Consider the following 57,453-nt stretch of genomic DNA (forward strand, 5'->3'; position numbering starts at 1 on the left):
CCGGTTCTTCTGGATGACGAGCCTCTCCCCGACGGGCAGCTCAGCGGTGAAGACGTCTTGCCGCACTGCCATGCCTCCTTCGCTTGCCGGCAGGTCTTGAGAAGATTCTGACAGCCCAGTACTACGAAGGGGTTACCCGCGGGTTCGCTACGGTTTCCGCACGATGTCGGACGTGTTTCGCCGGCGGCGGGCACGACGCGGCAGGGGCGGCGCGGCCGGCCGACCGCGTGCCCGCCGCTGCCACGCGCGGCCTACGCGCCTGCGGCCGCGGGCGAGAAGGACGTCCTCCCCAAGGGCGCCACGTGCGCGGCTGCAGCCGCGCACGGGCGTGGGCACGCCCCCGGCGCCGCGAGCTCGCGCTCCCAGGCGAGGTTGAGCACGGCGTTCACGGGGAAGCCGGCTGCGAACAGCGCGAACCCGAGGCCCCAGAGGCCGCGGATCTCCCACACGAGCCCCTCCACCATGAACGGGCTCACGCGGCCGGCGCTCATCTGCGAGATGTTGCGGAGCGGCATGTTGTAGACGTAGTCCAGGTCCGTGCTTGGGTTGGGGCTGCGCCTGTTCTCGCGCTCGAGGGCGGTGAGGACGGCCCAGACGGCCCAGAACACCGGGCTGCGCCCGTGGTTCAGGTCCCTCATGCAGAGGTTGTGGTCGAGCGGGATGCGCGCGCTCGGCAGGCGGCCGCCGAGCAGGGCGGCGAAGCTCGCGTCGGGGACATGCTTCACGAGACCGTACTGGTAGCTTGCGAGGCCGAGCCCCACGTAGGGGTCGGGGGCGCCGGTGCCGGGCACGCGGACGGACGCCCGCAGCCGAACGTCCTCGCAGGAAGTCCCGACCCGCAGCTCGAAGCTGCCGCCCTCGACCTCCCAGGCGTCGGTCTTCACGTTGAAGTGCTGGAAGGCGCGGCCGTCTATGGGAATGCTCGCCTCGGCGGTCTCGCCCGGCTGCAGGAAGACCTTCCGGAAGCCCGCGAGCTCCTCCTCGGGACCGAAGACCTGGCGGTCGGGCCTCGAGACGTAGAGCTGGACCACCTCGGCGCCGGCCCGGGCGCCGGCGTTGTGCACGCGCAGGCGCACGGAGTCGAGCGCGGGCGAGACGCAGAGGTCGGAGAGCTCGAAGGTCGTGTAGCTGAGGCCGAACCCGAAGGGGTAGGCGACCCTCACGCGGGCGGTCTCGTAGTAGCGGTACCCCACGTAGAGCCCCTCGCGGTACTCCGCCGTCCGGCGCGTGCTGGGGTAGTTGCCGAAGGTCGGCGTGTCCTCGATGCGGCGCGGCCACGACTCGGCCAGCTTGCCGGACGGGTTGCACCTGCCGGTGAGCACGTCGAGGGCAGCGGCGGCCGACGCCTGCCCGCCAAGCCCCTGGTAGACGAGGGCGCGGCAGCACGAGGCCCAGCCGGTCTCAACGACGCCGCCCGAGGAGAGCAGGGCGACCACGTTGGGGTTGGCCGCGGCCACCGCCTCGAGGCAGGCGATCTGACCCGCGGAGAGGAGAAGGTCGGTCCGGTCGCGGCCCTCCCCCTCGCGGCCCTCCTCGAGGCCCAGGCACACGACCACGACGTCCGCTCTGCGGGCGAGCTCCACGGCCTCGGCGACGAGCGCCTCGTCGGCGCCCCCTCCGCGCCTGAAGCCCGTGGCGTAGCCCACGAGGTCGAGGTCGGGCGAGGAGCCCATGAGGCTAACGAGGTCGTCCACCCGCACGGCGTTCACGTGCGACGAGCCCAGCCCCTGGTAGCGCGGCTTGCGCGCGTACTCGCCCACGAGGGCGACGCGGGTGTGCGGGGCGAGCGGCAGGATGGGCGCTGCCGCCTCGGGGCGCGCTGCCTGGCGCGGCTCGTTCTTCAGGAGGACGGCGCCCTCGGCGGCGATCCTCCGCGCGAGCTGGTGGTGTGCCTCCGCGTCGAAGGCGGCGGGCGCCGCGGCGACGGCGGGGGTCACGGAGTAGACGAGTTCGAGCGCCTCGCGCACGCGACGGTCGAGCGTCTCCCTGGAGAGCCTCCCCTCCCTGACGGCGCGCTCGAGGGCGCGCGCCGAGGCGAGGCCGGGGTCGGGCATCTCGAAGTCGCAGCCCGCGCGGACCGCCTCGACGTGGTCCTCGGTCGCGCCCCAGTCGGAGACGACGGCGCCCTCGAAGCCCCACTCGCCCCTCAGCACGGAGTCGAGAAGGACCGGGCTCTGGCCGGCGTAGACGCCGTCCACGAGGTTGTAGGAGGTCATGAGGCAGCGCGGGGCGGACTCGCGCACGCAGATCTCGAAGCCCCTGAGGTAGATCTCGCGCAGGGTCCTGGCGTCCACGATGGAGTCCGAGGCGAGCCGCCTCGTCTCCTGGGAGTTGGCCGCGAAGTGCTTGGGGCAGGCGGAGACGCCGCAGGACTGGACGCCGCGCACGTAGGCGGCTGCGAGCTTGCCCGAGAGGAGCGGGTCCTCCGAGAGGTACTCGAAGGAGCGCCCGCACAGGGGGCTGCGCTTGATGCAGAGGCCGGGACCGAGCAGCACGCCCACGCCCTGCGAGGCGGCCTCCTCGCCGAGGGCGCGGCCCTCCTCCTCGGCAAGGGCCTCGTCCCAGGTGTCCGCCAGGGTGACGGCCGTGGGGAAGCAGGTCGCTGGGGCGCTCTCGTTCAGGCCGAGGTGGTCGCCCACGGCCTGGTGCCGCAGGCCGTGGGGCCCGTCCGAGAACTCGACCGTGGGGACGCGCCGGCCGTCCGCCAGCTCGTACCCCCTGGTGCCGAACGAGGTGGCCCCCTGCAGCAGCGCGCACTTCTCCCTGAGGGTCATCGAGGCGAGGGCGGCCTCGACCGCCCGCTCGACCTCGGGCGACCTGTCGTAGGCCGGGCGTGCGTCCGCCCCCTGGCCGAGGGGCGCGCTCTTCTCGTAGCTGGGCATGTCTTCTCCTCACCGCGACGGGGCGACGGCCCGTCAGGTGCGCGGGCCACACCTGCTACTTTAGCGGCACCCGGGACCTACCGCGCGCCGGCCTTCCCCTTGGCGGAGAGGCGCGCGCGAACGGCGCCCGCCACGGCGGGGATCACGGAGACGAGGACGATGCCCACGACGACGAGGCTGAAGTGCTCCTGCACGGCGGGGATCCCGCCGAAGAAGTAGCCCACCAGCGTGAACAACGAGCTCCAGGTGATGCCGCCGAGGATGTTGAAGACCACGAAGTGGTGCCACTTCATGCCGCCCATGCCCGCGATGAAGGGAACGAAGGTGCGGATGAAGGGGAAGAAGCGGCCGAGGAAGATCGCGGGGCGCCCCCACTTGTCGAGGAACGCCTGGCTCTTCTCCATGCGCTCCGGCGTCATCGCCTTGACCTTGCCCGAGCGCACGATGCGCTGCCCGAGCTTCTCCCCGATGAAGAAGTTGCACTGGTCGCCCAGGATCGCGGCGCACCAGGCGGTCGCGAGAAGGGCGAAGAGGCTGAAGCCGCCGCTGTGGGCGAAGAAGCCCGCGGCGAACAGCAGCGAGTCACCCGGCAGGAAGGGGAAGAAGACGACGCCCGTCTCGATGAAGATGATGGCGAACACGAGCCCGTACGCGGCGAGGGGGCCTGCGGCGATCGCGCCGGCGATGGCGGTGCGCGGGTCGTGGAGCAGCTCGGCGATGAAGTTGACGAAGCCCATGCTATCCAATCCCTCCTGGCCCCCGCGCGGCGGGGACGGCGGTCGCGGGCGCCCACGCCTCGCGGCGGGGCCTGGAGCTTGCAAAAGGGCCCCGTGCGTACGCGCGGGGCCCTGTGCTCTCAGTGCGCTGGATGGGAACGGGTGCCCGACAGAGGCTCCTTATGGCTGCTGTCTCCCGACCCTGACCAGGTTCGCAGTATGCCGTCACCCGAACCCATCCAGCGCGCTTACGGAAGAGAGTATACGCGGGCGCGCGACGGGGCCGCGACGGGCCAGGCGGCAGGCGCGCCCCGCCACACAATCGACAGAGAAACGCCGGGCGCGGCGGTTCGCGATAGGATAGGGAGGACCGATAAGGACGGGGCGCAGCACCCCGCCCGCGCAGACCGGGCTCCGCGCCCCCAGACCCTTGGAGCAGCATGCCGAAGAAGAGCAAGCAGACAGGTCGCACGGCAGGGCAGGAGCAGGCGCCGCAGGCGCGCGTCGACCCCTCCCTCGGCGAGGTGCTGTACTCGTCGTCCTTCTCCTACACGCCCTCGCTCGAGGACGACGCCGCCCGCCTGCTCGGCCCCGAGCACGCCGAGGCCGCCCTCAACGTGTGCGGCGGCCTGATCTGCGCCCTCATCGTGGTGATGCTCACCTTCGACCGCGGCCTCCTGCCCCTCGCCATCGCCGGCGTCGTGCTGTTCGTGGCCGTGATGGCCGTCTCCAACAGGCTCGTGCGCATCAAGCGCCGCTGGCTGGACTCCCACGGCCACAACGCGGCGGCCTTGGACGAGGAGGCCAGCCGCCGCTGCGTGAGCGTCACCTCGACCCACGTGATCGTCGAGGCGGCGGGCGCGGAGCCGGTTGCCTACCCCCTCTCCGAGCTCAGGCGCGCGCGGCACACCGAGGACCTCTGCCTCGCCGACTTCGGCAGGGGCAGGCTCGCGCTCTTCCCGCGCAAGGCCTTCGGCCTCGCCGCCTACACGTCTATCTGCAAGCTTCTGTCCGAAGGCCCCGCCCAGGGCTAGGACCTGCGCCCGGGCGAGCCGGGAAGGAGGCCGCCATGGCCGTGCTCGCAGCGTTCGTCGTACCTCACCCACCGCTCATCGTCCCCGAGGTGGGAAGGGGTGAGGAGCGGGCCATCGCGGACACCGTGGCAGCCTACCGCGAGGTCGCCTCCCGGATCTCGGCGCTCGCGCCGGAGACCCTCGTGGTGTCCACGCCCCACAGCGTCATGTACCGGGACTACAACCACGTCTCGCCGGGGGCGGGCGCCAGCGGCAGCTTCGCGCGCTTCGGCGCCCCCGAGGCGCGCTGCTCCTGCGCGTACGACGCGCCCCTGCGCGACGAGCTGGTCCGCATCTGCGAGGAGGAGGGCCTCCCCGCCGGGACGGACCACGAGCGCGACCCCGGGCTCGACCACGCCACGATGATCCCCCTGCGCTTCGTCTGGGACGCCTGGCCCGAGGGCCAGGCGCACCCCAGGGTCGTCCGCATCGGGCTCTCCGGCCTCTCCGCCGAGGCCCACTACCGGCTGGGCCGCGCGGTCCAGCGCGCGGCGGCGCGCACGGGCCGGCGCGTGGCCTTCGTCGCCTCGGGCGACCTCTCCCACAAGCTCAAGGAGGACGGCCCCTACGGCTTCGCCCCGGAGGGACCCGCCTTCGACGAGCGCGTCGGGCGGGACCTCTCCTCCGGCGACCTGCTCGACCTGCTCTCCATCGACCGCTCGCTCGCCGACCGCGCCGCCGAGTGCGGCCTCAGGAGCTTCCAGATCATGGCCGGCGCCCTCGACGGGACCGAGGTCTCGAGCGAGCTCCTCTCCCTCGAGGGGCCCTTCGGCGTGGGCTACGCGGTGGCGGTCCTGACGCCCGTGGGGCCGGAGGGGGCGAGCGAGGGCCGAAGGCTCCTGCCCCGCCTCGAGGAGCTCGGGCGGGCCCGGATGGCCGAGGTGCGCGCCGGCGAGGACGCGCTCGTCTCGCTCGCCCGCGCCTCCCTCGAGGCCTACGTGACCGGCGGCCGTCCGGCGCCGCTCCCCGAGGGCCTGCCCGCCGAGCTCCTGGAGGCGCGCGCCGGCTGCTTCGTCTCAATCAAGGAGGACGGCGAGCTGCGCGGCTGCATCGGGACCATCGCCCCCACGCGGGCGTCGCTCGCCGCCGAGATCGCCTCGAACGCCGTCGCCGCCGGCACCCGCGACCCGCGCTTCCCTCCCGTCCGCGCGAGCGAGCTCGCATCGCTCGTCTACGACGTGGACGTCCTCAGACCGAGCGAGCCCGTGGAGTCCGCCTCCGAGCTCGACCCGAGCCGCTACGGCGTGATCGTCTCGTGCGACGACGGGAGGCGCGGGCTGCTCCTGCCCGACCTCGACGGCATCGACACCGCGGAGGAGCAGGTCTCCATCGCCGCGCGCAAGGGCGGGATCGACCTCGCCCGGGACAGCTGGCGCCTCGAGCGCTTCGAGGTGGTGAGGCACACGTGACGGCGCGGGAGGCGGAAGGCGGGGCGCGCTGCGACGCGTGCCCGAGGGGCTGTGCGCTCAACGAGGGGCAGGTGGGCTTCTGCCGCGCCCGCGCCTGCCGGGACGGGCGCGTCGTATGCGAGAGCTACGGCCGCGTGACCTCGCTCGCCGTCGACCCCATCGAGAAGAAGCCGATCGCGGACTGGGGGCGCGGCAGCACGGTCCTGAGCGTCGGCAGCTACGGCTGCAACCTCCGGTGCCCCTTCTGCCAGAACTGGCAGATCTCGCAGGCCGGCGCCGGCGGGGTCGGCTGGCGCGAGGTCTCTCCCGAGCAGCTCGTGTCCCTCGCGCGCGAGCTGGCGGAGAAGGACCCGCGCCTGGCAGGCGTCGCCTACACCTACAACGAGCCGCTGGTGGGCTGGGAGTACGTGCGCGACTGCGCGCGCCTCGCCCACGAGGCCGGGCTCGCGAACGTCCTGGTGAGCAACGGCTGCGTCACGGGGCGGCCGCTCGACGCGCTCGCCGGCCTCATCGACGTGGCCAACATCGACCTCAAGGGTCCCGACCAGCGCTTCTACGACTCCTGCGCGGGCTCCGTGGACGCCGTGAGGCAGACGATCGCACGGCTCGCAGCCGACCCCTCCTGCCACCTCGAGATCTGCACCCTGGTCGTCCCGGGCGAGAACGACCGGGACGAGGACGTCGAGAAGATCGCGGGGTGGCTCGCGTCGCTGCCCTGCGCGGGCGACCCCATCACGCTGCACCTCACGCGCTTCTTCCCACGCTGGCACCTCACGGACCGCCCGCCGACGCCGCCCGAGCGCGTCTACCACCTCGCCGACGTCGCCCGCCGCCACCTCGAGCGCGTCCGCGTCGGCAACTGCTAGCCGCGGTCCTTCTCGCCCGCCTCGGACCTCCGGTAGAGTCGATGCCGGCAGGCGCCAAAAGGAAGGAGAGGCCCCGCCGGAGCGGGGCCTCCCTCAGGGGCGCCGCGCGGGCCGCCTGTCGGCATGGCGCGGCGGCGTCGGTCGCTCTGGCTCCTACCTGCGGTTCTTGCGGTAGAAGTCGATGAGCGCCTTGGTGCTGGCGTCCTGGCCGGAGAGCGCCTCGTCGTCGTGGAAGGCGGGCGTGATCTGCTTGGCGAGCTGCTTGCCCAGCTCGACGCCCCACTGGTCGTAGGAGTCCAGGCCCCAGACGGTGCCCTCGACGAAGGTGATGTGCTCGTAGAGGGCGATCAGGTTGCCGAGGGTGTGGGCGTTGAGCTCGGTACCGAAGATCGAGGTGGTCGGGCGGTTGCCGGAGAACACGCGGGCCGGGACCATCCACTCCGCGGTGCCCTCGGCGCGCACCTCGTCGGCCGTCTTGCCGAAGGCCAGCGCCTTGGTCTGGGCCAGGTAGTTGCCCAGGAAGAGCTCGTGGACGTCCTGCTCGCCGTCCTTGAAGGGGTTCGGGGTGTTCACGAAGGCGATGAAGTCCGCGGGAATCATCTGGGTGCCCTGGTGGATCAGCTGGTAGAAGGCGTGCTGGCCGTTGGTGCCCGCCTCGCCCCAGAAGATTTCGCCCGTCTCGGTCGTGACGGGGGTGCCGTCCCAGCGCGTGGACTTGCCGTTGGACTCCATGGTCAGCTGCTGCAGGTAGGCGGGGAAGCGGTGCAGGTACTGGTCATAGGGCAGCACGGCGTGGCTCTTGGCCTTGTAGAAGTTGACGTACCAGACGTTCACGAGGCCCATGAGGGCGACGACGTTCTTCTCGAGCGGCGTCGTGGCGAAGTACTCGTCCACCTCGTGGAAGCCCGCCAGGAAGTCCTCGAAGACGTCCTTGCCGTAGGCGACGATGAGCGAGAGGCCGACGGCGGCGTCGACGGAGTAGCGGCCGCCGACCCAGGACCAGAAGCCGAAGGCGTTGGCCGGGTCGATGCCGAACTCCTCGACCTTCTCGAGGTTGGTGGAGACGGCCACGAAGTGGTGGCGGATCGCGTCGGCGGCCGCGGCCTCGCCGCCGTCGATGGCGCCCTGCGCCTTAAGGGTGTCGAGCAGCCAGGCCTTGACCTCGCGCGCGTTGGTGAGGGTCTCCAGGGTGGTGAAGGTCTTGGAGACGACGATCACGAGCGTGGTCTCCGGGTCGAGCCCCTTGAGCTTCTCCGCCGCGTCGTTGGGGTCGATGTTGGAGACGTAGCGGACGTCCACCGCGCGCGGCAGGGACTTGAGCGCCTCGTATACCATGACCGGGCCGAGGTCGGAGCCGCCGATGCCGATGGAGACCACGGTCTCGATGGCCTTGCCCGTGACGCCCCTCCACTCGCCGGAGCGCACGCGGTCGGCGAAGGCGTACATGCGGTCGAGCACCTCGTGGACGTCCTTGACCGTATCCTGGCCGTCGACGATGAGCTTGCCCTCGTCGGAGGCGGGCCGGCGCAGGGCGGTGTGGAGGACGGCGCGGTCCTCGGTCGTGTTGATGTGGACGCCGTGGACCATGTCGGAGAAGCGCGACTCGACGCCCGCGGCCTTGCCGAGGGCCACGAGGTCGGCGATCGTCTCGTCCGTGACGAGGTTCTTGGAGAGGTCGAAGTGCAGGGACCCGAGGTCGAAGGAGAGCTTCCTGACGCGGTCGGGGTCGTCCGCGAAGGCCTGCTTGAGCGAGAAGGACCTCATGGCCTCGAAGTGCTTCTCGAGGGCCTTCCACTCGGGCGTCTGGGTCACGTCGATGGGTGCAGGTACGTTAGGCATAGTCCGGCTCCTTCTCCGACCCCGCGCTCGGTCTGCGGGGATTTGCTCCCCTAAGTGTAGCGCCGCCGGGGTGGCTAGTAGGGCTCGCCGAGCGGGGGCAGCAGCTTGAGGCGCGCCCACATGACCTGCTTCTCGTGGTCGTCCGCCAGGGCCGCCTCGAAGCCGCCGAGGTTCATGAACCGCATGCCGTCGACCACGGCGACGAAGCCCGGGGCGAGCATCGCCTGGTTGAAGTCCTCGATGAGCACCAGCTCGTCCGCGTAGGCCTCGCGCAGCACGTGCGCGGCGGCCTCGTCCGTGGCGACGACCGTGAGGGGCGAGATGGTGAGGATCGCGCGGCGCAGGAGGCCTGCGTCCAGCGGCGTCACGCCGTCCGCGCCGCAGCAGGACACGGCCGCCCAGGCCTCCGGCGCGTAGCCGAGCCGGTCGAGCGAGGCCCGAAGCGCCTTGCCGTCCCGTCCCGCGAGCAGCCCCGAGCCGTCGCCGGCGCGCTCCTCGGGGTCGAGCTCGCCCTTCAGCAGGACGATGTCCGCGAAGGCACTGCCACGCATGACCACGCCCGCACCCTCGAGCCACGCGACCTCCGCGCGCGCCTTGCCCACCAGGGCCCTTCTCAGCTGCTCTTCCTCCGACACCATGCGCCTCCCTGGCACCCCGGCGGCCTCCGCGCGCCCCGCGCCCGCCCGTGCGGGGGCGCGGATTTAGGGTATAAGCATAGGCACCCGGCCCCGACTACGGCCACGGTGCACAAGAGGAGGATATACCATGGCAACCAGGGAGATTACCGCCGCGACCTTCGGCTCGATCCTCGGCTCGGCCACCCGCCCGCTGCTCGTGGACTTCTGGGCCACCTGGTGCGGGCCGTGCCGTGCCCTCGCGCCGACGGTCGACCAGATCGGCGCGGAGATGGCGGGCAGGCTCGACGTCTACAAGTGCAACGTGGACGACGAGGGCGTGCTCGCCACCAAGTTCCGGATCGTCTCCATCCCCACGCTCATCCTCTTCAAGAACGGGCAGCCGGTGAAGACGATGGTGGGCAACATGCCCAAGGAGGAGCTCGAGCGCGAGATCGAGGAGGCCCTGTAGGCCATGGCGGACGATAAGGACGACCGCTCGCGGGCCCATGGCGGACGGCCGTGGGGAGACCTCCACCCCACCCTTTCCGCGAGCTGGCACTACGTGCTCGCCGCGTGCGCCCTCGTCGCCTTCTGGGTCGTCCTCGAGCACCTCGACAGCGCCGGGCTCGCGCGCTTCGACTCCGCCGTCTACACCGAGCTTGTCTTCAGGGTGCGCCGACCCGCGCTAACCGCAGTCATGGAGCAGCTCTCCAACCTCGCGACCCCCGCGGTCCTGCTGACCGTCCTCCTCGCCATCGCCGCCTTCGCCCCCGGCAGGCGCCCGGGCCTCGCAGCTGCGATCAACCTCGCGGGCGCCCTCGCGCTGAACGTCATCCTGAAGCAGGTCGTCCAGCGCCCCAGGCCGGACGGCTTCCGACTCGTCCCGGCGTCCGGTTACAGCTTCCCCTCGGGCCACTCGATGGTCTCCATGGCCTTCTTCGGCCTGTGCATCTGGATGGTCTGGCACCACGAGCGCGACCGGCGCCTCAGGTGGGCCTGGTGCGTCCTCTTCGCCCTGATCATCGCCGGCGTGGGCGCGAGCCGCGTGTACCTGGGGGTCCACTACGCGTCCGACGTGCTCGCAGGCTTCTGCGTCTCGCTCGCGTGGCTCTCCGTCTACACCAGGCTCGTCTGTCCGCTCCTGCTGCGGGAGCCGGCCTCGGAGGGGGATCCCGACCAGGTCCGGAGGCGGCGCGGCGACCGCCACGGCGACCGAGAGGCCGAGGGCCGGCGCGACGGCGGGCGCTAGCGCCAGGCGCGCCCCTCGCTCCGCTCGGGGTCCGTGAGCCGGATGACCTCGGCGCTCAGGATGGTGCCCCTGCCGGTGCCGTCCCCCTCGTCCACCATGACGCGCACCATGGTGGGGCCCAGCTGGGTCCGCGGGTAGGTCGGGCTGCCGGGGTTCACGACCAGCACGTCGCCCGCGCGGCGCACGAACGGCCGGTGGGTGTGCCCGCAGACGGCGACGTCGCAGGTCTTGAGGTCGAGGCGCTCCTCGTAGTGGCAGATCTGCCACCTCAGGCCCGACGAGAAGACGCGCGTGACGCGCTTGACCTCGGGGCCGTAGCCAAAGTGGTAGTCGTTGTTGCCGACGCACATGGCGACGCGGGCGATGCCGCGGAGCCTCTCGTAGTCGTCCACGGAGCAGCAGTCGCCGGCGTGGAGGATGAGGTCTGCGCCCTCGAGCTCGCGGAGGAGCTCGCTGGACAGGTGGCCGTGCGTGTCGGAGATGATGTCGTATCGCATGCTGGGGGAAGGACTCACCGCTCCCTTGCGGGGTACTCGGGTCACCGGCCAGCGCGCTCCGGCCGGTGCGAACAGGCCACCGGCGCGGGGGCGCCTCGGGTGGCGTGGGCCGGGCTAGAGGCCGAGCGCGCGCTTCAGCGCGACGACGCGCCTCCTCGAGACCGAGATCTTCTTGCCCTCGATGCCGTTGATGCCCAGCTGCAGAATGCCGCCGGAGACCACCTCGACGTCCTCCACGAAGGCGAGGTTAACGATGTAGCCCCTGTGCACGCGGAAGAACCCGTGGGGCGCCAGCTTGGTCTCGAGCTTGGCGAGCGAGATCGTGGAGAGGAAACGGTCGTTGTCCGTGTAGATGCAGGAGTAGTCGTCCTTAGCCTCGATGTAGCGGATCTGGTCGACGGGGACGAGGACCTTGCGACCGCCCTTCTCCACCGGGATGCGCTCCACCGTGGAGTGGGGCGTGGCCTGCGGCTTCACATGCGACTGGACCTTGTCGAGCGCCTGGTTGAGGCGGTCCGTCTCGACCGGCTTCATCAGGTAGTCGACCGCGTCCACGCCGAAGGCCTCGACCGCGTACTCGCTGTAGGCCGTGACGAAGACGATGGCAGGGGGGTTCTTCAGCTTGTGGAGGGCCTCCGCGAGCTGCATGCCCGAGGTCTTGGGCATGGAGACGTCGAGGAACATGACGTCGACACGGTTCTCCATGAGGCGCTCGACGGCCTCCCTCGCGCTGGTGGCCTCGACGATGGTGTCCACCCTGCCCGTCTCCTCGAGCAGATAGCGCAGCTCGGAGCGAGCCGGCTCCTCGTCGTCCACGACCATTGCACGCAGCATTAAACCACCCACCAATCCGCCTTCGCAAAGGCATACGAACTCGACTAGCATACACTAACCGAGTTTTGGCGAAAGGGTGAATTGGGCGTGCGCGCCCACGGGTCCCGCCGGCGGGCATCAGGCGAGAAGGACCCCCTCGTCGAACCCCTCCTTGGGGGCCGCGCCGGCGAGGCGCAGCGTCACGCAGGTGCCCTCCCCCACCTTGGAGAGAATCTCGAGCCCCGACCCCGCGCCGAAGAAGCGCTTGAGCCTCTCGGAGACGTTCCAGAGCGCGATTCCCGCGCCCTGCCCGCCACCCAAGCCCTGCCCGCCGACCGCGGGGCGGGGCTCTGCCGCCAGCGAGTCGGCGACCTCCTGCTCCATGCCCAGCCCGTCATCCGCGACGGCGATGAGGACGTCGTCGCCGTCGAGCGCGACGTGGATGTCGATGTGCAGCGGTCCGTCGTCGCGCATGGCGTGGCGCACCGAGTTCTCGACGATCGGCTGGATGAGGAAGCCGGGCACCATCACGTCGCCGAGACCGGGCCCGACGTGCTCGGACTCGACGATGCGCGCCTCGCCGAAGCGCGCCTTCTCTATCCCGAGGTAGCGCCTGGTCTGCTCGAGCTCCTGCGAGAGCGGGATGAGCGACTCCGAGCTCTCGAGCGTGCGGCGGTAGAACACGGCGAACTGCCGCAGGAGGTCGCGCGCACGCGCCGGGTCCGTCCGGGTGAGCGAGGCTATGGTGTTCAGGGTGTTGAAGAGGAAGTGCGGGTTGATCTGCGCCTGGAGGGCCTTGACCTCCGCCTTCGCCGTGAGCTCGGCCTGCTGGTCGAGCTCGTAGGCCGTGAGCTGCGTGGAGAGGAGGTCGGCGAGGCCTCGCGCGATCCTCAGCTGCGTGCGGTCGATCTGGCGCGCCGTATGGTAGTAGAGCTTGAGGGTCCCCACGGGCTTCTCGCTCACGACGAGGGGGACGATGATGCCGGCGGGGTAGCCGTCGACCGTGTAGGAGCGCCCGCGCGCGGGGCCCTTCGCGTCCTCGCGCGCCGCGCGCTCGGTGAGGTCGCGCGAGCTGAAGGTCTCCATGCGGCCGCTCCTGAGCACCTCCTCGGTCGGGGCCGTGTTGGGCGAGCCCACGTGGGTACGGCTCACGGCGTCGCCGACGAAGGCAAGCACGGACTCCGTGTCCGTCATGGAGATGGCGCAGGCCTGGGTCTCGGGCAGGAGCAGCTGGCAGACGGCGGTGCAGTTCTCCGGCGTGAGGCCGTCGCGCATGTGCGCGAGGGTGCTCGACGCGAGGCGCAGCGTGCGCTCCGTCGCCTGCGAGCGCAGGTTGTCCGGCACCATGACGACGGAGCCGGACAGCACGATGTCTATGGCCAGGAAGGCGCCCGACACCATCGCGGCCACGAGGTTGCCAGTCGAGATGCCCCACGAGAGCAGCAGGAGCATCGAGACGGCGACCGCGACGGACACGACGAGCGCCAGGGTTCCGCTATGTTCCGTCAGTCGCGCCCTCATCTGCGCCGACGCCTCCTCTTGGGTTGGGTCGGGGTTCCGGTCTCGAGAATCGCGTCGGCAAGCGGCTCGTCTCGCCAGAGCTGCGACATCATGCCGGGCCAGTAGGTCTGGAACGAGAGGTAGCTCTCGCTCGTGCGGGCGGCCCAGCTCTTTGCCTCGCCGCGGGACTTGAGCCAGATGTCGAAGTAGCGCTGCCGCTCGGGCCCGGCGATCGAGCGCAGGAGCGACGTGACGAAGATCTTGGTGCGGACGCCGGGCGAGATCCAGGGCCCCGGGTAGGGCATGAGGGACTCCGGCGTGACCTTGTGCAGGCCGATCCGGTGGTTGGCGACGTCGATCTTCTCGCACTCGTAGGTCCAGCGGTAGACGTCCTGCATGAACCTGCCGGCCTCCGAGGTGGACGGGGGCGGCAGGTGCTTGACGGCCCACTGGTTGTCGAACCACATGTCCATGCCGTTCATGCGCAGGTTGAAGAGGTAGTCGAGGTCCTCGCCGCGCGTGATGTAGGGGTCGAAGGCGACGCGGCAGAAGGCGTCCGCATGGATCGCGAGGCAGCCGCCGCAGACGTAGTTGGACCGCGAGATCCTCGTCGACTGCTGGGCACGACGCATCCACTGGTTGAACTCCCGCTTCTTGGTCCACCAGTGGTCGCACCAGCGCTCGTTCTCCTCGTCAGCGAGGCAAGAGTCGTTGGCGTCGTAGAAGTAGCCGCTCTTGGCCGAGACGGGCAGGTCCTGACGGGTCAGCAGGCCCAGGCCGAAGACGCCGTCGACGAGGAAGTTTTCGTCGAGGGCGAGCTCGTCGTCGTCCATGAAGACCACGACGTCGTGGCCGAGGGTGGCCGCAACGACGAGGCCCATGTTGCGGATCGCGCCGTAGCCGCGCAGAGAGACGGTCTCCCCCTCGAGGTTGGGGGCGACGACGTGGAGGGCATTGATCACGTAGCCGGCCTCGCGGGGGCCGACGATGAGGGGGTTCAGGTTTGGGTGCGCCCTGCAGATGGCGTTGACGCGGGCACGGGCCGCCTCGGCGCAGGAGCTCGGGGCGACGAGCAGGACGATCACCCTGAGCACGCCCCGCACCTGCTCGAGCGACTCCAGGCAGGTCTCGAGCTCGGGGACGGGCTTGGTGATCGGCGTCGCGTGGTCGTAGGAGCCGACCAGCGTCGACCCGTCGTCCGAGTCGTTCTCTTTCCAATACGTCGGGATGACGATTGCGGGATTCAACTTGAGCTAGGCCCCTTCTGAACTCGAAAGCCCGATTCTGCCCCTGACGCTCGCTGCGCTCTTCAGGACGCGACGGCTGCGTGGACCCGTCCGCGCGGCGGTGGCGGCGGGCGCGCCCGCCTCCAGAACACATAAATATATAGCAGAGGATACACCCAACGCGATAGGAAGGGTGGGGGCGCCCCGATGCGCAGCATAGCCTACAGACGCCACGTCACGCACCTGGTGGCGCACACCATGGCAGTCGCGCTCCCGAAACGAAGGAGGGGCCGGGAGGATCTCTCCTCCCGGCCCCTCGACGAACCTCGGGACGTCTACGCCCAAGCCCCTAGGCTATGGCCTAGGCGTCGGCGTACATGTCCTTGAGCTTGAGCAGGTGCGCGTAGCGCTGCATCGCGGCCTCCTCGTTCTTGGCGAAGAGCTCCTCCGCGCGGCCCGGGAACTCGCGGGTCAGGCGCGCGTAGCGGGCCTCGTTCATCAGGAAGTCCTGATAGCCGCCCTTCGGCTCCTTGGAGTCGAGCGAGAACTTCTTGCCCTCCGGAGCGGCGGGGTTGAAGCGGAAGAGGTTCCAGTAGCCGCAGTCGACGGCGCGCTTCATCTCCTCCTGGCAGTGCATCATGCCGCCCTTCTTGATGGAGTGCATCTCGCAGGGGCTGTAGCCGATGACCAGGGACGGGCCGTCGTAGGCCTCGGCCTCGGCGATGGCCTTCAGGGTCTGCATCGGGTTGGCGCCCATGGCGACCTGCGCGACGTAGACGTAGCCGTAGGACATCTCGATCTCGGCGAGGGACTTCTTCTTGGTCTCCTTGCCGGCCGCAGCGAACTGCGCGACCTGGCCGAGGTTGGAAGCCTTGGACGCCTGGCCGCCCGTGTTGGAGTAGACCTCGGTGTCGAAGACGAAGACGTTGACGTTACGGCCGGAGGCCAGGACGTGGTCGAGGCCGCCGAAGCCGATGTCGTAGGCCCAGCCGTCGCCGCCGAAGATCCAGAAGGACTTCTTGGAGAGGTAGGACTTGTCGGCCAGGATCTTCTTGGCCACGTCGTTGTCGACGCCCTCGAGCTCCTTGGCGAACGCGGCGGACGCGTTCTGGGAGACGCCGGAGACGGTGCGGTTCTCGAGCCACGCAGTCGCGGCGTCCTGCAGCGAGGTGGGCAGGCCCTCGACCTTGAGGAGCTGCTCGGTGAGGGCGACGAGGCGCTCCTGCTCCGCCTCGTAGCCGACCTCGAAGCCGAGGCCGTGCTCGGCGTTGTCCTCGAACAGCGAGTTGTTCCACGCCGGGCCGTGGCCGCACGCGTTGGTCGTGAACGGCGAGGTGGCCGCGGGGTTGCCCCAGATGGAGGAGCAGCCGGTGGCGTTGGAGATGAACATGCGGTCACCGAAGAGCTGGGTGACGAGGCGAGCATAGCTGGTCTCGGCGCAGCCGGCGCAGGAGCCGGAGAACTCGAGCAGGGGCTTGTGGAACTGGGAGCCCTTGACGTTCTTGTCGTTGGCGAGCTCGGACTTCTCGGAGACCTTGTTCACGCCGTAGTCCCAGGCCTCGGCCTGATCGAGCTCCTCCTCGAGCGGGACCATGGTGAGGGCGCCGCCGTCCTTCGGGGTGCTCTTGGGGCAGACCGCCAGGCAGTTGTAGCAGCCCATGCAGTCAAGCGGGGAGACGGCGATGGTGAAGGTGTAGCCGGTGTCCTTCGGGACCTTGAGCTCAGTCGTCTTCATGGACGCAGGCGCCTTGGCGGCCTCCTCGGCGTTCATGACGACCGGACGGATCGTGGCGTGCGGGCAGACGTAGGCGCAGGTGTTGCACTGGATGCACTTGCTGGCGTCCCAGCGCGGGACCATGACGGCGGTGCCGCGCTTCTCGTACGCGGAGGCGCCCAGCTCCCACTGGCCGTCGGCGTTGTCCTTGAACGCGGAGACGGGCAGGGAGTCGCCGTCCATGAGGTTGATCGGGGTGAGGAGCTCCTTGACCTGCTTGACGATGGCGTCGCGGCCCTCGAGGACGACCTCCTTCCTCTCGTCGGTGGCATTGGCCCACTCGGCCGGGACGTCGAACTTGTGGAAGGCGGTGGCGCCGGCGTCGATGGCCTTCCAGTTGGCCTCGACGATGGCCTGGCCCTTCTTGGCGTAGGACTTCTCCGCGGCGTCCTTCATGTACTGCAGGGCGTCCTCGGCGGGCAGGACCTTGGCCAGCGCGAAGAAGGCGGACTGGAGCACCGTGTTGGTGCGCTTGCCCATGCCGACCTTGGCGGCCAGGTCGATGGCGTCGATCAGGTAGACGGAGATGTTGTTCTCGGCGATGTAGCGCTTGCCGGCGGCAGGCATCTTCTCCGCGAACTCCTCGTCGCTCCACTGGCAGTTGACCAGGAAGGTGCCGCCGGGCTTGACGTCGCGGACCATCTTGAAGCCCTTGACGATGTAGCTGGGGTTGTGGCATGCGACGAAGTCGGCCTTGGTCACGTAGTACGGCGAGCGGATGGGCTTGTCACCGAAGCGCAGGTGGCTGATGGTCACGCCGCCCGTCTTCTTGGAGTCGTACTGGAAGTAGGCCTGGACGTACTTGTCGGTGTGGTCGCCGATGATCTTGATCGAGTTCTTGTTGGCACCGACCGTACCGTCGCCGCCAAGGCCCCAGAACTTGCACTCGATGGTGCCCTCCGCGGCCGTGTTGGGGGCGTCGGGGTCCATCGGGAGGGACAGGTTGGTGAGGTCGTCCACGATGCCGATCGTGAACTCGCGCTTGGGCTGGTCCTTCTTGAGCTCCTCGTAGACGGAGAAGGCTGCCGCGGGCGGCTCGTCCTTGGAGCCGAGGCCGTAGCGGCCACCGACGACGACCAGGTCGGAGCGACCGGCCTCGTAGAGCGCGGAGACGACGTCCTCGTAGAGGGGCTCGCCGATGGAGCCGGGCTCCTTGGTGCGGTCGAGGACCGCGATCTTCTTGACCGTCTCGGGGAGCGCGGCCACGAAGTCCTCGACGGACCAGGGGCGATAGAGGCGCACCTTCACCAGGCCGACCTTCTCGCCGTGAGCGTTGAGGTAGTCGATGACCTCCTCGAGCGTGTCGCAGAAGGAGCCCATGCAGACGACCACGCGGTCGGCGTCGGGGGCGCCGTAGTAGTCGAACAGGTGGTAGCTGGTGCCGAGCTTGGCGTTGATCTTGTCCATGTAGCCCTGGACGACCTTCGGCAGCTCGTCGTAGACCTTGTTGCAGGCCTCGCGGTGCTGGAAGAAGATGTCGCCGTTCTCGTGGCTACCGCGGGCGGCGGGGTGCTCGGGGTTGAGCGCGTGGTCGCGGAAGGCCTGGACCGCGTCCATGTCGCACATGTCCGCGAGGTCGGCGTAGTCCCACACGGCGACCTTCTGGATCTCGTGCGAGGTGCGGAAGCCGTCGAAGAAGTTGAGGAACGGCACCTTGCCCTCGATGGCGGAGAGGTGGGCGACGGGGGCGAGGTCCATGACCTCCTGGACGTTGCCCTCGGCGAGCATGGCGAAGCCGGTCTGGCGGCAGGCCATGACGTCGGAGTGGTCACCGAAGATGTTGAGCGCCTGGGTGGCGACGGTACGCGCGGACACGTGGAAGACGCCCGGCAGCTGCTCGGCGGCGATCTTGTACATGTTCGGGATCATCAGGAGAAGGCCCTGGGACGCCGTGTAGGTGGTGGTGAGGGCGCCAGCGCCGAGCGAGCCGTGAACGGTGCCGGACGCGCCGCCCTCGGACTCCATCTCGACCACCTTGACGGGCGTGCCGAAGATGTTCTTCTTGCCCTGAGCTGCCCACTGGTCGACGTGGTCGGCCATCGGGCTGGACGGCGTGATCGGGTAGATGCCCGCCACCTCCGTAAAGGCGTACGAGACGTAGGCTGCCGCCTCGTTACCGTCCATCGACTTGAATTTTCTCGCCATATCCTCTCCTTCGAAGCGATACGGTCCACCGAGGATCCGGTGGCTATCACGAGTTCATACCCCAGTAATCGGCCGGGGCCGCCTGTGCGCCATGCTCCCCACACAGTGCTTTCCACATGATACAGCAACCACACCCCCGCAATGCAGCGGGCACCGCGCCGGGGTATCCCGGCCAGGCCTCGAGGCGAGGTCGGACGGGATGGGGCGCCGACGGGGCAGGCCGGGGCCGTCATGCCGCGCCGGCAAGGCGCCGGGAGGCTAGAGGCGCGCGGTCCTGTCGAGCAGGCGCTCGTAGCCCTGGGCGAACTTCAGCGCCCGCGCGCCGGAGGCGTCTCGGGCAGGCACGACGCCGTGCTCGTCCGAGACGAGGAAGACCTCCTCGTAGGCGGCGGGGTCGGCGGCCACCTCCTCGGCGAGGGCGTCGTCCCTCCTGACGGGGATCCCCAGCGTGCGGGCAAGGTCGCCCATCAGCGAGCCCGTGGCGGAGGCGGGGCGCTGCGGAGCCGCGCCCCACACGAGCGCATCCCCGGAGACGGCCCAGAGGGTCTCGGGGGCGACGCCGGTGCGCAGGGCCTCCACCTTGGAGGCGCGGGCGCGCTCGACGAGGGCCTCCGTCGTCGTCGACGCCAGCCCCTCGTAGGGCCCCACGCTCATCGCCGCCCGGCCCTTCTCGTCCACCACGAGCATGAGCACGCCGTCCGGATGCTCGGCCGCCCCGTCCGCGAGCGTCCACTCGATGTGCTGCTTGACCCAGGCGAGCAGCTGCGCCGAGAGGCGCGACCCCAGGACTGCGCGCTCCCCGAGGGCCCGCATGTGCCTGTTGGCCATCGGGAGCCGCGCGCCGGCGAGCCTCCACCTGCACACGAGCGCCGGCCTCCCCAGCTGGAAGCCCTCCTGCATGGCCTCGTCGACCTCTGACATACGCCCCTCCCCCGCACCGGCCCGCGCCGGCGCCCAATCGCTACGATGTCTACCATGTACTTCGGTATACCCACTCGGGGGCGCGGTCGCGCCCGAATCCAGGAGAGTCGAATGTCGAGCACAAACCAGGCCCCCTCGCCGCTGCGAGGGGGATGCGACCCGCGTCGCGACAGGGTGGACGAGCAGGGCGGAGCAAGGCTGCGCCCCTTCGAGGAGCGCGACGTCGAGGCGCTCGCGCCCCTCCTCGCCGACCTCTGGTTCCCCGACGCCCCGACCGCGCTCAAGGGCACCCTCGGCGCGGTCGAGCTCTGCCACCACCTCCTCCACCACGACTGGTCGCTCGTGGCCGAGAAGGACGGCGTCGCCGGCGGGGTCATCCTGTGCGCGAGCCGCGGGTCGGCGCCCCACTACAACCTCTGGCGCAGGCGCATCGACCTGCTCATGGCGACGCTGCCCGCGAGGGAGCGCTGGGATGCGGCGACGACGGAGGGCATCGAGGTGCTCGAGCGCGAGCAGGCGCTCTCCGACCGGATCGCCGCGAGCGGGGAGCCCTACGCCGACGCCTCCGTCGAGCTCTTCGTGACGGCACCCGCGCTCAGGGGCAGGGGTGTGGGCGGGAGGCTCTTCTCCGCCGCGATCGACCACTTCAGGGAGACGGGAGCGCGGGGCTTCTACCTCATGACCGACGACGGCTGCGACTTCGGCTTCTACGACCACGCGGGGATGCGCAGGGTCCGCACCGCGCCGCCGACCCCCACCTGCGGGATAGAGGTCTACGCCTACGCCAGCGCCCTCTTTGGGGAGGAGGGGTAGTGGCCGGGAGGGACAGCGCGCACGGCGGCCCCGTCGGGCGCTTCGCCCCGACGCCCTCCGGTCGCATGCATGCGGGCAACGTCTTCTCGGCGCTCATGGGCTGGCTCGCGGTCCGCTCCGCGGGCGGGCGCGTCGTCCTGCGGATCGAGGACCTCGACCCCCGGGCGCAGGACCGCGAGGTCGCGGGCCTGCTCGTGGACGACCTCCGCTGGCTCGGGCTCGACTGGGACGAGGGCCCCTACTTCCAGTCCGACCGGGGCGGGCTCTACCTCGAGGCGCTGCGCGAGCTCGCCCCCCACACCTACCCGTGCTTCTGCACGAGGCAGGAGCTCCATGCCGCGAGCGCGCCCCACGCCTCGGACGGCACCTACGTGTACCAGGGAACCTGTCGTGGCCTCTCGCCGAGCGAGGTCGCACGGCGCTCGCGCCTCCGCCCACCGGCCACGCGCCTGCGCGTCCCCGACGCCGAGGACCCTGCCGCCGAGGTGAGGTTTCGCGACCTCGTCTTCGGGGAGCGGCGGGAGAACCTCGCGCGCGACTGCGGGGACTTCATCGTGAGGCGCTCCGACGGGGTCATCGCCTACCAGCTGGCGGTCGTGGTGGACGACGCCCTCATGGGGGTCGACCTCGTCGTCCGCGGCAGCGACCTCCTCGGTTCGGTCGCGCGCCAGATGTACCTGCAGGACCTGCTGGGCTACTCCCATCCCCGCTACGCGCACGTGCCCCTCCTCATAACGCCCGAGGGACGTCGCCTCTCGAAGCGGGACCACGACCTCGACCTCGGCTACCTCCGCTCGCGCCTCGCCGGCCCCGAGCCGCTGATCGGCTGGCTCGCGTCCCTCGTGTCGCTCGCGGAGCCTGGCGAGGCCCTCTCGGCCGAGGCCCTTGTCGGCCGCTTCTCCTGGGACGCGCTGCGCGCCCACCCAGAGGACGTCGTCGTGGGCGACCTTCCGCAGATGTTGAAGTTGTGACTTTGTCCTCACTGGGGTATGATGCTCAAGCATGTTGATTGGAGAGCTGACCGAGAGGCCGAAGGTGCTCGCCTGCTAAGCGAGTATAGGACCAAATCCTATCTGGGGTTCGAATCCCCAGCTCTCCGCCAGTAAATGCACCCGCCGGACCGTCAGGTCGGGCGGGTTTTTCCTTATCTTGGGCGCTATGCCCAGTCCGGGACCCTGACCGCCGGCGACCCCGGACCAAAGAGGTCCGTTCCGTCGAGCGCGGCCTCGTCGTAGGGAATCCCCGCAAGCCTCATCAGCGTGGGCGCCTCGTCGACGAGGCGCGCCCCGACGTAACGACCAGGCTCGACGCCCGGGCCAGCCACGACGAAGGGTGGGCGGGGCCCGCGCGATGGCAGGTGCCCGTGGGTGGAGACCGCGTAGCGGTAGTCCTCGCTGCCCGAGGCACACACGAGCTCGCCCGTGCAGTCCGCGCCGAAGGCGTGGTTGGGAGCCGCCTCCATCATGAGGGCGAAGTCGCCCCCGGCGTGGTAGAGGCGGCGCGCCTCCTCGCGGGTGAGGACGCTGGTCACGAGCCCGTCCTCCACCAGGGGCGCGAGGGCCGCCCTCGCCTCCTCGAGCGCCCGGCCGTCCCGCGCGAAGAGCTGTGCGCTCACGCCGGCGCTCTGGACGTAGGCCCGCCATGAGCCTGGCACTCCGCCTGCGTCCAAGTCGATGAGGCCCGCCCGGGCGAGAAGGACGTTGGGGCAGATCTTGTAGTCCACGCGCAGGTGCCCGTGGTCACCGAGGATCACGAAGACGGTGTCGTCGAGGGTGCCTGCGCGGCGCATGGACTCGATGCAGCGTTGCACGAGGGAGTCGTGGAACCTGAGGGCGTCCTGGACCTGGGGGGAGTCCACGCCGCAGGAGTGACGCACGTGGTCGAGGTGGGCCTGGTGCGTGAGCAGCACGTCCGGCCTGCATCCCTCGATGACCTCCTCGCAGCAGGCCACGTCGAACTCGTCGAGGTAGGGCGTCGCGTTGTTGACCAAGAGGTCCTTGTGCCGCTCGTAGAGGGAGAAGCCGGCGGGCGAGCACCCCCGCCGGTAGACCTCGTCCAGAGCCTGGGGCAAGAGCTCGTCCCGCATCATCTGGGGGTCGCAGACCCAGACCTCGGGCACGTTCACGTCTATCGCGTCCGCCGCGGCCGTAACCGGCCATCCGACCGAGGCGCAGGTCCTCCCCGCCCTCTTGGCCCAGTCGAAGATGGTGGGGGCGCGTAGGCTCCCGTAGTCCCAGTACCACACCCGGTCGCCCGTAGCGGGATCGAGCAGCTGGTTGTGCGGCACCCCATGTCGGTCGGGCCAGCATCCGGTCATGATGCTCGCGTGGCATACGTAGGTCAGCGTCGGATAGACGGCGTACACGTCCTCGAACATGGCGGCCCGCTCGAGCACCTGTGAGAAGCCTGGCAGCCTCCGTACGTCCGTGAGGTTGCTCGTGAAGAGCGCGTCGACGCTCATGACAAATAGCCTGTGCATGTTCCCTCCGCTCCCATCTTACGCAATTGGGGGTTCCCCCTCGCGCGACTGGACCTCAGCTGCTCTGACGCCCCCTTCTACCTCACGTTTTTCTCTATCCCTCAAATTTTTCTCAAAAAGGAGAAAAAAGTCCTTGACTCATCCAGGCCCGACTGGCATAGTAAATAGCCGCAAGCGGCCTTACCTCAGCTGGATAGAGGAACTGACTACGAATCAGTCTGTCGCGGGTTCGAATCCCTCAGGCCGCACCAGAACTTCGAAGGAGCCCCGAAAGGGGCTCCTTTTTTATCAAAAGACCAAAGAGGCACCCGCCCCCCAGCTAGACTAGCCTCAGGTGGCCCTCCTCCCCTCCGAAGCCGTTGACCGCATGGTATGAGACGCCGGCGCCCCTGCAGTCATTGAGGTAGCCGTAGCGCACGCCCTCCCGGTCGAGCAGGTCCATGAGATCGCTCAGGAAGAACCCTGTCGCCCCGAACCAGATACGCAACTGGCAGACCAGGTCCCCTGCGTCCTCGGGCGAGTCCGCCGCGCCGAGAAGGCGGGCGCACCTCTCGTAGTCTCTCTCGGCGAGGGTTATCTGGTGGAAGTGGGCGTCCGTCCCGAAGACACACATCGTCAGCTCGCCTCGTGTAATCTCCCCGACGCCAAGGCCGCCGGGCTCCTCGAAGCCAAAGACCCTCCTCGTCTCGTCCCCGTCATCGACCTCCAAGAGCGTGTAGCCCTTGTGCTCCTGCGGATAGCCTCCCATGATTGCCTCCCATCCCCTGTGATGGGAACAATTGTACTACTCCATGAGCGCTATGGGAACACCTGTTCTTGTCTTTTCTAGAATCGAGAATGGGGTGACCGCTCAGAGATGGACAGACCGTGAATTAAAATTGGGGCTTGCGCGCGGACGAGTCTTTGGTAAAGTATCTACCGCACCAACTGATTGGGGAATTAGCTCAGCTGGGAGAGCGCATGACTGGCAGTCATGAGGTCAGGGGTTCGAATCCCCTATTCTCCACCATGAATCTTCGGCCCGGGTATCCGGGCCTTTTTCTTTAGACAAGAAGTAGTCGCGACGCCGATGCCTGTGCGGACCCCGCCGGGAGGGCCTCCCTCGCGCGTCGGCGGCGGCGCCTGCCAGCGCGTAACGGCTCGAGGGGGAGGCCCGGCTCGACGCCAGGCCTCCCCCTCGCTCTTCTCGCGCTGCCTTGCGATAGCGGTTCCGCTACGCGATGGGCTTGATGACCTCCATGCCGCGCATGTAGGGGCGCAGGACCTCGGGCACCGTGATGGAGCCGTCGGGGTTCTGGTAGTTCTCCATGATCGCGGCCATGGTGCGACCGACCGCGAGGCCGGAGCCATTCAGGGTGTGCACGAGGCGCGTGCCCTTGAACTCCTTGGGGTCCTTGTAGCGGATGTTCGCACGACGCGCCTGGAAGTCCCAGCAGTTGGAGCAGGAGGAGATCTCCTTGTAGGCGTTGTAGCTCGGCAGCCAGACCTCGAGGTCATAGCACTTGGTGGCGGAGAAGCCGATGTCGCCGGTGCAGAGCGTGACGACGTGGTACGGGAGCTTGAGGAGCTGGAGCATGCGCTCGGCCTCGGCGACCATGGACTCGAGCTGGTTCATGGAGTCCTCGGGCTTGGCGAACTTGACCATCTCGACCTTGTCGAACTCGTGCACGCGGATGATGCCGCGCGTGTCGCGTCCCGCGGAGCCGGCCTCCTCGCGAAAGCAGGGCGTGAACGCCGTGTACCACAGGGGCAGGTCGTCACCGGAGAGGATCTCGTCACGATGGATGTTGGTGAGCATGACCTCGGCCGTCGGGATGAGGTACATGCCGCCGCTCACGTGATAGAGGTCCTCGTCGAACTTGGGCAGCTGGCCGGTGCCGAAAAGGCTGTCGTAGTTGGTGATGACGGGAGGCCACCACTCCTTGAAGCCGGCCTTGACGTGCTCGTCGACGAAGAAGTTGATAAGGGCGCGCTCCATCAGGGCACCAGCGCCCCCGAGCAGGTAGAAGCGGGTACCGGCAAGCTTGATGCCACGCTCGAAGTCGATCATGCCGGTCGCGGGGCCGAGGTCCCAGTGGGCCTTGGGCTCGAAGTCGAACGTCGTGGGCTCGCCCCAGCGGCGCACCTCGGGGTTGTCGGAGTCGTCCTTGCCGTAGGGCACGGACTCGTGCGGGATGTTGGGGATGGCGGCGACGAGGTCGAAGAGCTCCTTCTCGACGGCACCGCGCTTCTCGTTGAGCTCGTCCATGCGGTCCTTGTTGGCCTTGACCTTGGCCTTTGCGGCCTCGGCCTCGTCCTTCTTGCCCTCGCGCATGAGCTGGCCGATCTGCTTGGAGACGGCGTTGCGCTCCGCCTGGATCTTCTCCACCTCGACGATGACGGTGCGGCGCTCCTCGTCGAGCTCGAAGAACCTCTCACGGTCCCAGTGCGCGTTCTGGCGCGACGCGCAGGACTTGTCCACGACGTCGGGATTCTCTCGTACAAACTTAATGTCGAGCATAAGCTCCCCTTCTCGGCGGGGGTGCGGCTTTCACGCACCTTGTGATAGCACCGTCTTGGTTCCGTTACACTTGATGACCAAGTATATACTTGGCGAGGTTCCGCTAGGTTACATAACGAAAGGCGCACGTATGAGCGCAGCATCTGGATTCATGGACTGGCTGTTTGGCACCCGACCCGGCGTCGCGTGCCTCGTCGTGGGTGGAATCATCCTCTTCCTCATCATCGCCGTCGTCCTCGAGCGCAAGACGCGCCGCGAGTTCTACAACCACGAGAAGTCCGAGGACGACTGGGACCTGTTCGACGATGACGACGAGAGCGGCTGGTCGGACTTCGACGAGGACAACCACTAGGACGAGGGCCTCGCGCGGCCTTCCACTTACATCCACTTACATACATAGCCACCCGCCCGGGCGCGGGCATAGGGAGAGGGCGAGGCGGCAGTCCCGCCCTCTCCCCTTTCCCGACTCGTACCTGCGGTTTGCGACCGATTTGCGCCTGGCCTGCACCGAGAGAGGGGCCTGCCTTGGGCGTAAGCCGCGCAACGGAAGAGCCGTCCATAAGAAGAGCACCTCCGGAGGCCAAGCCTACGGAGGTGCTCATACTTTGCAATGGTGCGGGCGAAAGGACTTGAACCTTCATGAGATTGCTCTCATACGGACCTGAACCGTACGCGTCTGCCAATTCCGCCACGCCCGCGTGAGCACATATCCTACTACTACCGCTGGGGAAAGTGCAAGGACAATCTTAGGACATTCTTTTTCTGTACAATGGCGTCTCCAATGGCCCCTCCAGGGGAGCCCTTCGGAGGGCCATCGCGAGACGCCGGCCGCTCGGACGCCGGCGCGACCGAGGGAGCCGTCGTGCGCAACGCAGCGAGAACAGACCCGGACACGCGGACCTCTGGAGCCTTCGCCCCGGACGCCGCCCCCACCGCGCCGGTAGGGGGCGCGGGGGCGGCGCGCATGCTCCTCGGACGCTACCGCATCCTCTCGACCAACGACGAGGGCGGCTTCGGCACCGTGAGCACCTGCTGGGACACGCGCCTGCAACGCCGCGTAGCCATCAAGCGCATGCCCCTGACCGTCTCCGAGGGCGCCGTGCCCTCCTCCACCCTCGAGGAGGCCCTCGGCGAGGCCAGGACCTCGAGCATGCTCTCCCACCCCAACATCGTCACCGTCTACGATTTCGAGACGGACGCGCAGAGCTCCTACCTCGTGATGGAGTACGTGGACGGCCTGGACCTCCAGGAGCTCCTCGCGCGCGTGGAGGGGGGCGTCCTCACCTTCGACGAGTGCGCCCACGTGCTGGAGAGCGTGGGGTCGGCCCTCGAGTTCGCACACGAGAACGGCGTCCTTCACCTCGACATCAAGCCGGCCAACATCATGATCTCGCGCGACGGCACCGTGAAGCTCGCCGACTTCGGCATGGCGTCACTCGCCTCGGCCGCCGGCTTCGAGGGCGCCCGCGGCGGCACCGTGGGGTACATGCCCCCCGAGCAGATCTGTGGCGACTACGTGGACGAGCGCACCGACGTCTTCTCCCTCGCGGTCGTCGCCTGGCAGGCCCTCACCGGCAGCTGCCCCTATGCCGCCGCCACTCCGGAGCGCTCGCTCGAGAAGATTCGGCGCGGACCCACGCCGTCGCTCTCCCACGTGGAGCCGGAGCTCGCCGGCGTCGTGGAGAGCACCCTGCTCAGGGCCTTGGACCCCAGCCCCGCCGCTCGCATGTCCTCCGTTGCGGAGCTCGTGGGAGGCGTCGTGCGCGCGCTCGGGGACGCACGGGAGGGCAAGGAGTCGCTCGCCTGGCTCATCTCGCAGTCCGGCGAGGAGGAGGGGCCGGCCTCGTCGCCGGACGGTGGCCAGCTCACGCCCTGGGAGCGCTTCCCCTGGCTCGAGGGCGCGCTCGTGCGCGCGGCCGCGGCCCTGCCGACCGCCGCCGTCCTGTGGCGGACGCTGCCTCGGGCCTTCTCCCTCGACGGCGGCGCTCTCGCCGCCTGCTGCGGCGCCGGTGCCGCCGCGACGGCCGCCCTCCCCGTGCTCGGCGTCCCCCTCGCGACCGTCTCGAGCCTGCTCGCGATCGCCTCCGGGGCGACGGCGGACGTCTTCCCCCTCGCCCTCCTGCTCGCGCTGGCCGCACTGCTCTGGTGGGTCTCCATAGGCCGCCGTCAGCGCCTCGGCGCCTTCGCCCTGCTCGCCCCCTTGGTCCTCGGCTCGCCCGAGGCCGCGGTCCCGGCGGCCGGGGGCACCCTTCCGCCCGCCTCGGCGCTCGGGACGGCCGTGGCGGCCTGGCTCCTCGAGCGGGGGTCCGAGCTCGTCGGCACCTGGGGGCTCGACGCCCGGGGCCTGCTCGCGGGCGTCGTCGCCGCCGCCGGCGACCCCGGCAGCTGGGCCTCGCTCGCCGGCGTCGCCGCGGCCTCGTGGGTCTGCTCCCTGCTGGTCGCGCGCGGCACCAGGGCGAGCTGCATCGCCGGCTACGCGCTCTCCGCGCTCGTCTTAGCATCGTTTCAGTTTGCATGGGCTCAGATGGAGAATATCGCCAACCCAGGCGCTGGCGATCTGCCCTCATTTGGCGTTGCGGTAGTCTTAGGAGTGATTATGTGTGTCACGACCGTCCTTCACGGCCCCGGTGGCGACGCGGAAGGTGATGAGCGAGCATGAACGTCCTGGACATATTCGAGGAGCGCATCGGTTCTATCTTCGGCGCGGGCGGCGGAGTCAAGTCCGAGCCCTTCTCCTTCAAGAAGCTTGCGAAGAAGGCCGTCCGCGAGATGGAGGACGAGACCTTCGTCATCGACGGCATCGACACGGCACCTGCGCTCTACACGGTCCTCGTCTCGACCGCCGATGACGAGAACATGCGCATGCTCTACCCGCAAATCACCGAGGAGATCTCCTCCCTGGTCGAGGCCCAGGCCAAGAAGCGCGCCTACACCTTCGTCGGCAAGCCCCTCGTGAGGTTCATGGTCGACCCGAGCCTCAAGCAAGGCCGCTTCGCCGTCTTCGCTGAGAACGTGGACCCGCGCACGCTCGCCCGCCTGCGCGCCGAGGAGAGCGCCTACCTCAACGTGGCCCCCACCCCTGCCCCCACCCCCACCGCGCAGGCCCCCGGCGCGGGCGCGGCGCCCGTCCCCAGCCCGGAGGCGGGACCCGCGGACGCGGGCCTCGGCAGCAGCTCGGCTGGCCTCGAGGTCATGCCCGACTCCGCGATCGACGACGTGGTGGACGAGGCGCTCCTGCGCCGCGAGGGCTCGGACGACGCCGAGGAGGCATCCTCCCCCGCCACGCCCGCGAGCGTCGAGCTCGCAGGGTCCACCTCGGACGCCACGGTCCCCGTGTCCACGACCGACGTCCACGAGGTCATCGCCCCCACCTCCCTCACGAGGCCCGCGACCTGCCGCCTCATCGACCAGGAGACCGGGCGCAGCTACCCCGTCACCACGCAGCGCACCGCCATCGGCCGCGAGCGCGTGCCCGGCGGGATCGTCCTGCACGACCCCAACGTGTCGCGTCGCCACGCCGAGATCGTCTACGACAACGGCGAGTGGGTCATCCACGACCTCAAGTCCACCAACGGAACCCTGGTCAACGACATCGACGTGGAGGCGTGCTCGCTGAGGGACGGTGACGTCATCACGATCGGCCTCGTGAACCTCACGTTCAAGGAGGACTAGCATGATCGACCTCGTTCTCTTCGCGGGTCGCATCCTCCTCGTCGTCGTCCTGTACCTCTTCCTGTACGCCGCGATGCGCACGGGCATCGGCCTCGTGCGCGGCCAGCGCCGCGACGCGGCGATCTGGTCGGTCGACGTCGAGAAGGGCTCGCGCCAGCTGCGCGGCCTGCACGTCGACATCCTCGGCCCCGTCGTCATCGGGCGCGCGCCCTCTTCGGACATCGTCATCGACGAGCCGTTCGTCTCGGCCACCCACGCCCGCTTCACCCTGCAGGGCCCGGCGCTCGTCCTCGAGGACCTCGGCTCCACCAACGGCACCCTGGTGAACGGGCACGGCATCACCCAGCCCGTCACCCTCCGCGAGGGCGACGAGGTCCAGGTAGGCGACACCATCATGCGAGTGAGCCGCCGATGAGCGACGACGCACCCACCCTCGACGAGGAGCAGTCGGCCGAGCCGGTCAACGCCCCGGGAAGAAACGAGATGCCGGTGGTCAACCGCGCGGGCGCCTCGACCTCCACGGGTTGCTCCGACGCCCTCTCCTGGGGGGCGCGCTCGGACGTGGGCCTCGTGCGCGGCCAGAACGAGGACTCCTTCCTCGTGCGCGCGCCGCTGTTCTGCGTGTGCGACGGCATGGGCGGCCACGCGGCGGGCGAGGTCGCGAGCAAGATCGCGGTCGACACGATCGGGGCCATGGCGCCCGAGCACGCCGACGACATCGCGCTCGGCGCCGCCGTGGAGTCGGCCAACGCCGCCGTCCTCATGAGCGCGGACCGGGGTCAGGGCAAGCCCGGCATGGGCTCCACCGCCACCTGCGTCATCATCGAGAAGAACAAGATGGCGATCGCCCACGTCGGCGACTCGCGCGTCTACCTCCTGCACGCGGGCACCCTCGTACGCCTGACGCACGACCACTCCTACGTGGAGGAGCTCGTGGACGCCGGTGAGATAACGGCCGACGAGGCGCGCACGCACCCGTCGCGCTCGATCATCACCCGCGCGCTCGGCTCGGACCCGGACATGTACGCGGACCACTTCCTGCTCGACGTGACCGCGGGCGACCGCGTCGTGATCTGCTCCGACGGCCTCTCGAGCATGGTGGCCGACAAGGACCTCGAGTCCGTGGCCATCTCCAGCGTGACGCCCCAGGCCGCCGCCGACAACCTCGTCTCCGCCGCCCTCACGGCGGGCGGCCACGACAACGTCACCGTCGTGGTCGTCGACGTCCTCGACGACGGGCTCGCCGAGGTCCATCGCAAGATCCGTCGCAGGAGCGTCGCCGTGTGGGTCGCGATTGCCCTCGTGGCGCTCGCGACGATCGCCGGGGGCATCGGGGCCATCATCCGCAACGACTGGTACGTCGGGGACAACGGCGGCACGGTCGGCGTGTACCGAGGCATCAACGACGAGCTGTTCGGCATCTCGCTCAACGAGCTCGTCGAGACCTCGTCGGTCGAGGTGAGCGACCTGCCCGTCGCCATCCAAGACCAGCTCAAGGGCGGCATTCACGTCTCCTCCGAGCAGGAGGCGCACGTGACCGTCGAGCGCTACCGCGACCAGATCGACCAGGAGAAGACCAAGGCGGCCCAGGCGGCCGCCGAGACGCAGAGCGCCTCCGGCTCCGCGGGCGCCCAGACCGCGGGCGCCGGGGACACCCCGTCGGCCCCGGCAGAGGACGGCTCGGCGACGCCGGCGGAGGCAGCGCAGACGGCGGAGGGGCAGGCGGTCGCGAAGGCCGACACCCAGAGCGGGGCAGAGGACCAGACGGAGGGCAGGTGATCACATGGCGAGGACGATAGCAACGAGGAGGAACACCGAGCTTCTCCTGCTCTGCGCGGGGGCCATCCCCGTCGTGCTCCTCTATGCGATGTACGTGGCCAACACGCAGACGCCGCTCAGCTTCCATACGCTCGCGGTGCCGCTCGGCCTGTTCGCGGCCTTCGCCGTGGCCCACGTCGCCATCCGCTTCCTCGCCCCCGGCGCGGACCCGGTCATCCTGCCCGTCACCTTCGTACTCTCTGGCATCGGCATCGCCTTCGTCACCCGCCTCGCGCCGGACGACGCCATCCGCCAAGTGATGTGGCTCTTCGTCTCCGTGGGCGCCATGGTAGCGACCCTCGTCGCGGTAAAGAGCCTCGACGACCTCGCACGCTACAAGTACACGATGGGTGCGGCGGGCGTGGCGCTGCTCGTCCTGCCCATGCTCGTCGGCACGGAGCGCGGCGGCTCGAGGCTCTGGATCACCTTCGGGTCCTTCTCCTTCCAGCCGGGCGAGATCGCCAAGATCCTCATCATCCTGTTCCTCGCGGCGTACTTCGCCGAGAACCGCGAGCTGCTCTCGGCCTCCACCCGCCACTTCGGGCCCCTCGCGCTTCCGCGGCCGCGCATGCTCGCGCCCCTCTTCGTGATGTGGGGCATCAGCCTGCTCGTCGTCATCTTCGAGCGCGACCTCGGCAGCGCCCTGCTCTTCTTCACGTTCTTCATCGTGATGCTCTACGCCGCGACCGGACGGACGAGCTACGTCCTCGTCTTCCTCGTCCTTCTGGCCGTGGGCGGCGTCTTCTGCTACCACACCTTCGGCCACGTCCAGAACCGCGTCGCCATCTGGCTCGACCCCTTCGGCAACCCCGACGGCGGCTACCAGCTCATCCAGTCGCTCTACTCCCTGGCCGACGGCGACCTCATCGGCTCCGGGATCGGCAAGGGGCTGCCCACCCTCATCCCCGTCGTCGCCTCCGACTTCATCTTCTCTGCCATCGGCGAGGAGATGGGCCTGCTCGGCGCCTCGGCGGTCATCATGGGCTACATGATCTTCTCGGTCCGCGGCTTCGCCACGGCCGCCCGCGCCAAGTCCGACGTCTCGGCCTTCACGGCCATCGGCCTGACCTGCGCGATCGCCTTCCAGGCCTTCCTGATCATCGGCGGCACCACGCGGCTGCTGCCCCTCACGGGCGTCACCCTGCCCTTCATGAGCCAGGGCGGCAGCTCCCTCCTCGCGAGCTTCATCATCGTCGGCCTGCTCCTGCGCGCAGGCGACGAGGGCACGGGCCGCAGCGCGGAGATCGCCTCCGGCACGACCGCGCGTGTGGCGCCGGGTGCCGCGAGCAGGGTCTCTGCCGTCGCGCGCGGCTCGCACGTCCGCGGCAGCTTCGGCCTCGACACCCCCGAGTCCGGCGTCCTCGGCCGAGTCGCCCTCGGCAACCGCCTGACCAGGCTCATCACGATCTTCACCGTCCTCTTCGCCCTGCTCATCGCCAACCTCACCTACATCCAGGTGATCGAGGCTCACGACATCCAGGAGATGCCGGGCAACAACCACACCATCAGGAAGACCGCCTACGTCCAGCGTGGCGCGATCATCACCTCCGACGGCCAGACCCTCGCGGAGAGCCTGGCGCGCGCGGACGGCACGTACGCCCGCAGCTACCCACACGGCTCGGTCGCGGCGCACACGGTGGGCTACATCTCCACCCAGTACGGCGCCACCGGCATCGAGATGAGCATGAACGACACGCTCTCGGGCAACTCCAACTACTCCACCTGGTCCGGCGCCCTGAACTCGCTGGCTGGCGTCAGGAACGCGGGCTCCTCCGTCGTCCTGACGATCAACTACCAGATGCAGCTGGCGGCCGAGGACGCGCTCAGCGGCTACCAGGGCGCGATCGTGGTCATGAACCCCCAGACGGGCGCGGTCCTGGCGAAGGCCTCCAACCCGACCTACGCCCTCGACGACATCGACTCGGCGATAAACTCGTCGGGCTCCGCCCTGCTCGACCGCACCACCCAGCTCTACACGCCCGGCTCGACGTTCAAGGTGATCACCCTCGCCGCGGCGATCGACTCGGGCGCTGCCTCGCTCGACAGCACCTACTCCGCGCCCTCGTCTCTCGACGTTGACGGCCGCGCCGTTACGAACGACCGGGACGCGAGCTACGGCGAGATCACCCTGCGCGAGGCGCTGGCCTACTCGGCCAACACCGTCTTCGGCCAGGTCGGCACCCAGGTCGGGCCGGAGACCCTCGTCCGCTACGCCAAGGCCTTCGGCTACGGCACCGCGCTCGGCCAGGACTTCTCCTGCAGCGCGTCGCTCATGCCCAACCCCTCCGAGATGACCAGCTGGGAGACCGCGTGGGCGGCCTGTGGCCAGCCCGTGGGCGAGCACCAGAGCCCGGCCGGCCCGCAGACGACGGTCATGCAGAACGCCGTGATGGCCTCCGCCATCGCAAACAACGGCATCGTGATGAACCCCTACGTCGTCGACCACATCCTCTCCCCCGAGGGCGTGACCACCTCGACCACGAGCCCCAAGTCCCTCGGCCAGGCCGTCTCCTCCGAGACTGCGGCCAAGGTCAAGGAGGGCATGCGCGAGGTCGTCACCTCCGGCACCGGCACCGCCGCTCGCGTCAACGGATACGAGGTCGCCGGCAAGACCGGAACCGCCCAGGTGGGCAGCAATTCCATCAACTCCCTCTTCGTGGGCTTCGCGCCGTACGATAGTCCGACCCTCGCCATCTCGATCTGCATCGAGGGCAACGGGCAGGACGTCACGGGGGTCGCGACCCGCGTCGCCGGCAGGGTGCTCGCGCAGTGCCTCGCCGTGCAGTCCGCGGGGGCGGCCTCGTGATCTTGCGGCGCGGGGAGGCGGCTCGGCCGCAGGAGCCTCCCTGGGGAGCCGCGCGTAGCGGTCAGGTGGGACGCCGGCACAAGCCGAGCGCCGTCAGGGTCGGTACCTTGCGTGGGGGTTCCACGCTGTCGATAGGAGCAGTGGATGCCTAGTAGAGTTCTCGGTGGCCGTTACATAGTGCAGGACAAGATCGGCACCGGCGGCATGGCGATCGTCTATCGCGGTCTCGACAAGGTCCTGGGGAGGACCGTCGCCATCAAGACGATGCTCCCCCAGTATGCCGCCGACCCCTCGTTCGCAGCGCGCTTCAAGCAGGAGGCGCAGGCGGCGGCCGCCCTCCAGAGCCCCTACATCGTCTCCGTCTACGACTGGGGCAAGGACGGCGACACCTACTACATCATCATGGAGTACCTGCGCGGCACCGACCTCAAGAGTGGCATCCGCAAGCACGGCGCCCTCGACTGCCGCAAGGTCGCGCAGATCGGCTCGCAGATAGCCCAGGCGCTCTCCGTGGCGCACCGCCACGACATCATCCACCGCGACATCAAGCCGCAGAACATCATGGTGCAGCCGGACGGCAACATCAAGGTGATGGACTTCGGCATCGCGCGGGCCAAGAACAGCCACCTGACCACGGACAACTCCGTGCTCGGCACGGCGCACTACGTCTCGCCCGAGCAGACCCAGGGCAAGGAGCTCGGTCCCACGACCGACCTCTACTCCCTCGGCATCGTGATGTACGAGGCAGCGACCGGCCGAGTGCCCTTCGACGGAGACGACGCGATCACCGTCGCCCTCAAGCAGGTCAACGAGCAGCCCAAGCCCCCCAGCCAGATCAACCCCAACGTGGACGCCGCGCTCGAATCGATCATCCTCAAGTGCATGCAGAAGAACCCCGCCGACCGCTTCCAGACGGCCGACGAGCTCTACCACGCGCTGCGCGACTACCTCGCAGGCAGGCTCCAGGCGGTCACCACGGCGACGATCAGCCCCATGGTGACCAACCCCATCCCGCGCGCCAACCGCGTGCAGCCCATCGGCGGAGACACCTCACAGCTCGGCCGCACGCGCAATCCCTCCGCCACGAGCAGCCAGCGCTTCCGCCAGCAGTCCGCGACGGAGCTCGAGGCCCAGCGCAAGCACAGGCGGCACCGTAACATCGCCATCGCCCTCGTCGTTTGCGCCCTTATCGCCGCGCTCGCGGCCGCGGCCTGGGCGCTCTCGCACCCGGCGACCCGCTCGGTCCCCAACCTCATCGGTCTCAGCAAGGACCAGGCCATCCAGCAGATCGACGCCACCAACTACTTCACGAGCGGCACCGTGAAGGAGGAGTACTCCAGCACGGTCGGTCAGGGCCTGGTCATCGACCAGGACCCCGACGCCGGCAACGACGCCCCCGAAGGCACCCAGATCAACCTCGTCATCTCCAAGGGCAAGGAGCCCGCGCAGGACGTGACGGTGCCCGACCTCACCAACATGACGCCCTCCGCGGCCGAGGCGGCGCTCAAGAAGCTCAACCTCGTGGCCTCTGCCGGCGACTCCGTCTACTCCGACTCTGTCGAGACGGGCAACGTCGCCCAGCAGAGCCCCGCCCCCGGCACCACCGTCAAGGCGGGCGACACGGTCACCTACCAGCTCTCCAAGGGCACCGAGTCCGTCGACGTCCCCTCCGTCGTGGGCATGAGCGAGCAGAACGCCCGCTCCGCGCTCGAGAACGCGGGCTTCTCCGTGGTCGTCTCCTCCGACTACAGCGACAAGTACAAGGAGGGCGTGGTCTCCTACCAGAGCGTCACGGGCAAGGCGACCAAGGGCTCGGAGGTCGACATCACCGTCTCGCTCGGCGCCGCCCAGGTTGAGGTGCCCGACGTAGTCGGCCTCGACGAGTCCACCGCCACCACGCGCCTCAAGAGCGCGGGATTCTCCGTCTCCTCGAGCACCGTCTCGAGCAGCAAGGCGGCGGGCACGGTCGTCTGGCAGTCCTCCACGGGCACCGCCAGCAAGGGAGCCTCGATCACCATCGGGGTCTCCTCCGGGACGAGCTCCACCACGGGCGGCGGATCCAACTCCGGTGCCGGTACCGGCACCGGCACCGGCACGGGTACGGACAGCGGCACGGGGACGGGCACTGGCACGGGGACCGGAACGGACACCGGCACGAACTAGCCGGTGGGTCCGAGACGGGCCCATGGCCGCCGGTACGCACGAACCACCCTGGAGGGGCGCAGGACCATGGGTCCCGCGCCCCTCTTCTTCAAGGGTCGCGCGGCCCTCGCTGCGCAGCTCTCGCTGCGCGGCTCTCGCCACAGGGCGCCCGCCGGGTCCTGCCTCCCCGATGGTCGAGGCGGACTCACGGCGGCATACGAAAGCAGGCCGGGCGCACCTTGCGTCCGGCCTGCTGCATTCTCTGGTGCCCCCGCGCGGATTCGAACCACGGACACCTGGTTTAGGAAACCAGTGCTCTATCCCCTGAGCTACGGAGGCGGGCAAGCCCATATTGTAGCACCTGCCGCGCCGGTTTTGGCGGCGCGGCAGAGATTGCCCGACTTACTTCTTTGCCTTGTCGGACTTGGCGTCCTTCTCGGCCTCATCCGCTGCGTCGGCGCCGGTCGCCTGCTTCTTGCCAAAGCGAGACTTGGAGCGCTTGGCGGCCTTCTGGGAGCTGCGAGCGGCCTCCTCGGCCATCTTCTTCCTGCGGAGATCGTCGACCGTGCCGTTGAGCTTCTTGAGGCTCATGCCGGATGCGGCGGCGTCGGCCTGCTTGCGCAGGGGACGGATCTTGCGGAAGTCGTAGATGAAGCCCGCGATGATCGCGACATAGGAGAAGACGATGAGGATGAGCGACGCCAGGCCGAGGTTGGTCCTCACGTCCGCGGCGGCAGCGGGGTCGGCGATGTTGGTCACGAAGGTGAGGATCAGGGCCGCGAAGCCGGTGCCAAGCAGGATCCACCAGGTACGGCGGTACTTAAGGTAGTCCGGGTTCTGGTTGAGGATGGCGTCGGAGACCGTGAAGCGCTTGTCGTTGAGCTCCTGCTCGCGGCGGCGCTCGGCCTTCTTCTCCTCCTTGGTCTTAGGCTCGCTCGTACCCTTCTTGCTCTTAGTCCTGCCGGAGGCGTCGACCACGCGGACGCCGGCGGCGGCCTCGCGGGCGGGCTTGGCGCGCGAGACGGACCTCTTGCTGAAGCCGCCCCTCTCGCCCTCGTCCTTCTCGGCGTCCTCCGCGGGCTTCTCTTCCTTGTCCTTGCGGGAGAGGACGCCGTTGGCGCCGACCTCCTCGCGTGCTCCCTGGATGGTGTCGCGCAGTGACATTAGACTTCCTTCGCCGGCTTGAATTCCTCGCCCGTGATGATCTGGTAGGCCTCCTGATAACGCCTCGAGGTGCCCTCGATGACCTCCTGGGGCAGGTGGGGCGGCTCGCCCTGCATGTCCCAGTTGGCCTTGAGCCAGTCGCGGACGTACTGCTTGTCGTAGCTCGGCTGGACGTGCCCCTCGGAGTAGCCCTCGGAGGGCCAGAAGCGGCTCGAGTCGGGCGTCAGGCACTCGTCGATGATGGAGAACTGCCCGTCGATGAAGCCGAACTCGAACTTGGTGTCAGCGATGATGATGCCGCGTGTGGAGGCGTACTCGGAGGCAGCCTTGTAGATGCCGAGGGAGGCGTCGCGGAGCTTGGTGGCGGTGTCTTCGCCCACCAGCTCGGCGCAGCGCTCGAAGGAGATGTTCTCGTCGTGGTCGCCCAGCGCGGCCTTGGTCGAGGGGGTGAAGATCGGCTCGGGGAGCTTCGAGGCCTCCACCAGGCCGGCGGGCAGCTTGATGCCACAAACGGTGCCGTCCTGGTCGTAGGTCTTCTTGCCGGAGCCGGTGAGGTAGCCGCGCACGATCGCCTCGATGGGGACGGTCTGCGCCTTCTTCACGAGCATCGAGCGGCCGGCGAGGTAGTCGGCGTACTTCTGGAACTCGGCGGGATAGTCCCTCACGTCGGTCGAGATGACGTGGTTGGGGATGAGGTCCTTGAACTTCTCGAACCAGAACGCGGAGATGCGCGTCAAGATCTCACCCTTGTAGGGGATCTCGTCAGGCAGGATGAAGTCGAAGGCGCTCAGGCGGTCGCTCGCGACCATGAGCAGGCTGTCCCCGCAGTCGTAGATGTCACGGACCTTGCCGTGAGAATCGGGACGTGCCTCGATTTTTGACATAGCTACCCCTTCCTAGGACACAGACGCCATAGATTGTAGTAGATGTGCCCGCGAAGGCGACGCTCAGCCGCGACCAACAGGGATTCCATGCAGAGGGGCCCTACTGGCGCTGGCTCGCCTCGAGGCGCTCGCGCAGCTCGCGATGGCCGATCGGCAGCACCAGGGTGAAGGTGGTGCCGACGCCCTCCTCGGAGTCCACCTTAATCGTGCCGTTGTGCCGGTCGATGATCTCCTTGGTGAGCGAGAGGCCCACGCCGAGGCCACCCGCGACCCGCTCCCTGCTGGCGTCGGAGCGCCAGAAGCGGCTGAAGACCCGCGGGATGTCCTCCTTGGCGATGCCGATGCCGGTGTCCTTGACCGAGATGAGCACGTCGCTGCGGGTCTTGCCGACCGAGACGGTCACCGTGCCCCCCTCGGGCGTGTAGCGCATCGCGTTGCTCATGAGGTTCACGGTGGCCTCGCGGATGAGGTCGGGGTCGAGCTCCGCGTAGAACTCCTTGGAGCCCGTGTTGTTCTCGAAGATGAGGTCGAGACCGTTGTCGGAGAAGAGCTGGGCCTGATAGGTCACGAGCCCGTTGACCATGCCGACGACGTCGGTGCTCTCCTTCTTGCAGGGCGTCTTGCCGTTCTCCATGCGCGAGAGGCGCAGCATGGCGTCGACCAGGCGCGAGAGGCGACGGACCTCGATCGCGACGGTGGCGAGGTGCTCGTCGTCGGTCGGCAGCACGCCGTCCTGCATCGCCTCGACCGTCGCCTGCATCGCCATCAGCGGCGTGCGCAACTCGTGGGCCACGTCGCTCGTGAGGCGGTGCTCGAGCTTGATGTCGCGCTCGAGGGTGGTGGCCATGTCGTCGAAGGTCTCGGCAAGCTGGCCGATCTCGTCCCTGCCCGCAAGGCCGGTCCGAGCGGAGAGGTTACCGTTGCGGATCTGGCTCGCCGTGGTGGTGATCCGCTTGAGCGGGCGGGTCAGGGCGCGCGAGACGAAGTAGCCGATCAGGCAGGCGAGCACCAGGGCGACGCAGCCTGCAGAGAAGATCGCGCCGAAGGAGTTGGCGCGGAAGGCCGAGTCGCTCTTGGTGAAGAAGGCGTCGGAGCCCATGGCGAAGAAGCGGAGCGTCCCAACCTTCTGGCCCGCCGAGGTGATGACGTCCGAGGAGACGACCGACTCGGCGCTCGGGGGCGCCGTGGTGGTGCCCCTTCCGGAGTCGATCCGGGGGAGGTTCGTGTCGTCGAAGAGCACGGTGCCGTCCACGTCGAGCAGCTGGACGCCCACGTCGTTCATCAGCTCGGCCGAGTGGCGGACCGACTCCATCGCGTCTCCCGACCACCGGCCGTCGCTCTCATACTGCTGGGCCATGGCCGACGACATGCTGTCAGCCGTGCGCTGCATGTTCTCGCGCGCGTACTTCTGGAACTGCCCGGTCCACACGTAGGCCAGAACCAGCGCGAGCACCACGACCGTCATGAGCGCCGTCCCCGCGAAGGCGAGCGTCATCCTCGTCGCGTAGGTGTAGGTGGGCTTGGGGTTGGGCTTGATCGTGTTGTAGGACGAGGAGCTCGCGCCTGCGGGCGCCTCGTCGTGCGCGCCGGCGCCCTTCTTGTGGCGCACGGCCTACTTCGCCTTCGGCTTCTGCTTGGCCTTCTCGGCATCCCCCGCCTCGAAGCGGTAGCCGACGCCGTGGACGGTGTAGAGCCAGCGCGGGTTGCGCGGGTCGTCGCCGAGCTTGGCGCGGAGGTTCTTGACGTGGGAGTCGATCGTGCGCTCGTAGCCCTCGAAGTCGTAGCCGAGGACCTTCTCCACGAGTTCCATGCGGGTGTACACGCGGCCCGGGAAGCGCGCGAGGGTGGTCAGGAGCTTGAACTCGGAGGCCGTGAGGTCGACCTCGCGGTCGTCAATCATTACCTTGTGACCCGAGATGTCGATGACAAGGTCGCCGAAGTCGAGCACCTCGAGCTGCGGCTCGCTCTCCGTGTGGGCGCGGCGCAGCAGGGCGCGGACGCGCGCGACGAGCTCGCGGGGCGAGAAGGGCTTGATCAGGTAGTCGTCAGCGCCGAGCTCGAGGCCGATGATGCGGTCCTCGACCTCGCCCTTGGCGGTCAGCATGATGATGGGCACGTTGGAGGTCTCGCGAATGGCGCGGCAGACGCGCTCGCCGGAGAGCTTGGGGAGCATCAGGTCGAGGATGATCAGGTCGAACGAGTGCTTCTCGAACTCCTCGACGGCGCTCTGGCCGTCGCCGACGCCGCGGACCGAGTAGTTCTCCCTCTCGAGGTAGGCTGCGACGGCATCTCGTATGGTCTTCTCGTCCTCGACCAAAAGAATTCTCTTCTCCTCAGAAGCCATAGCGCCCCTCCACACCTTTCATGCCGGCGAAGCCGCCGGCGGTATTCCGCACAAAACCCATATATACAGCCAATAGTGTACCCCATACACCAAGGGGCGAGGCACTAGAAGCCGCCCGCAGGCGGTAGGTCCTCGGGCGGCGGCGGGCACGGCGGGGGCGCGGGCGGCGAGAAGGACGTGGAGGCCTACAGCGTGAAGATGCGGACCGTGACCGAGGACGGGTAGCCCGTCTCCTCGTCCTTGACCGTCGCGAAGGTCACGAACTTGTCGGTCCTGCCCACCCGCGCCGGGAACTCCCCGTAGTCCATGCAGCGGTTGGTGGCGGGCAGGACGCTGTAGGTCGACGCCGCGGTGTTCACCACGAAGTAGGAGGCGCGGCTCTTGATGACGTAGGTGCCGTCCTTGCCCGCGACGTTGGCGGAGGGCTCGCGGGAGAGCCGGACGAAGCCCGAGGCGTCCTGGCCCGTGCCGATGTAGGTGCCCATCGAGCTCAGGAGGTCGCCGGTGCCGTAGCTGGCCTCGACGGAGAGCGCGAACTTGTCGCCCATGCGCACCGCGTAGAACGGCTTCACGCCCTTGGGCATCACGAGCTGGTCGACCACCGTCGAGAGGTCGTCGGAGAGGCTGTAGGCGGTGATGCCGTAGTAGACGCCCTCGCTCTGCCGGACGCGCGGGGCGAGCGTCACCGTGCCGTCCGAGACGGCCGGCGCGCACGCGAAGCGTCCGGGGGACTCGACGACCGCCTTTGCGTCGCTCTGCCCGAGCTTCCAGAGGTAGCAGTAGGAGCTCTCGCTCGTCCTGGAGCCCGAGGTGGAGGGCATGACCTGCCAGATGACCTCGTTGTCCGTGCACGCGAACTTGGGAGGGTCGAAGTCCGCGCCGCCCTGCCAGAGCGTGGAGGTGTCCCCACTGAGCGTGCCGGCGGAGAAGCCCGAGCAGTAGAGCGCCCAGTCCGCGGTGAGGTAGTCGTACTCCACCCAGGCGTAGACCTTGTCGGAGCAGCGCACGTCATAGATGACGGCCGTCGGGCTCGAGCTCAGCGTCTTGGGGATGACCTCGGCGAGGCTGCCGTCGTCGAGCGAGAGGGCGCAGCCCTTGACCATGGGCGAGGCGGAGGAGCCGGCGAGCACCACCGGGATCCAGGTCCCCTCCGCCTCGTGAAGGACGCTCCCCAGGGGCAGGCTCCACGAGGGGCCCTCGGACAGGGAGAGGTCGGCCTCCTGGTAGGAGTCAAGCACGGAGGTGGCGGAGTCGGACGAGACGACCGTCGGCTCGGGGGTCGCATCGTCGGAGCGGTGCGTACAGCCGGAGAGGACGCCGACGCACGCGGCGGCGGCCCCCGTGGCGGCGAGGCCCCTGAAGAGGCCCCGCCGCGTCATGCTGTGCCTGGCAGGACGCTCGCCGCGCCCTCGGGAACGCAAGGACATCCGATGAGGCTCCCTCTGCTAGAACTCGAGCTTCTCGAGGCGGTCGAACACCACGTCCACGCGGGTGAGGAAGAAGCGCGGGTCGAAGATGCGGTCGAGCTCCTCGCTCGAGAGCGTGCAGGCCGGGTCGGCCTCGAGGCGCTCGCGGAAGCTCGGCCCCTGGCGGCACTGCTGGATGTCAGCCCAGGTCGCCATGGCGTTGCCCTGGACGACCTTGTAGGCGTCCTCGCGGGTGATGCCGGTCTCCACCAGGGCGAGCAGGACCTTGGAGCTGAAGAGCATGCCGCGGGTCTTGTTGAGGTTGTTGAGCATCTGCTCGGGGTACAGGATCAGGCCGTCGATGACGCGGATGAGGCACTGGAACATGTGGTCGAGGCCGATGAAGCTGTCGGGCAGGGCGATGCGCTCGGTGGAGCTGTGCGAGATGTCGCGCTCGTGCCACAGGGCCACGTTGTCGTAGGCGACCTGGGCGTTGGCCTTCACGATGCGCGCGAGGCCGCAGACCTTCTCCATGGTGATGGGGTTGCGCTTGTGAGGCATGGCCGAGGAGCCCTTCTGCCCCTTGCGGAACGGCTCCTCCGCCTCGAGGGTATCGGTCTTCTGCAGGCTCCTGACCTCGGTCGCGATGCGCTCGCAGGTAGCCGCCGTGCACGCGAGGACGCTGGCGAGGTAGGCGTGGTGGTCGCGGCTGATGACCTGCGTGGAGAGCGGGTCGCTCTTGAGGCCGAGGTGCTCGCACACGTAGCCCTCAACGAAGGGGTCGATCGAGGAGTACGTGCCCACCGCGCCGGAGATGGCGCCGTAGCTGATGTTGTCGAGCGCGTCGGAGAGGCGGTCGTAGTCGCGCTTGAGCTCCCAGGCCCACGAGCCGAACTTCATGCCGAAGGTCATCGGCTCGGCGTGGATGCCGTGGGTGCGGCCGACGCAGAGGGTGTCGCGCTCCTCGAGGGCGCGGCGCTTGCAGATCTCGCCGAGCTGCTTGCAGTCCGCGAGGATGATCTCGGTCGCCTGCTTGAGCTGGTAGCACAGGGCGGTGTCGCCGAGGTCGGTGGAGGTCATGCCGAAGTGGACCCACCTGCTCGGCTTGGGCTCGCCCGCAGGCACGTCCGCGTCGATGTAGGAGCCCATGTTGGTGAGGAAGGCGATGACGTCGTGGTTGGTGACGGCCTCGATGGCGTCGACCTCCTCCTTCTTGAAGGCGGCGTGCTCGCGGATCCAGGCGGCCTCCTGCTTGGTGATGCCGATCTTGCCCAGCTCCGCCTGGGCCTCGCAGGCGAGGACCTCGATCTCCTGCCAGATGGCGTACTTGTTCTCGAGCGTGAAGATGTTCCCGATCTCGGGACGGGTGTAGCGGTCGATCATCCGCGTTCCTTTCGCACCGACGTTTGCGACGCCTCAGATTCTACCGCGGCGTCACCGTCGAGGTTCGGGGCCACGGTTTCGCATGCAGATTCCCGGAGGGCGAATATAATCTCAAGTTAGTGACGGGCTCCCTACGGCGTGGCGCTCGACGCGCGCTGGTGGCCACGAGCCCCAGGACCTTCTCGATCCATGCCGCCGAGAGGCGGCTTCCCGGTAGGTGCTCGAGCGGAAGGACGAGAGATGGAACGCGTCATAGTCGATCGCTTCGAGGGTAGCTTCGCCGTGGTCGAGGTCGGCCTCGGACTGATGCGCAACGTGCCACGCGCGCAGCTCCCCACCACGACGCACGAGGGTGACGTGCTCGTGTTCGACGGGCGCATCTATCGCAGGGACCCCGGCGCCACGGGCGAGCGCGCCAATCGTCTGCGCGGGCGGGTACACCGCCTCTTCGGGAACTAGCACGGACAAGAGGCCCCGGCCGAGAAGGACCTCGGTCCGGACGGAGATGCCACGGAGGGCGCCCCGCGGGGCGCCCTCCTGCTCTCGCGGCCCCCTCCGGGCGGCGCCGCACGCGCCGGCGCCGCCCGGGGGCCGGGTCCTTCTCCTTGCCCCTACTTCTCCGGGGCGAGGGCGGCCTCGTCAGCCTGGAGCGACTGGCGGGCCTCGGCGAGCTGCTGGCGCACCGCCTCGGAGCCGGTGCCGCCGTAGGTGTTGCGCGCGTTCGCGATGCCGGCGGGATCGAGGTCACGGGCGACGTCGTCCTCGAAGAGGTCGCTCGCCGCCTTGAACTCCGCAGGCGTCAGGTCCTCGAGGCCCTTGTGGTGCTTCTCGCAGTACAGCACCAGCTGGCCGACGACGGCGTGGGCCTCGCGGAAGGGCATGCCCTTCTTGGCCAGGTAGTCCGCCACGTCGGTGGCGGAGGTGAAGCCCCTCTGCGCCTGGGCGAGCATCACATCCTCGTGGACGGTCATCGTCTCGAGCATGCCGGACGCGATCTCCATGCAGTCGGAGAGGGTGCGCACGGCGTCGAGCGGCCCCTCCTTGCACTCCTGCAGGTCCTTGTTGTAGGCGAGCGGAAGGCTCTTCATGGTGGTGAGCAGCGCCATGAGGTCACCGTAGACGCGGCCCGTCTTGCCGCGCGTGAGCTCGGCGAAGTCCGGGTTCTTCTTCTGGGGCATGATGCTCGAGCCCGTGGAGTAGGAGTCGGAGAGCGTGATGAAGCCGAACTCGGTGCTGCTCCAGAGCACGATCTCCTCGCAAAGGCGCGAGAGGTGCATCATGCTCACGCTGCAGGCGTACTCGAGGTCCAGCAGGTAGTCGCGGTCGCTCACCGCGTCGAGCGAGTTGGGGATCGCGTGGTCGAAGCCCAGGAGCTCCGTGGTGTAGGCGCGGTCGAGCGGGTAGGTCGTGCCGGCGAGCGCCGCGGCGCCGAGCGGGTTGGCGTCGGCTGCCTTGAGAGCCGCCTCGAGGCGGACGTAGTCGCGCTGGAACATCCAGTAGTACGCGAGGAGGTGGTGCGATAGGAGCACCGGCTGGGCGTGCTGCAGGTGGGTGTAGCCTGGGAGCACGACGCCGAGGTAGCGCTCTGCGCAGTCCACGAAGGTGCGGCGCAGCTCGACGTTGCCGCGCATGAGCTGCGCGGTGAGGTCCTTCGCGAGCAGGCGGATGTCAGTCGCCACCTGGTCGTTCCTGCTGCGGCCCGTGTGCAGGCGGGCGCCGGGCTGGCCGATCTGCGCCGTGAGGCGCGACTCGACGGCCATGTGGACGTCCTCGTCGTTCACGTCCCAGGGGAAGGTGCCGTCGGCGATCTGTTGCGCTATGTCCGCCAGGCCGCGGTCGATCGCCTGCTGGTCGGCGTCGGAGATGATGCCCTGCCGGGCCAGCATCCGGGCGTGCGCCCGCGAGCCCGCGACGTCTTGCTGCGCCATGTTCTTGTCGACCTCGAGCGAGGCGCCGAACTCCTGCGTGAACTGGTCGACGCCCTTCTCGAACCTGCCGCCCCAAAGTGCCATGTGATACCCCATCCTGTCGCCCCGCGCGCCGGTGCGCGCACGTCACCACTGTAACCAAAGGGACCCCACGGCGGCTGCCGCGAGGTCCCCTTCCCCATCGTCCGGCCTGGCGCCGCCCAGGCGGCGCGCTGCGCCTCCGCTACGCCGGCTGGTTGCCGCTCGCGGGGCCCTGGGCCTTGGACCAGGTGCTCGTCATCAGCGAGTGCAGGTCGATGAAGCCCTTGGAGGCCGTGCGGTCGAAGGTGTCGCCCTCGCCGTAGGTCGCAAGGCTCTCGTCGTAGAGGCTGTAGTCGCTCTTGATGCCGTCCATGAGCAGGCTGCCCTTGTAGAGCTTGAAGCGGACGGTGCCCGAGACGAACTTCTGCGTGTAGGCGTTGAACGCGTCGATGGCGTTGCGCACCTGGCTGAACCAGTAGCCGTAGTAGACCTGGCTAGCCCACTCCTGGTCCATGTGCTGCTTGAGCTTGAGGGTCTCGCGGTCGAGGGTGATCGACTCGAGCGCCTTGTGGGCCTCGATCAGCAGCATGGAGCCGGGGCACTCGTAGCACTCGCGGCTCTTGATGCCCACGACGCGGTCCTCGATCATGTCGATGCGCCCGTAGCCGTTGCGGCCGGCGATCTTGTTGGCCTCAATCACGAGCGGGAGGAGGTCCATCTTCTCGCCGTTGATCGCGGAGGGCACGCCCTGCTCGAAGGAGATCTCGACGAACTCGGGGGTGTCGGGGGCCTCGGTCGGGTCGACGGTCATCGTCCAGATGTCCGCAGGCGGCTGGTTCCAGGAGTCCTCGAGGACGCCGCACTCGATGGCGCGGCCCCAGAGGTTGTCATCGATGGAGTAGGGCTTCTTCTTGGTGACGGGGATGGGCACGTCATGCTGCGAGGCCCAGTCCATCTCGGACTCGCGCGTGGTGAGGTCCCACTCGCGGACCGGGGCGATGATCTTGAGGCTGGGGTCGAGCGCGTGGATGCAGGTCTCGAAGCGCACCTGGTCGTTGCCCTTGCCGGTGCAGCCGTGGGCAATCGTGGTGGCGCCGTACTGGTGGGCGATGTCCACGAGGTGCTTGGAGATGACCGGGCGCGAGAGGGCGGAGAGGAGCGGATAGACGCCCTCGTACTCGCCGTTGGCCTGGATGGCGCTCTTCACGATGGTGTTGCAGTACTCCTCGCGCATGTCGAGGGCCTCGGAGTGGATCGCGCCCATCTTGAGGGCCTTCTCCTTGACCCACTCGAGGTCCTTCTCGTCCTGGCCGACGTTGCCGCAGATGGCGATGACGTCGAGGTTCTTCTCGGTCTGCAGCCACCTGACGATGACGGAGGTGTCGAGACCACCGGAATACGCGAGGACTACCTTTTCCTTCTCAGCCATGATGCTCTCCTTATGGTTGGCTTCTTGCGAGGTTAATGACCTGCCGGCCAGGACGCTGGGCTTGCGCGCCCGCGGACGGGGCCGGGCCTTCTGCCTGACGAGAGGACCTCTACGGGGCCTCCCGACGCTCTCGGGTCCTTGTTGCAAGGGGGTGTTGCTTGCCAAGCGCGCCTCTGGGCGCGGGCGCAGCGTCGCCGCTGGTGCGGCCTATCGTCGCTGCGAGATGCGGATGGCGCGGCGTCGCAGGGAGACCTCGTTCGCGTTGGCGTGGAGCATGTTCGCGAACATACGCTTCATGGCGTGGCCTCCTCAAAAGCGAGTGGCGTGTGCTCTTGCACACGGCTGCAGCTTGCACGTCTGCCCTCTGGCTCCGTGCCTTTCCGTGCCCTGCATCATAGGCCGAATCGCCATCACGCGACCGGGAATCCCTTTATTCGCCGCCAACCGAAACATGCAGGATACATTCGTGCGAGAAGGACGGGGAGCCGCGGGGATCGTGCGCGCGGCGGGCGTGCATCTCCTGTGTTCGCGACCGTCACGTCCAGCCATGCCTTATTGCAGATAACGTTGCAGACATAGCAAAGCAGGCCAGAGCGGCTAGCGCCCTGACCTGCGTGTTCTCTGGTGCGCCCTGTGGGCCTCGAACCCACGACCTTGGGATTAAAAGTCCCCTGCTCTACCAACTGAGCTAAGGGCGCGCGCTTGTGATTCTATCACGCCACCCTGGCAACCACCTGGCCCGAAGCCAGGCCGGCAGGCGGGGCGCCCCTACGCACCCCAGGCCCAGGTGCCGTCGACGAACACGGGTACCTCCTCGCCCTCGGGCGTCACGCCCGTCACGCTGAGGTCGTCGGTGCCGATCATGAAGTCGACGTGCGTGTGGCTCTGGTTCACGCCGTGCGCGAGGAGCTCCTCCTTCGACATGTCGAGGCCGCCGGCGAGGCACTCGGGAAAGCCCATGCCCAGGGCGAGGTGGCAGCTCGCGTTCTCGTCGTAGAGCGTGTCGTAGAACAGGATGCCGCTCTGGCGGATGGGCGTATCCTTGGCGATGAGCGCGCACTCGCCGAGGCGACAGGCGTTCTCGTCCGTGTCCACGATCTGCTTGAGCACCTCGTAGCCGCCCTTTGCCCCGTACTCCACCACGCGACCGCCCTCGAAGCGCAGCCAGAAGTCTCGGACGATCTGACCGGCGTGCACCAGGGGCATGGCGGAGAAGACGATCCCGTCCGCGCGGGTGCGGTCAGGCGTGGTGAAGACCTCCTCGGTCGGGATGTTGGGGAAGTAGCTCACGCCGTCGACCGTGGTCGCCGCGCCTCCCTCCCAGATGCCGCCGCGGTTGAGCCCGACCGTGAGGTCGGTGCCGTTCGAGGCGCGATAGTGCAGCCTGTCGAAGGCGTAGCCGTTGAGCAGCGACTTGTTCCTCTCGAAGGTCGCGTTGTGCGCGTCCCACTCAGCCTCCGGGTCGGTGCCGGAGGACCTGGCGACGCACAGGATCTCCCTCCAGAGCCTGAGCTGGGCCTCGTCGGCGTCGAGGTCGGGGAAGACCGTCTTGGCCCAGGCGGCGATGGGGACGCCGGCTATGCACCAGGTGTTGCGGCCGAAGTCGAGGCCGGAGCGGAACGCCTTGCACTCGCTGTTGCGGGCGCGCGAGGCCGCAGCGGGCTTCGCCGGGTCGACGCCTGCGAGGGCCGAGGGATCCTGGCCCTCGAGGAAGAGGAAGGCAGCCCCCGCCTCGGCGAGTGAGTCGAGCTGCTCGCGCTTCCACGAGGGGGTGTGGCGGAAGTACTCGAGGCCGACGTTCTGGTAGGTCAGGCGCGTGATCTCGTCGTCCGCCCACAGGACGGTCACGTGGCTCGCGCCGGCCTCGTAGGCCGCACGGGTCACCTTGCGCGCGAAGTCGGCGCGCTCGACGGGGGCGGTGAGCACGAGCTCCTGGCCAGGCTGCAGGGCGACACCCCTCCTCACGATGAGGCGGGCGTATCGGTCGAGCTGGAGCTGGAGCCCCTCCCCCTCGCCGGCGGGCGGCTCTTCTCGCTGGATTGTGGTCATGGCGCTTCCTTTCGGTCGGGCGCGCGGCCGATCCGCACTCCCAGGCCTGGAGATCTTCCCAACAGAAAAGGCCCCCGAAGGGGCCTGTAGGTGCTCTGGAGCGGGCAACGGGATTCGAACCCGCGGATGACGGCTTGGGAAGCCGTTGCCTTACCACTTGGCGATGCCCGCATGTAGAAGGGATTCTAGCACACAATCACGTGGTCGGTACGAGATTTGGAAACCCGCACAGAAAGGAGCCGGGCAGGCGCGGCCCGCGCGCGGAGAAGGACGCGGGGCAGGCGGCGGGCCGCATTGCGGCCCGCCCGTACCCTACGACCTGCGAATGAACTCGCAGATCAGGCGGGCAACCGAGGACACCTGCTTCGGGTCGACGTTCATCGGCACGTCGTTCTCCGTGTGGGAGAGGGCGGGCAGGCCGTTCTCGTCCATGCCCATGACGGTGATGGCCCGGACGCGGGCGCGCATGGCGCAGGTCGCGTCGGTCTCCTCCCAGCCGTAGTCGATCTTCTCCACGGGTATCTGGAGGTCGGACGCGGTCTGCGTGAGGAGGCGCGAGCTCCTGCGGTCCGCGCGCCGCCCCTCGTCGTAGCCCTCGTTGGTGAGCGTGACGAGCTGGCCGGCGCCGATGCTGTCGAGGTTGACGAGGAAGGCGCCGCGCAGGTCGCGACGGAAGTTGGCGACGAAGGACCGCGCGCCGGCGTGGTCCATCTCGGATCCTCCGACGCAGACGAACCAGATGTCGTGCGCGATGAGGTAGTCGTCCCCGAGGCCAAGGATGGCGTCCTGGAGGTCGCCCTCGTCGACTGCAGAGGGCGCGTCCTCGGCAGGCGCGTCCTCGGCACCTACGGCCTGGTCGTCCACGGCGCTCTGTGCGGGCGCCGCGTCGGGGGCGGCAGAGTCGTCGACGGACGCCGCTGCGCCAGCGTTGTCATCTGGGGCCATGACGTCCTGCTCGCGCAGGTCAGACCTGAGCGCAGCCCCTCCCTTCCAGCCATGCAGCGGCGAGGTGGGGTCGTCGGTGGTGGCGTCGTACTCCGCGGTGGCTCCGAGGTCGGCCGCGGGTCCCTCCGCCACGGCGTCAGCGGAGTCCCCGAGATCCCCCTCGTCCTCGTAGTCCTTGGAGCCGGACAAAGGGTCGCTCGTGCGGGACGAGACGTCCGGAAGGTCGAAGAGGGCGGCGCGGCGGGCGATGTTGGGGGTGGTCGAAGGCGGCTCGTAGGTGGACTTGCCCCAGTTCGGGTCATCGATCGGGCGCGGGGCGGGTCGCGAGGGAACGGTCTCCTCGTCCTCGTCGAGATCGAGGTCGGTGAGGGTGTCGAGACCGGAGGTGTCCTTGGGAAGGATGTCGTCGCCCTCCCCTTCCTCGCCGAGCTCGAGATAGCTCACGCGGCCGTCAAGCTCCTCGCGGATGACGTCCCCATCGTGGCGGGCGTCTTCATCGCGGCTTGCGCCCGCCTCACGCTCGGGGCACTCGCCTCCCGCCTTCGCGGCCGCAGCGCGTCCCTCGGGGTCCCGGGGATTGGCGTCAGGTGAGTCGACCGGCTCCCCAGCCTCTTCCGGAAGGTCGGCATAGCCGTCCTCAAGGGACTCGTCCTCGTAGTCCGCGTCCGCGTAGTCGGAGTCGTAGTCGTCGTAGCCCGCCTCTTCGGGCTCGTCCGCGTGATACCCGTCGCCGGGCACGTAGCCGTCATCGCAGGAGGCGACCGCCTCCCGATCGGGGGCTGCGTCGCCTGTGGCAGCGGAGTCTGCGCCCTCCGCAGGGCCGCCGCTGCGCGCGAGGCGCTGGCGCAGCCGCGAGAAGGCTCCCCGGACGCGGTCGGAGAAGCTGGTCTTCTCGGCCCCGTCGTCCGTCCCCACCTGCTCGTACTGGGCGTCGGAGTAGTCCAGGCCCTCGCCGTTCTCCTCCACGTCGTAGGCCTCGTCGTCGAAAGGCGCGCCCTCGTCGTAGGGGACGTCCTCGGCATACGCGTCTCCGGCATACGAGTCCTCGGAAAGGGAAGCGTCCGCGGACCCGTATTCGACGTCAGCCTCTGCGGGCATCTTGAAGGCTGCGGTGTCCCCGGGCAGGACCTCCGCGCCCTCCTTGGAGAGGTCGACGACGTCCTCGGGCTCCTCGGCGGGGCGCTCCGGGTCCTCGACGGCCGGCTGATCCCAGTCGAGATCGGCCGCCGCGACCACGCCCTCAGGCTCCTTCTCCTCCGAGGAGCCCGGCTCTGCGTCTGCGTAATCCTCCTCGACAAGGACCTCCGCCTCTACCTCGTGCGCCTCGTCCTGGACGACGCGCACCGACTCGGGTCGGGGCTGTCTGCGGGTCGCTCGGCTCGCGGTGACCTGCTCCGCCTCGGAGGGGGACTGGGTCGTTATGGCCTGCTCGTCGCGACCTTCGGGGGCCGAGAGGGACGTGCGCTCGTCACGAACGTCGGAGTCGTCAACGCGGATGGGGTCCGGGATGGCGGCCGGGGCCTCGGGTGCGACGGAGACGACCTCGACGTCCTTCTCGGCCGCGTCTTCGACCTCCGCCGGGGCGACTGGTGCGACGGCGGTCGCCTCGTCGTCCGTCTGTGCCGGCTCTACGGCCACGCCCTCGACCGGGGCGAGGTCGGCCTCCTCGAGGGGCGCATCCTCCTCCACGACGTTCTGAGGCATGTCGTCGGGGGTTAGCGGGAGAAGGGCCTCGTCTGGCGCCACCCTCTTCTCGCTCGCGAAGGAGGCGCCTGCGGGACGATCGAGCTCGTCGAGATCATCGAGCTCGTCGCCCTCGTACTTCGCCTCGAACTCGCTGTAATCTACCGATTCGCCGTCGGTGAGGTCCTTGCCGCGGCGAATCGCGATGGGATCGCCGTCGCCGCGATGGAAGAGGCCCTTGATGCGCGAGAGGAGCCTCTTGCCCGTTCCGCGCACCGCATCAGACGCCTTCCCGGGCATCCCGGCGGACGGGGCGGGCTCTGTCTCCTCGGCATACAGCTCGCCATACGCGTCCTTCTCCGCGACTTGCGCACCTTGGCCGTCGCTGGCCATCGCATCGTCGGGCCATTGGCCCGCGACGTCCTGCACCTCCTGCTCGTCCACGGGACCGTAGCCATCGGAATCCGTCGCCGCCGAGTCGCCGGCGTCGTAGCCCTGGTCCGCATAGGAGGCGGCGCCCTCCTGCTCCGCGGTCTGGTCGTAGGGCGTCTCGTCGTACGGCTGCTCCCCCTCTGCGTAGGCCTCCTCGTCGTAGCTCGCATAGGTGTTCTCTTCGGCCTGCGGCTGCTGGACGAATCCCTGCTCGTGGCCGAGGTCGGCCGCCTCGGTCTGGTACTGCTCCGGCGCCGACGCCTCTGCCGCCGCCACCTCGTCTCCGGCGTCGCCGGAGACGTTGATCTGCCTTGGGGCCTCGTACACGATCTCGCAGTCGGCCGGGAGCATGCCGAGCGACTCGAGGACCTCCCTGCCGTGGCGGACTCCGCGGACCTCCTCGTAGACGGGCTGGGGCTTAGGGGCGGGCTCGGACGCGCGACGGACGTACGGCTTGCCCTCGATGGTTGCGTCGACGCGGTCCTCTCCGGGACGCACCTTCGCGAGCACGGCCATGAGCGCGGCGACGGACGACTTGTTGTCGTTGGACCCGGTGGTGTATGCGCCGAAGTTCTCGATGATCGCCGCCACCGCCACGACGACGATCGGAAGCGAGGCTACGAGGGCGACGACCCAGACGAAGAGGCGCACGGCGGATGGAACGAAGCCAAGTACCTGGAAGAGCGACCCGATTGCGGCGACGCAGGTGCTCGGGAAGGCGGCGCGCTTCAAGAACGACTGGTAGCGAGCGAGGGAGCTCGAGTACAGGACGTTCTGTCGCGGGGTGTCGTAGTGCGCGAGGATGACGATCGGGCGCGCACCCTTGACGACCTTGTCGCCCGTCGCGTGGTGGACCGCGACGACGTTCTGGCTCCGTCTCGCGGGACCGAGGTTCTCGAACACGTTCCTCCCGAAGTGCCTCATGGCGAGAAGGACGGCGCAGACCAGGGCGAGCAGGAAGGCGATGACCTTGGGAGCGCCGTTCGCCACGCCGCACACCAGAAGCGCGAGGAAGAGCACGAGGGAAACGACCTGCGGCATGAGCCTGCCGAGGGGATGGGTGTCGAACTCCTGGATCGACGGTTCGAGGCCGTGGTCCTTCATCACCTCGACGATGGTCTCGGCGGCCTGGAACTCCTCTTGGCTGTTTGCGGGAGCGATACCAATCTCGTCATCGAGATAGTCCATGTAATCGCGCGTCTTGGCCATATTGGTTTTCCTTACCTGGAATTCGTGGGTACCTCTTTGGTGCAGCGGTTCGTCGCATTCGTTTCTTGAGTATACGTCTAGCAGGTTGCGTCTGCCCTGCTGGGGCCCGGCGGGGCGACAGGGCTCGGCTGCAGGCAGGCCCCTTCGCGTCAGGCGGGAGAGGCGGGCGCATCTTCGCCAACGGGATACGGATCCCTCGGACGCGACCGATTATGAGACGACTTCGACCATGAGACTGCTTCCGAACAGATGTATTCTGTCCAGCGTCCTGCGGTTCCCCAGCGCCCGTTTGCCCGTGGGGCGGCGCACGCGGGCCATTCGCACGGCTCCGGCGGTCAAATTGCTCCCTGCGGTACATCTCACGCTTGCAATACCGCATACATACATATGTAGCATCGCCTGTAATACCGCTCGTCATGCAGTGTAAGACATTGTGTTTTCCAGTATTAGCACAGGTATACCTAGGTTTCGCGCATTGGGGGTTGCTAACGTGCAAGAATCAGACATGATGGTCAAGGTAAACGAGACGGACCTTGAGGCCCAGCGTATTCTCGCGATCGCAATCGCCCTCATCAACGCCAAGAGGCCGCTTCCGACATCGTACTTCTATGACAACTTCTATCCCGGACGTGACGACGAGGTGAGGAGAAAGTCCTTCCAAAGGGACCGCTATCGCCTGGCTCGCTGCGGCCTCGTCGTCAAAAGGGACGTCTCCGCGGGCGCAGCCGCCTGGGCGATTGACAGGACCTCCCTTGCGCAGCCGAACGCCCTGACTCCGACCGAGGCCCTTACCATCGATGTGGCACTTCTCCCCTTCGCCTCGGAACCAAGCTTCCCCTACGCCGAAGACCTTCGCATGGCGCTCTCGAAGATCGACAGGTCCTTCTCGGAGGTGACCGTCGCACGCCTCCACCAGCGCGCGTGCAGGCGCTCGAGGGCACAGGAGCTGGTCGAGCGGTGCCTCTCGGCCCGCCATGCCCTACGCATTACCTACGTGAAGGCAGACGACACCCAGGTCGAGCGCACGGTTGGCGTATGCGGGCTCTTCTCTCTAAGGGGCGTCTCGTATATGGTCGCCGTCCGACTCGAGACCGGTCAGGAGGCCACGCCTGCGCACACCTACAACATCGACCGGATCGTGAAGGCGTCTGAGCTTTCAAGGCTTACGTATGACATACCTTCGGACTTCGAGGTGCGCGACTATATCAAGCTACCCTTCCAGATCGGGCACGAGAACTACCTCGCGCGTTTCAGGATCCCAAAGCAGCTTCTGCATGAGTTCCGTTCGGAGACGAGAGGACGGGGTGACTTCGAGGAGATCGTTCGTCCCAACACGGGCGTTGCGTCAAGTTCGAAGGACGGCATCACGAACGCTAGTGAGAACTCGCCGCAAGCATCTGGGCCTCTTACTAGTAATACGGATGCAGTCTCAGGTCACTCGCGTCCGTCATCCACGCTAATGCAGAGTGAGCACATCACTAATACCGATGTCATTTGGAGTATTACGGTTTGCGACACCTCCGCAGCCGCCTCCTGGGCCATCGCCGAGGGCATACGTCCGATAGAGCCCGCCAATCTCGTCATGGAGTGGAGAGACGCGCTCGAGCGCGGCCTCGCGACTGAAGTCGTGCCCCCTCTGCATGCGAGCCCGAAGGGCTCCGCCCCTTCTGTCGCCGAGACGAAGTGGACCCTCCCCTACGACAAACGCAGCAACGCCGTCAGCTCGCGCGGGAGGCGGTCAGGTCTTCAGGAGGCGCGCAGGCTTGTCGCCCTGCTCGGTGCGCTGAGCGAGGATGGCGACTCCATTTCTGCCGCGGCAATCTCCTCCAGGCTTGGCATCGAGATGCCCGAGGCCAAGAAGCTCCTCGAGCTCGTCTCTAGTGCCGGAGGCGAGGATGGCAACTATCTCTCCCTCTACGCCGAAGAAGGTCAAGCTCGACTCACCCTTATGGAGTTCGCGGGAACCCTACGTGGCCTTCCCCTCAGACTAACTGAGGATGAGACCGTGGCACTTCATGCCGCCTTCGAGGCTCTCGGTACGAAGGCGGATGACCCGCTTCGGATTAAGGTCGAGAGCTCATACGCCTCCCCCTCGATCAGTCCTGAGGAAGTGAGGCGCTCGCTGTCACTGGCTTCCTCCGACCAAGACGAGTCTGTAGTGAGGCTTTGCTCCCAGGCCCTCGCCGAGGGATACGGACTCACCTTCTCCTATCAGGGCACCTGTGACGCCGAGGCACGGCACCGGGAGGTCAAGCCCCTTTGCTTGCGCAGGAGCGGGGACTCGTGGTACCTAGACGCCCTGGACCTTGCGCTCAAGCAGGAACGTACGTTTCGTACTGACAGGATGACAGATGTGATTTCTCGAGAGAAGGACGCCGAGTTCGTAAGCCAGGACGCCAGCACAGACCCTAACCCGGCATGCGTCAAGACTCGCTTGGCTGCACCCGAAACCAACCATGCGGATTCCCCGGTGCGCTCCGCAGCCGACGCCTGTCCGCAACGCGAGGTGGGACTGCGCTTCTCCGATCCGAGGTACCTCTCGCTTTTCACGTGGCCTGGGCTCACGCCTGTCGTCAGCAAACGACGAGGCATTACCGACGGGTGCGACGGAACGGAGGAGGGTGCGACCTTCGACGCAAGAATACTGTATTACGGCAATGGTCGCCCCTGGCTCGCACGTCACGTCGCGGCTTGCCGTGGCACCGTCGCTACCGACGACAGGGAGCTAGCACAGGAGGTTCGGCAATACATCTCAAGCTTGTTGGGCGAGTAGCGCAGGTTGGATCTGACGTCACGTATTACGAGTCAGTTCCCCTCCCTGACTGACACGTAGGTTTCGTCTTACAAGAACGCCATACGTAACAAATTCTGCTACGTATGGCGTTATGGGTTTTAGCTGCGTTAATACGTATTATCCCGCATAATTTCACATGCATTCTTTATTATCAAAATACATCTCAGCGCAGCTGTGACAAACGTGTCAAGCGCCTTACAACGTTCTGCCTACGCATGTCGTATCGTAATACCATCTCGTAAGACCCAGTTAGCGTGTCGACTCATGCGTAGTACGCCACATTCGAATGTATTTGCCAACGTTTTCGGTCTCGAGGCGTTGGATGTTATGCGATGGCAGAGAATTGATGAAGTCACAGCCATACCTCTTCGTCACAAGCCGTGAATCCGCGAGCACCAATACACCCGTATCTCCTGCCGTCCTGATCAGCCTGCCGGCAGCCTGCTTGACAGAGAGAACCGCGTCGGGAAGGGAGTACCGCCACCACGCACGATCCTCCCTCAGCTCCCGCTCCTTCACGAGGGGATCCTGCGGGCTCGCAAACGGTAGCTTGGGAATCACGACGCAACGCAAGGTATCGCCCGCGGCGTCGAATCCCTCCCAAAAGGACTTCAGTGCCATGAGCGAGAGCCGCTTCTCCGCGAGGAACCTCTCCCGGAGCTGACGTGGGGATGATCCCCGCTCCTGGCACACCACTTCAAGGCCAGCCTCCTCCAGACGTGGCTTGAGGTCCGCATAGACCCGCTCCATCTCGCGCCTGTTGGTGAAAAGCGTGAGCACAGAGCCTTCCATTGACGTGTGCACGTCAAAGAGCAGGTCGGTCAATGCCGCCAGGTAAGATTTATCCTGCGGCGCGGGGAGGTCCTGGGCAAGAATGACCGACATGTGGTTGTCAAAGTCATAGCTGCTGTCCAACTGCAGATCCTTGTACTTCTCGGCCTGAAGCCGATCGAAGCCCACCGCGTGGTTGAAGTGGTTGAAGCTCTTTCCGACGGCCATCGTCGCGGACGTGAAGATAACGCTCTCCATCTCGGGCATCCAGCGCTCCGCCAGGTCTGCCCCGATATCCAGCTTCTCCGCCACCAGCTTCTCCTGGCCGATCCGCTTTCTCTGTCGATAGAGCTCAGCTGAGTAGACCATGTTGTCCTGAGGCGCGACGACGATGTCCTTGATTGCGTCCGTCATCTCTGAGATGCCGCGCGTTGCCTCACCCAAGCCATCAGCAAGCTGGGGGTCTACCTCCGCAAGCGACTCGCGAGCCTCATCGAGACACTTGCTCGTCTCCGAGAGCTTCTCCACCGCTTCCGTCGAGGCGCTGACCACAGACTGCCACTCCTCGCTCTCCCTGACCCTCTCGTCAATCCAAAGCGTCACGTTCTCATATCCGCCAGTACGATCCGCAAGCCCCACCAATCCATGGATCGCCTCATACAGACTTGCTGTGGCGGTGGAGGCGCGCGCCGCGGATGCGGCGGCCTTCGTGAGGAGTCCGACAGCGAGTGTGGACCCCTCTCTTCCAGCCATCGACACCAGGAGGGCATGAAGCGTTCCCGTCTTGCTCCCACCCAGGCGCTCGAAGGTCTCACGCGTCTTCTCGGCAGACAGCTCCTCCGCCCATTGGCGCCGAGCCTCTGACTCGAACCCGTGCGCCTCGTCGATAATCCAATGTCGTATGGGAGGGAGAATGGCGTTGTCCGCCGCAACGTTTCGTAGGAGAAGCGAGTGGTTCGTCACGACGATGTCGGCAGATGCGGCGCGTCGGCGCGCGCCATGGATGAAGCACTCCTTCGGGTAGAAGGGGCATCTGTTATGGATGCAGTCCGAAGGGCCGATGGTCAGCATACTGCGTGGGACGAAACGCCAACGGATACCCAACGCGTCGAGATCCCCCTCGAGAACCTGCGAGGAATAGGCATAAGTGACCGCTATGGCCGTCAGCATGTCCGAGCCCACGGCGTTCTCCGAACGGTAGCCCATGTCGACCTGCGAAAGGGGCAGTTCGCCGGATGCGGCTCGCTCGAGCCT

General features: G+C 68.0%; 41 protein-coding genes, 7 tRNA genes and 1 other RNA gene (2 of these 49 cut by a window edge). 19 read left to right on the plus strand and 30 right to left on the minus strand.

Features of this window, described 5'->3' with window-relative positions; translation table 11 throughout:
* The 4 genes from VXJ25_RS05865 to ffs form a co-directional block, all read right to left on the minus strand.
* Positions 1-72, minus strand: partial view of a M14 family metallopeptidase gene (locus tag VXJ25_RS05865; RefSeq protein WP_330958283.1) — the start only. It extends 867 nt beyond the left edge of the window; the window shows 72 of its 939 coding nt (coding positions 1-72); its start codon is at positions 70-72; its stop codon lies off the left edge, out of view.
* Positions 73-251: 179 nt separating this feature from the next.
* The gene (locus tag VXJ25_RS05870; protein ID WP_330958284.1) at positions 252-2,882 is read right to left on the minus strand and encodes a glycoside hydrolase family 3 C-terminal domain-containing protein; all 2,631 of its coding nucleotides are present in this window, start codon (positions 2,880-2,882) and stop codon (positions 252-254) included.
* A gap of 77 nt (positions 2,883-2,959) precedes the next feature.
* A complete protein-coding gene (locus VXJ25_RS05875; RefSeq protein WP_330958285.1) occupies positions 2,960-3,619 on the minus strand; it encodes a DedA family protein in 660 nt (219 codons plus the stop codon).
* 125 nt (positions 3,620-3,744) lie between these two features.
* An RNA gene (gene ffs / locus VXJ25_RS05880) (signal recognition particle sRNA small type) lies at positions 3,745-3,840 on the minus strand.
* 198 nt (positions 3,841-4,038) lie between these two features.
* Here ffs and VXJ25_RS05885 point away from each other — a divergent pair.
* From VXJ25_RS05885 to amrS, 3 genes are read left to right on the plus strand one after another with little or no spacing between them, the layout of a single operon-like run.
* On the plus strand, positions 4,039-4,632 hold the full coding sequence (locus tag VXJ25_RS05885) for a hypothetical protein (protein WP_330958286.1): 594 nt from the start codon (positions 4,039-4,041) through the stop codon (positions 4,630-4,632).
* 35 nt (positions 4,633-4,667) lie between these two features.
* Entirely contained in the window at positions 4,668-6,080 is a 1,413-nt protein-coding gene (gene amrA / locus VXJ25_RS05890) for an AmmeMemoRadiSam system protein A (RefSeq protein ID WP_330958287.1), read from the plus strand.
* The gene (gene amrS, locus VXJ25_RS05895) at positions 6,077-6,946 is read left to right on the plus strand and encodes an AmmeMemoRadiSam system radical SAM enzyme (RefSeq protein WP_330958288.1); all 870 of its coding nucleotides are present in this window, start codon (positions 6,077-6,079) and stop codon (positions 6,944-6,946) included. The genes amrA and amrS overlap by 4 nt, the downstream gene beginning before the upstream one ends.
* Positions 6,947-7,099: 153 nt before the next feature.
* On the opposite strand, the gene pgi is transcribed toward amrS, so the two are convergent.
* Together pgi and VXJ25_RS05905 are read right to left on the minus strand one after the other, a co-directional pair.
* Positions 7,100-8,785, minus strand: a complete 1,686-nt coding sequence (gene pgi / locus VXJ25_RS05900) for a glucose-6-phosphate isomerase (protein ID WP_330958289.1) — start codon at positions 8,783-8,785, stop codon at positions 7,100-7,102.
* 74 nt (positions 8,786-8,859) lie between these two features.
* Positions 8,860-9,423, minus strand: a complete 564-nt coding sequence (locus tag VXJ25_RS05905; RefSeq protein ID WP_330958290.1) for a hypothetical protein — start codon at positions 9,421-9,423, stop codon at positions 8,860-8,862.
* A gap of 127 nt (positions 9,424-9,550) precedes the next feature.
* Between VXJ25_RS05905 and trxA the strand changes: the two genes are divergently transcribed.
* On the plus strand, positions 9,551-9,871 hold the full coding sequence (trxA, locus tag VXJ25_RS05910; protein WP_330958291.1) for a thioredoxin: 321 nt from the start codon (positions 9,551-9,553) through the stop codon (positions 9,869-9,871).
* A 3-nt stretch (positions 9,872-9,874) separates the two neighbouring features.
* Positions 9,875-10,651, plus strand: a complete 777-nt coding sequence (locus tag VXJ25_RS05915) for a phosphatase PAP2 family protein (RefSeq protein WP_330958292.1) — start codon at positions 9,875-9,877, stop codon at positions 10,649-10,651.
* On the opposite strand, the gene VXJ25_RS05920 is transcribed toward VXJ25_RS05915, so the two are convergent.
* The 6 genes from VXJ25_RS05920 to VXJ25_RS05945 all read right to left on the minus strand — a co-directional run bounded on the left by VXJ25_RS05920 (position 10,648) and on the right by VXJ25_RS05945 (position 19,527).
* A complete protein-coding gene (locus VXJ25_RS05920) occupies positions 10,648-11,148 on the minus strand; it encodes a metallophosphoesterase family protein (protein WP_330958293.1) in 501 nt (166 codons plus the stop codon). The genes VXJ25_RS05915 and VXJ25_RS05920 overlap by 4 nt on opposite strands.
* Positions 11,149-11,262: 114 nt before the next feature.
* Complete coding sequence (locus tag VXJ25_RS05925; protein ID WP_330958294.1) at positions 11,263-11,982, minus strand: LytR/AlgR family response regulator transcription factor; 720 nt, start codon at positions 11,980-11,982, stop codon at positions 11,263-11,265.
* A gap of 117 nt (positions 11,983-12,099) precedes the next feature.
* Positions 12,100-13,482, minus strand: coding sequence for a GAF domain-containing sensor histidine kinase (locus tag VXJ25_RS05930; RefSeq protein ID WP_330958295.1), 1,383 nt, complete (start codon positions 13,480-13,482; stop codon positions 12,100-12,102).
* Positions 13,479-14,708, minus strand: a complete 1,230-nt coding sequence (locus VXJ25_RS05935; protein WP_330958296.1) for a hypothetical protein — start codon at positions 14,706-14,708, stop codon at positions 13,479-13,481. The genes VXJ25_RS05930 and VXJ25_RS05935 overlap by 4 nt, the downstream gene beginning before the upstream one ends.
* A gap of 340 nt (positions 14,709-15,048) precedes the next feature.
* Positions 15,049-18,606, minus strand: a complete 3,558-nt coding sequence (nifJ, locus tag VXJ25_RS05940; protein WP_330958297.1) for a pyruvate:ferredoxin (flavodoxin) oxidoreductase — start codon at positions 18,604-18,606, stop codon at positions 15,049-15,051.
* Between the two features lie 258 nt (positions 18,607-18,864).
* Complete coding sequence (locus VXJ25_RS05945) at positions 18,865-19,527, minus strand: hypothetical protein (protein WP_330958298.1); 663 nt, start codon at positions 19,525-19,527, stop codon at positions 18,865-18,867.
* 111 nt (positions 19,528-19,638) lie between these two features.
* Here VXJ25_RS05945 and VXJ25_RS05950 point away from each other — a divergent pair, with 111 nt between their 5' ends.
* From VXJ25_RS05950 to VXJ25_RS05960, 3 genes are all read left to right on the plus strand, one after another.
* Positions 19,639-20,340 (plus strand): GNAT family N-acetyltransferase, encoded by a 702-nt coding sequence (locus VXJ25_RS05950; RefSeq protein ID WP_330958299.1) that lies wholly within the window; start codon positions 19,639-19,641, stop codon positions 20,338-20,340.
* Complete coding sequence (gluQRS, locus tag VXJ25_RS05955) at positions 20,340-21,311, plus strand: tRNA glutamyl-Q(34) synthetase GluQRS (RefSeq protein WP_330958300.1); 972 nt, start codon at positions 20,340-20,342, stop codon at positions 21,309-21,311. Before VXJ25_RS05950 ends, gluQRS begins: the two co-directional genes overlap by 1 nt.
* A 40-nt stretch (positions 21,312-21,351) precedes the next feature.
* A tRNA-Ser gene (locus VXJ25_RS05960) sits at positions 21,352-21,442 on the plus strand.
* Between the two features lie 54 nt (positions 21,443-21,496).
* Here the strand turns inward: VXJ25_RS05960 and VXJ25_RS05965 are convergent.
* Positions 21,497-22,819 carry an alkaline phosphatase family protein gene (locus VXJ25_RS05965; RefSeq protein WP_330958301.1) on the minus strand — a complete coding sequence of 441 codons (1,323 nt, stop codon included), beginning with the start codon at positions 22,817-22,819 and terminating at the stop codon, positions 21,497-21,499.
* Positions 22,820-22,993: 174 nt separating this feature from the next.
* Between VXJ25_RS05965 and VXJ25_RS05970 the strand changes: the two genes are divergently transcribed.
* A tRNA-Arg gene (locus tag VXJ25_RS05970) sits at positions 22,994-23,070 on the plus strand.
* Positions 23,071-23,138: 68 nt separating this feature from the next.
* Here VXJ25_RS05970 and VXJ25_RS05975 read toward each other — a convergent pair.
* Entirely contained in the window at positions 23,139-23,567 is a 429-nt protein-coding gene (locus VXJ25_RS05975) for a hypothetical protein (protein ID WP_330958302.1), read from the minus strand.
* Between the two features lie 185 nt (positions 23,568-23,752).
* On the opposite strand from VXJ25_RS05975, the gene VXJ25_RS05980 reads away from it, so the two are divergent.
* Positions 23,753-23,828, plus strand: a tRNA-Ala gene (locus VXJ25_RS05980).
* A gap of 204 nt (positions 23,829-24,032) precedes the next feature.
* Here the strand turns inward: VXJ25_RS05980 and serS are convergent.
* Positions 24,033-25,319, minus strand: coding sequence for a serine--tRNA ligase (gene serS / locus VXJ25_RS05985; protein ID WP_330958303.1), 1,287 nt, complete (start codon positions 25,317-25,319; stop codon positions 24,033-24,035).
* 130 nt (positions 25,320-25,449) lie between these two features.
* Between serS and VXJ25_RS05990 the strand changes: the two genes are divergently transcribed.
* Positions 25,450-25,671, plus strand: coding sequence for a DUF6724 family protein (locus VXJ25_RS05990; protein ID WP_330958304.1), 222 nt, complete (start codon positions 25,450-25,452; stop codon positions 25,669-25,671).
* A gap of 259 nt (positions 25,672-25,930) precedes the next feature.
* Here VXJ25_RS05990 and VXJ25_RS05995 read toward each other — a convergent pair.
* Positions 25,931-26,017: transfer RNA gene (locus VXJ25_RS05995), tRNA-Leu, on the minus strand.
* 266 nt (positions 26,018-26,283) lie between these two features.
* Between VXJ25_RS05995 and VXJ25_RS06000 the strand changes: the two genes are divergently transcribed.
* The 6 genes from VXJ25_RS06000 (at position 26,284) to pknB (ending at position 35,778) form a co-directional block, all read left to right on the plus strand.
* Complete coding sequence (locus tag VXJ25_RS06000; RefSeq protein ID WP_330958305.1) at positions 26,284-27,978, plus strand: serine/threonine-protein kinase; 1,695 nt, start codon at positions 26,284-26,286, stop codon at positions 27,976-27,978.
* Positions 27,975-28,991, plus strand: coding sequence for a DUF3662 and FHA domain-containing protein (locus VXJ25_RS06005; protein WP_330958306.1), 1,017 nt, complete (start codon positions 27,975-27,977; stop codon positions 28,989-28,991). The genes VXJ25_RS06000 and VXJ25_RS06005 overlap by 4 nt, the downstream gene beginning before the upstream one ends.
* A 1-nt stretch (position 28,992) precedes the next feature.
* A complete protein-coding gene (locus VXJ25_RS06010; protein ID WP_330958307.1) occupies positions 28,993-29,406 on the plus strand; it encodes an FHA domain-containing protein in 414 nt (137 codons plus the stop codon).
* The gene (locus VXJ25_RS06015) at positions 29,403-30,770 is read left to right on the plus strand and encodes a Stp1/IreP family PP2C-type Ser/Thr phosphatase (RefSeq protein ID WP_330958308.1); all 1,368 of its coding nucleotides are present in this window, start codon (positions 29,403-29,405) and stop codon (positions 30,768-30,770) included. The genes VXJ25_RS06010 and VXJ25_RS06015 overlap by 4 nt, the downstream gene beginning before the upstream one ends.
* Positions 30,771-30,774: 4 nt before the next feature.
* On the plus strand, positions 30,775-33,615 hold the full coding sequence (locus VXJ25_RS06020; protein ID WP_330958309.1) for an FtsW/RodA/SpoVE family cell cycle protein: 2,841 nt from the start codon (positions 30,775-30,777) through the stop codon (positions 33,613-33,615).
* 144 nt (positions 33,616-33,759) lie between these two features.
* Positions 33,760-35,778: a Stk1 family PASTA domain-containing Ser/Thr kinase gene (gene pknB / locus VXJ25_RS06025; protein ID WP_330958310.1), complete on the plus strand. Its 2,019-nt coding sequence runs from the start codon at positions 33,760-33,762 to the stop codon at positions 35,776-35,778.
* Between the two features lie 242 nt (positions 35,779-36,020).
* On the opposite strand, the gene VXJ25_RS06030 is transcribed toward pknB, so the two are convergent.
* From VXJ25_RS06030 to purB, 7 genes are all read right to left on the minus strand, one after another.
* Positions 36,021-36,096, minus strand: a tRNA-Arg gene (locus VXJ25_RS06030).
* Between the two features lie 63 nt (positions 36,097-36,159).
* On the minus strand, positions 36,160-36,921 hold the full coding sequence (locus VXJ25_RS06035) for a hypothetical protein (protein WP_330958311.1): 762 nt from the start codon (positions 36,919-36,921) through the stop codon (positions 36,160-36,162).
* A complete protein-coding gene (locus tag VXJ25_RS06040) occupies positions 36,921-37,805 on the minus strand; it encodes a phosphoribosylaminoimidazolesuccinocarboxamide synthase (protein ID WP_330958312.1) in 885 nt (294 codons plus the stop codon). The genes VXJ25_RS06035 and VXJ25_RS06040 overlap by 1 nt, the downstream gene beginning before the upstream one ends.
* 100 nt (positions 37,806-37,905) lie before the next feature.
* Positions 37,906-39,414: a HAMP domain-containing sensor histidine kinase gene (locus VXJ25_RS06045; RefSeq protein ID WP_330958313.1), complete on the minus strand. Its 1,509-nt coding sequence runs from the start codon at positions 39,412-39,414 to the stop codon at positions 37,906-37,908.
* Between the two features lie 3 nt (positions 39,415-39,417).
* The gene (locus tag VXJ25_RS06050; protein ID WP_330958314.1) at positions 39,418-40,149 is read right to left on the minus strand and encodes a response regulator transcription factor; all 732 of its coding nucleotides are present in this window, start codon (positions 40,147-40,149) and stop codon (positions 39,418-39,420) included.
* Between the two features lie 185 nt (positions 40,150-40,334).
* Positions 40,335-41,528, minus strand: coding sequence for a Tat pathway signal protein (locus VXJ25_RS06055; RefSeq protein ID WP_330958315.1), 1,194 nt, complete (start codon positions 41,526-41,528; stop codon positions 40,335-40,337).
* 66 nt (positions 41,529-41,594) lie between these two features.
* Positions 41,595-42,938 (minus strand): adenylosuccinate lyase, encoded by a 1,344-nt coding sequence (purB, locus tag VXJ25_RS06060; RefSeq protein WP_330958316.1) that lies wholly within the window; start codon positions 42,936-42,938, stop codon positions 41,595-41,597.
* A gap of 240 nt (positions 42,939-43,178) precedes the next feature.
* On the opposite strand from purB, the gene VXJ25_RS06065 reads away from it, so the two are divergent.
* Positions 43,179-43,397, plus strand: coding sequence for a DUF3006 domain-containing protein (locus VXJ25_RS06065; protein ID WP_330958317.1), 219 nt, complete (start codon positions 43,179-43,181; stop codon positions 43,395-43,397).
* A gap of 152 nt (positions 43,398-43,549) precedes the next feature.
* On the opposite strand, the gene argH is transcribed toward VXJ25_RS06065, so the two are convergent.
* The 6 genes from argH to VXJ25_RS06095 form a co-directional block, all read right to left on the minus strand.
* On the minus strand, positions 43,550-44,950 hold the full coding sequence (argH, locus tag VXJ25_RS06070; protein ID WP_330958318.1) for an argininosuccinate lyase: 1,401 nt from the start codon (positions 44,948-44,950) through the stop codon (positions 43,550-43,552).
* Between the two features lie 139 nt (positions 44,951-45,089).
* Entirely contained in the window at positions 45,090-46,316 is a 1,227-nt protein-coding gene (locus VXJ25_RS06075; protein WP_330958319.1) for an argininosuccinate synthase, read from the minus strand.
* 622 nt (positions 46,317-46,938) lie between these two features.
* Positions 46,939-47,014 (minus strand) — tRNA-Lys (locus VXJ25_RS06080).
* Between the two features lie 70 nt (positions 47,015-47,084).
* A complete protein-coding gene (locus VXJ25_RS06085) occupies positions 47,085-48,365 on the minus strand; it encodes an aminopeptidase (protein WP_330958320.1) in 1,281 nt (426 codons plus the stop codon).
* Positions 48,366-48,461: 96 nt separating this feature from the next.
* Positions 48,462-48,536, minus strand: a tRNA-Gly gene (locus VXJ25_RS06090).
* 141 nt (positions 48,537-48,677) lie between these two features.
* Entirely contained in the window at positions 48,678-52,613 is a 3,936-nt protein-coding gene (locus VXJ25_RS06095; RefSeq protein WP_330958321.1) for a M28 family peptidase, read from the minus strand.
* 526 nt (positions 52,614-53,139) lie between these two features.
* On the opposite strand from VXJ25_RS06095, the gene VXJ25_RS06100 reads away from it, so the two are divergent.
* A complete protein-coding gene (locus VXJ25_RS06100) occupies positions 53,140-55,407 on the plus strand; it encodes a helix-turn-helix transcriptional regulator (protein WP_330958322.1) in 2,268 nt (755 codons plus the stop codon).
* 270 nt (positions 55,408-55,677) lie between these two features.
* Here the strand turns inward: VXJ25_RS06100 and VXJ25_RS06105 are convergent, their stop codons facing one another.
* A protein-coding gene (locus VXJ25_RS06105) for a helicase C-terminal domain-containing protein (protein ID WP_330958323.1) crosses the window boundary here: on the minus strand, positions 55,678-57,453 show its 3' portion. The gene runs 1,194 nt beyond the window's last position; 1,776 of the gene's 2,970 nt are visible here — the last part of the coding sequence; its start codon lies off the right edge, out of view; the stop codon is at positions 55,678-55,680.

This window comes from Olsenella absiana, assembly GCF_036408855.1.
Classification (GTDB): domain Bacteria; phylum Actinomycetota; class Coriobacteriia; order Coriobacteriales; family Atopobiaceae; genus Olsenella_K; species Olsenella_K absiana.

What these genes read in the sequence shown, in the direction of transcription:
- VXJ25_RS05870 (WP_330958284.1), bottom strand. Translation starts at nt 2,882, where the DNA reads ATGCCCAGCTACGAGAAGAGCGCGCCCCTCGGCCAGGGGGCGGACGCA.
- VXJ25_RS05875 (WP_330958285.1), bottom strand. Translation starts at nt 3,619, where the DNA reads ATGGGCTTCGTCAACTTCATCGCCGAGCTGCTCCACGACCCGCGCACC.
- VXJ25_RS05885 (WP_330958286.1), top strand. Translation starts at nt 4,039, where the DNA reads ATGCCGAAGAAGAGCAAGCAGACAGGTCGCACGGCAGGGCAGGAGCAG.
- amrA (WP_330958287.1), top strand. Translation starts at nt 4,668, where the DNA reads ATGGCCGTGCTCGCAGCGTTCGTCGTACCTCACCCACCGCTCATCGTC.
- pgi (WP_330958289.1), bottom strand. Translation starts at nt 8,785, where the DNA reads ATGCCTAACGTACCTGCACCCATCGACGTGACCCAGACGCCCGAGTGG.
- VXJ25_RS05905 (WP_330958290.1), bottom strand. Translation starts at nt 9,423, where the DNA reads ATGGTGTCGGAGGAAGAGCAGCTGAGAAGGGCCCTGGTGGGCAAGGCG.
- trxA (WP_330958291.1), top strand. Translation starts at nt 9,551, where the DNA reads ATGGCAACCAGGGAGATTACCGCCGCGACCTTCGGCTCGATCCTCGGC.
- VXJ25_RS05915 (WP_330958292.1), top strand. Translation starts at nt 9,875, where the DNA reads ATGGCGGACGATAAGGACGACCGCTCGCGGGCCCATGGCGGACGGCCG.
- VXJ25_RS05920 (WP_330958293.1), bottom strand. Translation starts at nt 11,148, where the DNA reads ATGCGATACGACATCATCTCCGACACGCACGGCCACCTGTCCAGCGAG.
- VXJ25_RS05925 (WP_330958294.1), bottom strand. Translation starts at nt 11,982, where the DNA reads ATGCTGCGTGCAATGGTCGTGGACGACGAGGAGCCGGCTCGCTCCGAG.
- VXJ25_RS05930 (WP_330958295.1), bottom strand. Translation starts at nt 13,482, where the DNA reads ATGAGGGCGCGACTGACGGAACATAGCGGAACCCTGGCGCTCGTCGTG.
- nifJ (WP_330958297.1), bottom strand. Translation starts at nt 18,606, where the DNA reads ATGGCGAGAAAATTCAAGTCGATGGACGGTAACGAGGCGGCAGCCTAC.
- VXJ25_RS05945 (WP_330958298.1), bottom strand. Translation starts at nt 19,527, where the DNA reads ATGTCAGAGGTCGACGAGGCCATGCAGGAGGGCTTCCAGCTGGGGAGG.
- VXJ25_RS05950 (WP_330958299.1), top strand. Translation starts at nt 19,639, where the DNA reads ATGTCGAGCACAAACCAGGCCCCCTCGCCGCTGCGAGGGGGATGCGAC.
- VXJ25_RS05965 (WP_330958301.1), bottom strand. Translation starts at nt 22,819, where the DNA reads ATGCACAGGCTATTTGTCATGAGCGTCGACGCGCTCTTCACGAGCAAC.
- VXJ25_RS05975 (WP_330958302.1), bottom strand. Translation starts at nt 23,567, where the DNA reads ATGGGAGGCTATCCGCAGGAGCACAAGGGCTACACGCTCTTGGAGGTC.
- serS (WP_330958303.1), bottom strand. Translation starts at nt 25,319, where the DNA reads ATGCTCGACATTAAGTTTGTACGAGAGAATCCCGACGTCGTGGACAAG.
- VXJ25_RS05990 (WP_330958304.1), top strand. Translation starts at nt 25,450, where the DNA reads ATGAGCGCAGCATCTGGATTCATGGACTGGCTGTTTGGCACCCGACCC.
- VXJ25_RS06000 (WP_330958305.1), top strand. Translation starts at nt 26,284, where the DNA reads ATGCTCCTCGGACGCTACCGCATCCTCTCGACCAACGACGAGGGCGGC.
- VXJ25_RS06005 (WP_330958306.1), top strand. Translation starts at nt 27,975, where the DNA reads ATGAACGTCCTGGACATATTCGAGGAGCGCATCGGTTCTATCTTCGGC.
- VXJ25_RS06010 (WP_330958307.1), top strand. Translation starts at nt 28,993, where the DNA reads ATGATCGACCTCGTTCTCTTCGCGGGTCGCATCCTCCTCGTCGTCGTC.
- VXJ25_RS06015 (WP_330958308.1), top strand. Translation starts at nt 29,403, where the DNA reads ATGAGCGACGACGCACCCACCCTCGACGAGGAGCAGTCGGCCGAGCCG.
- VXJ25_RS06020 (WP_330958309.1), top strand. Translation starts at nt 30,775, where the DNA reads ATGGCGAGGACGATAGCAACGAGGAGGAACACCGAGCTTCTCCTGCTC.
- pknB (WP_330958310.1), top strand. Translation starts at nt 33,760, where the DNA reads ATGCCTAGTAGAGTTCTCGGTGGCCGTTACATAGTGCAGGACAAGATC.
- VXJ25_RS06035 (WP_330958311.1), bottom strand. Translation starts at nt 36,921, where the DNA reads ATGTCACTGCGCGACACCATCCAGGGAGCACGCGAGGAGGTCGGCGCC.
- VXJ25_RS06040 (WP_330958312.1), bottom strand. Translation starts at nt 37,805, where the DNA reads ATGTCAAAAATCGAGGCACGTCCCGATTCTCACGGCAAGGTCCGTGAC.
- VXJ25_RS06050 (WP_330958314.1), bottom strand. Translation starts at nt 40,149, where the DNA reads ATGGCTTCTGAGGAGAAGAGAATTCTTTTGGTCGAGGACGAGAAGACC.
- VXJ25_RS06055 (WP_330958315.1), bottom strand. Translation starts at nt 41,528, where the DNA reads ATGACGCGGCGGGGCCTCTTCAGGGGCCTCGCCGCCACGGGGGCCGCC.
- purB (WP_330958316.1), bottom strand. Translation starts at nt 42,938, where the DNA reads ATGATCGACCGCTACACCCGTCCCGAGATCGGGAACATCTTCACGCTC.
- VXJ25_RS06065 (WP_330958317.1), top strand. Translation starts at nt 43,179, where the DNA reads ATGGAACGCGTCATAGTCGATCGCTTCGAGGGTAGCTTCGCCGTGGTC.
- argH (WP_330958318.1), bottom strand. Translation starts at nt 44,950, where the DNA reads ATGGCACTTTGGGGCGGCAGGTTCGAGAAGGGCGTCGACCAGTTCACG.
- VXJ25_RS06075 (WP_330958319.1), bottom strand. Translation starts at nt 46,316, where the DNA reads ATGGCTGAGAAGGAAAAGGTAGTCCTCGCGTATTCCGGTGGTCTCGAC.
- VXJ25_RS06085 (WP_330958320.1), bottom strand. Translation starts at nt 48,365, where the DNA reads ATGACCACAATCCAGCGAGAAGAGCCGCCCGCCGGCGAGGGGGAGGGG.
- VXJ25_RS06095 (WP_330958321.1), bottom strand. Translation starts at nt 52,613, where the DNA reads ATGGACTATCTCGATGACGAGATTGGTATCGCTCCCGCAAACAGCCAA.
- VXJ25_RS06100 (WP_330958322.1), top strand. Translation starts at nt 53,140, where the DNA reads ATGATGGTCAAGGTAAACGAGACGGACCTTGAGGCCCAGCGTATTCTC.